Source organism: Tenacibaculum profundicola, from assembly GCF_057220795.1.
The window spans coordinates 1790520-1848190 of the sequence record NZ_CM170137.1 but is presented as its reverse complement, the minus strand read 5'-3'; the positions used below and the strand labels follow the sequence as shown (position 1 = coordinate 1848190).

Sequence of the window (57671 nt, the reverse complement as noted above, 5' to 3'; positions counted from 1 at the left end):
CCAAAATTTAAAAAAGCAAACCGTTTTTTGTCGGTAATCATTGATAAATAGAGGTTTAATCCTCTGATAATGTCATTGTGTTTTTATGAATTTATTCTTTAATTTAAAACCTAAAAGGGTATTATGAAAAATACTATGAGTTTTAGTAGCACTTACTTTTTCAGTGAAATGATCTAACCGAATTCAAACAAATTGAAAATAAAAAAGAAACAAAAATTAACGCATTCGTCGGCTCAGATGACGATGGGGCAATCGACACAGGAAGGAATCACAGAACCATTTGTTTTTTACCTTTGTAAACGCATTTTAGAAGGAGAGGCATCGGAGAGGATGGTCTTGAAGCAAGTAGTTTACTTGAAGCAAAAGCAACCTTTGGAACTAATTATAAAATAACAGCAGAAAAAAGGAGCAAAACAATGCTTCCTTCAAACTATTAAATGTTGCCCCCAGCAAACTATTTAACAACTAATAGGACGATGCTTTTTTTAAAAGCTTACAAAAAAAAGAAATAAAAACGATGCAAATTGGAAGCAAAAGAAAGATTCACAGGGAGTTACAATCAATGTTCTCGTAGAGATTTCTACAAAACAAAATGAGACAATAATTAAAATGAATTTCGGAGCTCATCCGAAAACATAAATTATTTACATCAGGCTACAGAAAATTCCAAAAGAACACTTGGACTTTAGAAATCGAGGACGATATACAATTCAGAGCTGTGAAGTTCGCAATTATTGATTTAAGAAATATAAGTATGACGCAACATCAAAAGTTAGAAGAATTTATAAATAACCTTTAGTTTTCTTAGAATAAAATAATTTGGAATTTTTGACATATATGTCATATTTTAAAAGTATTCAATTCCATAGCTTTGCAAAGCTTAAGAATTTACCCATATAAGTTCTTTTTCATAAGTGATTTTCCCGTTCAATCTTTGAACGGGTTTTTTGATCTCTATTTAATACAAAATGTAATATTGCAAACGAAAGGAAGTTGAATACACGATAATAAGGCCAATCGAGTAGGATTTTGGATTACATAAGATTAGCATTTCAAGCATTATTTTAGTAAGTTTTTTTAATGACTACTTGAAATCGTAAAGAGTTTAGGACTGTTACAAATGGAGGAAAGACTGTAGTTGAATTAATAGCTAATTAAAAATAAAAGAGGCTGTCTTAATCGACAGCCTCTTTTCTGTTTTTAAGTTTTTACATTAAAACTGATAGCGAACACTTAGCCCAAAATCAGAATTTAATCCGTTATAAGCATCACTAAAACCAAATTCAGGTCTGTAATCTAAAGAAACCATTAAAGGGATATCAAAGTTATATTCAATACCAATAACTCCAGCTCCAAATAAAGAAGTACTAGAACTACTATTAATTGTCATCCCATTAATAGTTTGTGATTTTGTTTTCCAACTACCAAAACCACCACCAACACCAGCATACCAATTAAAACGATCTTCTAATTGCCATACCCATTCATATAAACCAGTTGCTTTAAAAGCACTATAGTTTGTGTTTCCTCTAATACCTAAATCAACCTCTAAACGATTTGTATTATTTAATTTACGTTGGTATGATAGCTCACCACCAAATCCGTTGTTATCTCCAAAACGAATACCAATGGCATTTTCAGAGATTTGTTGTGCATTAGCAGTTAAGGCAGAAATTGCTAAAAGACCAATAAATAAAAATAATTTTCTCATAATAAAAATCTTAATTGTTTTTTTGTTACTTGACAAATTATATGCCAAATAAGCTTCTTTGTTTATTTATAGCAATCTTTTTCTTTTAAATAGCTGTTAAATTTGAAAAGATACTGTATTTCATAAGTTCATAATTCCGTTTAATAACCTCCATTTACCACTCATCATAATTGTGCTTTATGTCTATGTGCTTCAAACTAGTTTTGAGGTGTGGACTACCTAGTAATTTTGGTATAATTTTCTAAGCCACATTTTTAAAGTTAATCATTTCAATTTCTAGTTCTCTTTCAGCAGGAGTTTTGTACCCTATTGCTGAATGTATTCTTTTATAGTTGTACCATTGTATATACTCTTGAATAACTTTAAAAGTTTGTAAAGATGTTTTAAATAGATATCTATTAGTACATTCATATTTAAGTGTTTTAAAAAAGCTCTCTGCAACAGTATTATCCCAACAATTTTCACTTACTCAAATAGAAGAAAGATTACTTAAAAATGTTTTTTTAGAGTGAATAGGCAACAGGTCATAAACATAAACCATGTAAAGAAAGTTGTATAATGGTTTAATGATAAACTAAAAATAGAAATGCATTCTAGAGAAGAAATTGAAAAATCTAGAAGGCAATCTTATGTTTTTAAAGAACAGCTAAGTTTTTAAGTTTTTTTAGAAGAAATATTAAAAGTTTGAGCAACTATTTTCAGGTTAAATAAAACTATAAATAACTAAATAAAAACACCTCATGACTTTTACTAGTCTAGAGGTGTTTCTTGTTATATTTAGTGTTGTTTTATAATTCCCAAACATATTTTTTTTCTACATAAGCATCTTTACCATCTTCTTTTGGATAATTTAGGTCACCAGAAACAGCAGCTGTTCCTTTTAAATTAAAAGAAGATTTAGAGTCAACCATTTGATCAGCTACCCAACTAACAGTATCATCATATCCTATAGAGTTTAAGAAGCATCTTGATTTATTTGGATTTTTAGTAGTTGTATCTAAATTATAGGTTGTTTGTGCATAATGACCTCCAGTATAAGGAATATGATTCAGGGTAGTTCCCATTAAATAAGATTCAACTAAATCAGCAATTTCAAATTTTGAGCCATTTACAAATTTAGACGCTGATATTTTTTTATAAGCAACATAGGTTGATGCAGCCATTCCTGTTCTGTCATGACCACTAGAACAGTGAAAGTAGATGATTCTTTTTGTAGCTGCATTTTTATCAGTTTGACTTGAACTATCTGTTAGGTTAGATTTAAACCAGGTGTTTATATTAGTAGCTAATTCTTTTACCATGGTAACATAATGTCCGTCTTTGGATCCAGCAGGATTAATGTTCCATTGGCAAATTCTACCAGTAATATTGGGAGTTACTGTAGTAATTTTAGCAGGATTATCAGCTAAAGCTGGATACCAATTAGTTTGGGTAGTTATTGCACTATGTTCACCACCAAATGATTGATATTCCGGGTTTAAAATATTGTCAGAATCATCTGCTAGTAAAGCTATTACACAAACTTCATAGGATTCTGAAGGCATTTCTTCTGTTGTAGATTTTTTATAAGCGTTTTTTAAAGCATCCATAAAAGAAGGAAAATCAATTAATTGTAAAGGATTTTTAACTTTATCATAAGCGCCTAAAGGAGCATTACCTCTAAATAAAAGTGTGTCTTCAGACTTATCTAAAAGGAAAACTAAATTAGGATCTAAAACTGGTGCTTGAGAAGGATTTATAGGTGGATTTTTTTCAGTTGAAACTTGAACTTCAACTGCATTCGTATAACCAGCAGTGTTAATATTTTTGAACATGGATTGGTTGTCTCCTTGGCTTGATGTTCCTGTAATAGACCAATAAGAATCTCCTCCTGGGTTCGTTAAGTTAAAGCAAAGATTACATTGAGAGGTTGTGTTTTTAAAAGTATTCTTATTGAATGTTGTTATAATATAAGAATTGGCATATGCCGATGAATTTGATTGAATAGTAAGTGTTTTAGTTACAGGTGAATTACTGTTAGATGCGTCAACTGTTACCGTTTTAACTGTGTTGTTATTAATAATAAATTGAAAATCAGTATCATTTTGCATAGCTAAAATTAGCTTAACTCCTGCATCTGCTTTTAAAGTATAATCATTTGTGTAAGTGAAATTTGACATGGTGAATTGGTTTTTAGTGTTAAAGAGACTGTATAAGAAATATTGAAACTGGTATATTTTAATACAGATGTTATTCCCAATAACTATTTATAGTAATGTAATTGTCTTCTATTTGTATACAAAGATGATGGAATGATAGGTGTCTTTTTTGAAAATAGGAATGAGGACGAGTTTTTTTGGTATAAAATAATCTATAATGAGAATGAAAGGGAAAAATAAAAGATTGTTTTTTTAATATAATAGAAATGAGTTTAAACAAAAGGAAACTGCTTTTTTAGCAGTTTCCTTTTGTTTTATATAGGTTAAAAATATTACTCTACAATAATTCGAATTCCTTTAGAATGACTACTAAATTCGGGTGCGTACATACTTTGAACTGTGGTAATGCCATTACTAAAGTCACCAGCATTGTTTACCCTAACATCATATTCAAACACATAAACTCCTTTAGGTAAGCGATCAAAAAAGAAGTTTGTGGTGGCATCTTTAGTGTTTTCGTAATAGTTAAGACCATCTTGCCACTTATACTGAGACAGCACATTTACGGGGTCAACTCCACTAGCTCTCATGTCTTTCATATGAATGAATTCCATATTTCTATCGGAACGCAGTTCAATGCGTATGGTTATTAAATCACCTACGTTTACAATAGTTTTATCCGTTATCGCAATCAGTTTTTTTCCAGTAGCAGTATTTGTTTTTTTGAAGAGCTGTTTTTTTAGTTGCAAAGGAGTTTTGGTTGAGGTTATCTTATCTAAGTCTTCAAAGTATTGCCAGTATAAACCACCCCAAGCCATTGTTTTTCCTGTTGATTTCATGGTTACTGTGCCCATATTTGGCGTTACTTCATCTCCTTTCCAAGAGGTTTTGAAATATCCTGTACCTGCCTCAATTGCAACTTCAGGGATTTTTGAAGGGTCGATGGTTTTGTTACCAACAGTAAGCTCTACTACATCGGTAATTGAAATCCAGTCACTACCTTGCAGTAACAAAGCGTAAACAGCCTCTGTGGTGGCTTTGGTTGTTTTCCATTGATTTACTTGTTTGTTTTTTAACAACCAGATTTTTAAATTGTCGATGATTTCGAGATCATTCTCAATTTCTGCAAAAGCTTCAATAAGCAACGCCTGTGTTTCAATAGGTGCTTGATACCAATGCCAACTTGATTGATTTGATTTCCAGTACATACCGAATTCATCCGAAGTAATACTATTTTCTTTTAAGGAACGTATAATGGTATCGGCAATTTTGCTATTTCCAGCTCTATGATTAATGAGCGCTGCCAATCCTTGGCTATACAGGCTAAAATCTTTCCAAAACGTTTTGGTTTGCTGGTTATAATAAGTGATGGCTTTTTGAGTTTCTGTTTTTAAGGGAATAGCGCCATAAAAGCTTCGCATATACAAATACTGTAGAGTGAAACTGCTTATATGTTTCTTCGCTAGATATGTATCGTATGCTTGTTCACCGTCTTTTTCCTTAATTTGTTGTGCATTTTTAAGTAATCGGTTATAAACATCGGCTATTTCATTATCTAAAAAAGCGACTGCTTTTTCCATTATAGTTTTCACGGTATTGTCAAAATTAGTAACGCCTAATTGTTTTAAATGACCAAAACTACTTGCGATATGTTGGGTAATATATATGTTTGGGTGAACACCTCCCTTGAACCAAGGAAAACTACCATTACTCAACTGCATTTGCTGTAGTTGCTGAATCGTTATTTGTTGTTCGTTGAGTACTTTGTTTAAATCGAACAATAAGGCGATACGCTTTTTCTGTTCCGTTTCAGATTGTGCATCTCGTAACCAAGGTGTTTCTTGGATAATAAGCGATTTTAACGTTTTATTCTTTTCTAGATTACTCAATAAAGTATTTGACGATTTCCACTGATTGAATACTTCTTGAACCCTTGGATTTGAATTGACGATATAACTGGATAATGCATTGGCATAATACTTTGCGAAAATTTGCTCACTACCCTCATAAGGCTGCTCCATCAGGTAGGGTAGTGCTTGAACGGCATACCAAGCCGGATTTGATGTAACTTCTAGGGTTACTTGATGATTTTTTAATGTATGCGAGTTATTCTGTACTAATTTGTCTAAACTAAACGTTCGTGCTTTATTACTTCGTACCCATAGCGGAAGGGTTTCTGTTACCAAAATCCTGTTTGATAATACGGGTAAAATATTTTGTTCACCATCTGAAAAGTCACCTGCTTTTGCTACAATTTTATATTGAACAGCGTCAATAGTTTCTGGTATTTTTAAATTCCAAGACACTGCAGTATTTCCTTTCTTTTGAACACTAAAGCTTTGTGTTTGTGATGCGTTTTCTAGTAAGTCAATTTCTTTGCCAGTAATAGGGTTGGTTAGTATTAGTTGAGCAACTCCATTTAGAAATTGGTCTGATAGGTTAGATATTTTTGCACTTAAGGTGATAAGATCACCATGACGTAAAAAACGAGGGGCATTTGGGGTAATCATTAACTCCTTTTGCGTGACTGTTTCTAAGGTTTTTGTCATCGAATTCAACTCTTTGGTATGTGCTAGTAATTGTAATTTCCACTTGGTTAAAGCTTCTGGAGTTGTAAAGCTAAAAGACACATTACCGTCTTTATCCGTCATTAAATGCGGATAAAAGAAAGCAGTTTCTTGCAAGTTCTTGCGAATTTGAATACCTTTTAAAGAGACCTTTTTATTTGTTGGTTTATCTTGATTTCCTGAAGCGCGGCCCGCTGAAGTATCGGCTATACTCTCGGCTTCATCTGCCTCAACACTCATTGATAAACTAGCAGTCATTCTCCTTGTAGGAGCGTTGGATGCTCGGTTAATGACAACTTCATTCAACATATTGTCAGATTCCCATAAAGTAATTCTAGCATGATTAAAGTCTTGAATCTGTTTTTCAGTAGTCTTATAACCGATAAAACTAACCACAACAATATCTCCTTTCGTTGCTTTTAATGCAAACTTTCCATGAATATCAGTGGTAGTGCCAAAATTCGTCCCTTTTATTAAAACATTAGCAAAAGGAATTGGGTTTCCGTCTTCATCTTCAATAAGACCAATTAAGGTGCCTTCGAACTTCATCTTTTGGAAAGTAAGGTTTTTTAAGTATTGTTTGTGTACCCATTTATCGTTGTTGAAACTAAAGCCAAACCACTTGAATTCCGCATTTGGAGGTGAGTAATCTCCAACACTAGTGTGTCTTTTTAAATTCTTAACTCTAAAACTTGAATTTCCAAAACTTACAGAAGCTTCAGCGTTGTTATACGTATGGTACAAAGGCTTTCGAATAGGATTGAAGGCCCAATGATGTGGCTTAAAGGCGTCTAATGAGGCATCGTACATGCCCGCTAAAAGTTCAGCGGTTACTACATCTTTGTTAGTGCCTTTAATCGTAAAACTCCATGTTTGTTTTGCTCCTGGAAGTAATTTGTCTCTAAATGTATTCGTGATAATTTCTAAATCTGTTGACGGGTAGGGTACGTTTACTAACAAATTTCCTTTTTCAAAAGCATTATTATGAACAAAATACCATTGAACACCAAATCCGCCAAGGTCTTCTTCCGTGACAGGAATTACGATGTTTTTAGCATTTCTGCTCAGTTGTATATAGTGTTTCTCAATTGTTTTATGCTTCTTCTCAATCAGCATAACTAAACTAATGTTTTTTGAATTTGTACTAACCGTTATGGTAGCATTTTCACCAGTTTTATAGTCGTGTTTATTCGTTTTTATAACTAATAATTGGTTATCTGAGGGTAATTTGTCTGTTTCAGAAAAGAGACTAAAGAATTTTTTAGAACTTACTTGTTGTCCAAATTTGTCTTTCGTTTTTAAGGTAATAACATAGTTTCCTGATGGCCATTTTTTATAGTTTTTTAGAGGAATTTCTTTTAATTGATCGGTATTGAAATCAGTCTTAAAAACCAATGTCCCTTTGTCCCAATGAATAAAATTATCATTGTTTGTATAGGGGTCATGTGGAAATTTAGCGATGAATTCTTTTTCGTGAATGGTTTGATAGTCTGGTGCCGCCCACGGACGCTGACGTAGTATGCGACTTGGCGCTTTGAGCTTAAAAACCTGTATGGTGCCTGAGCTCATCACGGGTTCATCGTTTAAGTTTTTAGTGCTGATTTTAATTTGATGATTTTTTTCGTGTTTGTCAATTCTTTCCGGGAAATCGATGTCAGCAATCAACGCATGGTAACCTACCTTCACATCTAAGGAGGCACTGCGAGTTTCACCATTGACGTCAGTTATGTCAGTAGTAACCTCATAAGTAAAAACAGGAAGATCTTTTTTATCAATGCTTTCATCTGGAATAGCATTAAACGTAATACTAAAATCACCAGAAGAATTGGTGGTTGTTTCACCAGAGCTTACTTCTTGAGGATGTGATATGAAGTGGGGTTTATACCAATACCACCACCTTGGATACTGTACTTTTCGATGTACGCGGTATACTACTTTTGCATTGGTAATATTGATACCCGAATAGGCCTTTGCTAACCCATGAACCGTTACAGAATCATTAATTTTTACAACAGTTGTAATCGGCTTCAGAATTGCTTCGAATTTTGGGCGTTTATATTCTTCAACGGAAATATGTGTATAACTTTTGCGGTTATCAATTGATGCTTCAATTACAAAACGACCAGTTAATAATTGGTTGGGAATAATAAATTTAGAAGAAAAAGAACCGAATTCATTAGTTTTTAACTCTATTTCTTTAAGGGTTTGAAAGTTGACGTCTTTGAATTTAATGAAAATACTTTCGTTTATTTTTAAAGTTGCCTTGTTTTTAAAAGTTTCCATGGCAATACCTTTAAAATGTATGGTTTGTCCTGGGCGGTAAATACTACGGTCGGTAAAAATGAACGTTTCTACATGAGCTTTTGGGGTAGAAGTTGATCTACGGTGCTTCTGATTGATATAAAAGGTTCCAAAAGTCGCTTTTTCATTTTTATAAGTGATATCCGCCGAAACTCTAGCATAGTATTGTTTTTCTGGAACAAAAGTAAACTCACCGTTTTTATCACTTGTGAAATGCAGATCTAATTTTTTGTCATAGTGATTTCTGACTGCATTGGTAAAGTGGATTTTAGCATTGACTAGTGGTTTTCCAGTATTTCTATCAACTACCTGATAATTGCTAGTTTGCTCATGGTTTGAAATAAAGGCAATATTTGTGGCTTGGATATTTCCGAAAGCGAAGGTCACTTCCGTAGCTAATTCTTTTTCAGTAGATGCAACGATTATATAGGTTCCACCAGAGAATTTCGGAAGGCTAATTTCGGTACTGTGTTGTTGTAAATCACCTACATTTTTTAAGGTTGATGACCAAGAACTTGTTTTCTGTAAGTTTTTTATAAATTTTAGTTGTTTTTCGTCATTATTAATCTCATTGAGTTTCTTGATTTGATTTTGGGTGGTTTTGTATATTGAGAAATATATTCTGTCAAGATTTTTGTAGGTAATTAGTGCTCTAGAAAAATGGTCGATCGGTACATTTTTTTCTATAAGAATCGCTAATGATTTTGAAGAGAGTCGTTGTTTCAAGAGCTCGCACTTTTTTGCACCTAAGCTTTTTGGAAATCTAGTAATTATTTGATCACAAATCGCTAGTGCTTTTTTATTCTTATATCTATGTGTTTTATTTTTATTGGGTTGATAAGTATTTGCAAGTTCGTGGTAAAGTTTAGCTATTTCATAAGCATATAGCCCTGAAGATTCATGGTTTGCATAGGTGGTTTTTGCTTTTTCCAGCGCTTCTAAAAACAAGTCTTGTTTGTTTGTAAATGTACCATGTTGTTTTACAAAAGCTAAACGCTGTATATCAACCGTGATTAAGGCATCTATGTTTTTACTTTTTGCATGAAATTGAATTAAGCTTTGATATATTTTTAAAGCATTGAATTGTAATGAAAGTGTATCTTTTGTTTTTAAATCTAGTTTAGAGAAGTTGATTACATCCTTCAATAAATCTGGATTGTTTATTTTAAACTGATAGGAAGGTTGTGTAATCGTAGTTTCGGTAGTTTTGTAAAATGCTAAAGAATTCTGAGCTAGAAAATCAAATAAAGTAGGTTGCTGTTTCTTAGTGTCTTTTGTTAGCTGTAAGATCTCAGAAAAAGAATGAATATCAATTTTTTGTAACTGTTTTTTGTCGGTTAGTGAAGTTTGAAAGTACTGATGTATTTCCGCAAAAAGAGTTGGTAAATCCCAAGTCCTGAAATCATTGTTATCTATTTTGACCTTAGTTTGTGTTCTATTATAGAATTTCCATCTATTTTGATTAAAATACTGCCAATATAAATTTGCTAAAATATTTTCTAGTACATTTTTTGAAGGAAAGCTACTTACAGCAATGAGCTCTTTAAATTCATTGATGATTTTTAATTGCGCATTTTCTTCTAAAACTAATGAGAATTTACTTTTGTAAAAAAGTGCTTTTATGAGTTGTGATGAGTTGTTCTTTTTAGTGGCTTCTTTGTAAATCTCATCAACTATTTTTAGGGCAGATTTAGGAAGGTTGTTTATCTCAAACGCATGAACTTTACCCCATAGGTTTTCATAGTTCTCCTGCCCTTTAGCAGTTGAAGAAAATAAAAAGATCATTAATAAGATGGGAGTTACTTTTTTCATTTTTTAAGTTTTTTTCTAATCGTTTATAATATTGCTCTATCCATCGTTTCATTGTTCATCGTCAATACAATAGCAAAGTAATTATTAATTTTTAATCAGACACCTTAACTTAGTGAAATATACACAGTGGTTAGTAACTGCTTCTTTCTAATTAGTTTATGAAGATTAGAAATTAATGCTAAATATAATAAACAACAAACGAGCCATAAAGCTCGTTTGTTACTAATTAGTAAATTCTTTTTACAACAAATTCGCATCGCCGGTTCAATTCGTGTTGCTCTTCTGAGCATGCATCTTCGGTTTTACACTTTATAAGGGGGTTTTTCTCTCCATAACCGATGGCAACTACTCTGTCTGTGTCAATTCCTTGGTCAATGAGATAAAAACGCACTGAGTTAGCTCTTTTTTGAGATAGCTCCAGATTGTATCTATGATTTCCTCTCATGTCAGAATGAGTACCAATTTCGATGGCCATGTCTGGGTATTTTTTCATTAATTTAATAACTCTTTGAATTGCTTTTTTTGCATCGCGCCTCAAGTACCATAGTTTGTAATCAAAATTTATTTCATCGGTCTTAATAATCAAAAAGTTTTTATGTCTTACAATGTTTTTCTCTTTTGTAATGGCTGATTTTATTTTGTTCTTTTTATCAACTTCTAATTGAAGGACTCTCTTTTTTCTTAACTCATACTCTTTTTGTTGTTGAAGGGCTAGTGCTTTTTGTTGTTCTTTTTCTAACTGTATACGAGATTTAAGCGCCATAGAGGCATCATTGTTTTTCTTTCTTTGGTTCTTTAGCGAAAGCATTCTATTTGCTTTGGAATACGCTTCTTTTGAAGCTTGAATAATGTATTTTGTATTGCATTGCACATTAAAACTAAATTTTCCAGTAGCATCTGTTTGAATTTTAGTCAATACGTTTTTTGCTTCATCTTCCAACGTGATTAATGTGTTTGCAAGTGTTTCTTTTGTATCGATATCCGTAATAACTCCAGTGATATACTGTTTACAATCTTCAATGATTAAAGGTTTTTCCTCTGATATTTTGTAGATATCATCATTTCCTTTTCCATTCAGTCTGTTAGAAGAAAAGAACCCTTCTTTGCTATCAGAGTTTATATTGAAAGCAAAGTCATCATATCCAGAATTAACGGGAAGCCCAACGTTATCTGGTTTAGAATATCCTTTGCTAGAAATAGAGCTTACAAAAACATCTAACGAGCCAAAACTTGGATGGCCATCAGATGAGAAGTATAATTTATCGTCTTTACTTGCAAAAGGGAATTGTTCTTTTTTATCGGTATTAATAGTTGCTCCTAAGTTTTCAGGAATACCAAAGCTTCCGTCTGAAAGAATTGATACTGAGTAAAGGTCAAATGACCCAAATCCGTTAGGCATGTCTGAAGCAAAATATAAAGTTTTTTCATCATGACTGATCGCTGGATGTTCGGTGGAATAATCGTCACTGTTAAATGGTAAAGGCACGATGTTCTTCCATTCTCCATTGATTAGCTCGGCCTTATAAATTTGTACATGGGTTATCTTTTTAGCATCTTTTTTTCTTTTTCCATTTACATAATTATTTCTGGTAAAATAAGCAGTTTCTCCATTTTTTGTAAAAACGATACTAGATTCATGTACTTTGGTATTAATGTTGGATGAAAAAGGCACTGCAACGCTGTCACCTAAATGTAGCTGTTTTAATGATACTTTATATAAATCCAAATAATGTGTGCCAGTCCAGCCGTATAATTTTTTTGATTTTTTTTGATTTTTTTTAGGGGTAGCATAAATAAAGAGGTCACCTTTTAAGACCCCACCAAACTCAGATTCGGTAGTATTTATAGGTAAGTTTTGAATATTGAAACGCTTTCCTACTGCTTCAATATTTTCTAAATAACGTATAGATTTTTCTAAACTATCTAATTTGCTTGGTATGTTCTTTTGGTAGTAAGAGCGGAGTACATTGTATGCTTGGTTATATTTGTTTCTCGCTTTTAGAGTGTTGGCATATCTAAAGTAAGTAGTTTCCTTTAAAAGGCTTTTATAGTTCTTTACTAAGTGCTTATAATAAGTAGAAGCTTTTTCCATATTATGTACATAATAGTGAGAATCTGCAATATTTAGTAGAGCTCTATAGGTGTAACCTTCTTTCAAAGATTTTTCATATAAAGGAATAGCTTCAGTATAAAATGCTCTGTCGAAATATTTGTTAGCACGTTTAAAATAGCTGCCAGTTTGTGCATTGGCACAAAAGGTAGAGTATAAGGTAAGGATTATTATATATGTGTTTCTCATAATATTTTTTTTAGAAAAATCTAGGAGATTTGTCGAAACCTTTTCTGAGTCCCAGTGTATCAAAATCAAAAAGAACAAAAACCTCGTGAGTTCCTGAGTTAAAATTGCTTAGGTTGGTTGTTGTATAGTCAAAAGCATAGCCGATTTTCAAACTGTCCGTTGCTTTTAAATTCATCATGGCACTAAATGAATCGTTAATTCTATACGATAACCCTCCTTCGAACCTATTGTTAAAAAGAAGATTTACTGAGGTGTCAAGAGTTACTGGAGAACCTTTAACAGCTTTCATTAAAAATGATGGCTTTAACTTTATAACCTCATTTAGTTTGTAAACATAACCAGCGTTTAAAAATAAATGGATTTCTTCACCACCAATACTTCTTAACCCGTTGTTTTCTTTTAAATGTTTGGAGTTAATAAGGTTGGGAGCAGAGATACCTAGATAGTATTCATCTGTAAAGTAAAATGCACCAATGCCAAAGTTAGGATGACTATTATTTTGGTTATCAAAAGCGGTATCATTTGTAATAATACCGGTTATAATATCGTCATCTGGAAATCTGAAATTATCAAAATTTGTATTCAAAGTGGTGAGGCCTGCTTTTAAGCCCAATGAAAGTTTGTGGTTTTCATTTAACTGTAAAATATAAGCAAAATCGATATAAAAATTATTTTCCTGCAGAATACCATCACCAATATTATCATTAATTAAAGATAATCCAATCTCAAATTTTTCAGAGATCGGGGCATGAGCGAAGAAGGTATATGTTTTTGGAGCTCCAATTGCATTAGACCACTGCGTTCTGTGCATCGCGCCAAAATTAATGATACCTAGTTCGTTCGTGACATAGGCCGGATTAAAGATGCTTTGATTGAACATATATTGTGTGTACTGAGGATCTTGCTGCGATACAACAGTGAGTGCGAAGTTTATAGATATAATTAAAAAAAGTAACTTTTTCATGAATTCTTATTTACTTAAGTAAATTCTTCCTTGTTTAGGTTGTTTATTGTCTTTGTTGTAGTTTAATATGTAGAAGTAAACACCATTCGTAACTTCATTTCCAGATGAAGCATTTCGACCATTCCATTTAGGAGTATTTATATTTCCTTCAAATAATGATTGACCATATCTATTGAAAATTTCAATGGTGTAATCTGGGTAGAAATATTGTATATAAGGAATGTGGTAGTTGTCGTTAACACCATCACCATTTGGAGAGAATCCATCAGGGATAAAGAAGTCGTAATCTTCGGGAGAACAATTTTTTAAAGAGAAGGTTATAGGTAGTCTTTCACCTACACAATCCGATGCTTCGTGAACATTAGCCACGTAATAAGAAATATTCTCTTCGATTAATTCTGATGAGTCGAGTTCATTTCCTCCCTCCAAGGAGTCATACCATACTAAGTCATGCTCAGAAATAGCCATTATTGATGAGTTAAAATCAAATAACGTTAATTCATCTAGAGAGCAGAGGAGTGTTGTTCCTGTAAGTTCGGGAATAGGAGGCGCAACAATTGTAACATGAAAGGCAAGTCTCATTAAACTTTCACATCCGTCAATATTTTCAGCAGCATAATATGTTATGTTATTTTCTAAAGGAGTAGTTATGTCTAATAAATTTCCAGCATTTTCACTATCATACCAAAGTACATTTCCAGTGGTAGCCGTAACATCTAGATTTTCAATAGTAGGATTGTTAATTTGGCACAAAACGGGCGTTGTGTTTGAGCTTGTAACTATTTGTGGGTCAATAATTCTTGCAATTACCGAAGCTCTTTCAGAACTCTCACAATTACTATCCACGTTCGTTGAACTTACAAAATAATTTTCTCCATCGATAAGGGGTGTATCAGGATCTAAAGGGGTAATTGATGTGTCGTTTTCATACCATGTCAGGTTTTCACCACTAGTAACAATTACATCAGATAGTCTTGGAGAATTGGGATGTAAATCAGGTAAACAAAAGGTTTGCTCTGATTCTAGAATGGGTTTTTCAGGAACCCCTCCAATAGAAAATGTTTCCGAAACTTCAAACTCGAATTCAGTTCGACAAGGGGTAGTGTCATTTTGAGTACTTTGCAACACAATTTCGTAAACACCTTCTTCTAAACCATTAAGAGCGATAGGAGAATTAATGTTTCCTCCATTAAAAGAGATTGTATTTTCAATTAGTGATTGAAGGGTTAAAGTATTTATAACAGTATACGAAATACTATATTGGCCATTTGACAACAGAGGAGCATTAATTTGTAATTCAATATTAGAGGCATTGCAACGGTCATCAACAGCTATGTCTAAAAGAATTTCTTCAGGATCCCATTTAATGAAAAAGTCACTATCTATACAGCTTAAACCATTTTCGGAAGCTGAGGTGATTTTTATATTATAGTCATGATGATCTGTTGGGAAAGAAGAAAAATCAATAGGTAAAGTTGCTTCACCATTTGTAAAATTAATTGTTTGGTTTTCAGTACTTAATTCTTGGGAGTTGGTAAGGTCTTCAATTACATAGTCAATTGTATATGAGCTGTTAGAAGGATTCCCATCTTGATCTAACATATCAGTAATAACGAGTTCAATAATGTCATTTTCATGACAAGTATCGGAAACATTAATTTGCGGGTTAAAAATGGAGAACTCTTCTTCCAATATTTCAAAAGAATCACACAGGACATCTCGAACATCGGAAATTTCGGAAGCTCTTATAAGATAGTTTCCAGATTCTAAGGTATTACTTGGTAAATTAATTTCAATATTATTTGTTGTATCATCTAGGTTTGCAATATTAATGTCTACAATGAGATCTGAATGAACAATTTGATTAGTAGTAACATCGATAATTTCGTATTCAAGATTATAGGTCATAAAAACCCCATTGGGTCTTTCATGAAGTATTTCTATGATTAAAGAATCGTCTAAGCATTGGTTATCAATGGAAAAACTAGCTGTAATATTTGGTATTTGGATAGTTACAGTCGTGGTTTCTCTTGGGCAAACTCCATGGGTAGGAAAAACAGTATAGTCAAATCTATATTCTCCATATCCAAAAGTGTTAAAGATGTCCTCAATATTAATAGTAGAGTCATTAAGAGAAGTAATTTGCCCTGTTTGGTTAACATCAGACCATATACCGTTTGGATCTTCACCTCCTACATGGTCAAATAAATCAATGGCGGTAAAGGCCGATAGATCATCGGTGTCACAGATAGCTATGTTTTCAGCAGATCCCGGTTCAGGAGATCTGTGTACTTCAAGAACAACATTAGCAAATCGAGCCGGGCATGAGTCAACTGCTTCAACAGTATATGTAAAGGTATACGTTCCTACTCCGGCAGCCTGAGCATTAAAAAAGCTACCAGAAATAAACCCAGAGGGTGTTCCAGTAGCAGGGCTCCAAATACCGTTAAAATCAGCTGTTAAGTTTGTTAAATTGTTATCCAAAAAATTAAATAGGTCTACCGCCGTGTTGTTACTACAGGCATTGGCACCCCCATCAGTATTATTTTCTCCAGGGTATCCGCCTAGAAAAACAGTGATTTCTGCACTTTCATTACAACTTTGGTTTGTGTAAGTGAATCGGTGTTCGCCAAACTGGTTTATGGCCCATAAGTTCAAAATACCAGAAACATTATCTAAGGCATTTTTGTTAATAGGATTATTCGCGGACCAAATTCCTCCTGAATCAGGACTACCTCCGAGATGATTGAATAAATTAAACGTTTGGTAATTCGGGTCTGTTTCTTTCTCGCAAACAGTAACGGAATTATCTAGACCGGCGCATTGCGAAAAACCTTCCTTTGTAAAGAGCAACATGGATGAAATAAAAAAAATAAATACAAATCTATTTTTTAAAAAAAAGGGATAGATCATAATTCTATAGAAAATGGGTTTAAAAGTTTTTGCAAAAAAAAACAAAAAAATAGTGCATAGCAATAGCTCTCTGAACTGTTTAATTATTTTTTTGAATAGGGTAGCAAGTAGTGTAATAAATGTACAAAATAAAATATAAATGATAACATGAATATTAAATTAAAATAGATTTGTTTGTGTTTTATGCTAAAAGACTTCTTTATATTTACAGAAATTTTTGTGTTAAATGAAGATACATTTTATAGCTATTGGCGGAAGTGCAATGCATAACTTAGCAATTGCTTTGCATCAAAAGGGATATCAAGTTACTGGGAGTGATGATACTATTCATGATCCTTCAAAATCTCGTTTAGCGAAATATTCATTATTACCTGAAGAATTTGGTTGGTTTCCTGATAAAATTAGTACAAATTTGGAAGCTGTTATTTTAGGAATGCATGCAAAAAAAGACAACCCTGAACTGGCAAGAGCTCGAGAATTAGGTGTGAGAATTTATTCTTACCCAGAGTTTCTTTATGAGCAATCGAAACATAAAACTAGGGTTGTAATCGGTGGTTCACATGGAAAAACCACCATAACTTCTATGGTCTTACATGTATTGAGCTATCATGATAGAGAGGTGGATTATATGGTGGGTGCTCAGTTGGATGGGTTTGAAACCATGGTGCATCTAACAGAGAATAATGAATTTATAGTTTTGGAAGGAGATGAGTATTTAAGCTCTCCGATAGATCTGAGACCTAAGTTCCATTTGTATAAACCCAATATTGCTTTAATAAGCGGTATTGCTTGGGATCATATCAATGTGTTTCCAACTTTTGAAAACTATGTTGAACAATTTGCTGTTTTCACGAATTCTCTTACTAATGGAGGAATCATGGTATATAATGAAGAAGATACTGTAGTGAAAGAAGTGGTAGAAGCCTCAGAACATTCTATAAAAAAATACCCATATTGTACACCGAATTACACGATTGATAAAGGGGTTACTTATCTCGATACTCCAGACGGAAAAATGCCTTTAGAGATTTTTGGTAAACATAACTTACAAAATTTAGCAGGGGCAAAATGGATTTGCCAACATATGGGAATAGATGAAGACGACTTTTATGAAGCGATAGCAAGTTTTAAAGGAGCGAGTAAACGACTAGAGAAAATAGCAGAAAGTTTAGATACGGTTATTTTTAAAGATTTTGCACATAGTCCAAGCAAGGTGGCAGCAACAACAATGGCCGTTAAAAATCAATATGTAGATAAAACATTGTTGGCGTGCTTAGAGTTACATACCTATAGCAGTTTAAATGCGAAGTTTTTATCTGAATATAAAGGAGCTTTGGCAAAAGCAGATAAAGCAGTAGTGTTTTACTCTCCACATGCGGTTGAGATAAAACGCTTAGAAAAAGTTACCAAAGAACAAATAGCAAATGCTTTTGAACGAGAAGACATTGTTATTTATACGAATTCAAATGACTTTAAAGAGTTTCTTTTTAGTGAGAATCTAAAAGGCACTTCCTTACTCTTAATGAGTTCTGGTAACTATGGAGGGTTGGATTTTGAAATGGTGAAAGAATTGGTTTAAAATTTAAGTTTATTCTTTATCCATTCTTTATCTGTTATTAACTTTAATAACCAAACTCTATGATCTTTGCTTGAGATTGATTTATGGAGTATTTTAAGTCGACTTTTTATATAAATGAGTGATTTTTGTTTTCGGTAATGTTTTTTTCTGAATTTTTTATCAGTTAATAACTTTTTAAAAAAAGCAATATCGATTTCGGCTCGTTTATCTTGGTTGTAAAGAAGTGAGTCAATTTCCCCTAAAGTAATAAAGCATAATGCTAGAAATGAGTTTAATGGTGCTTTTAATTTATTAAAATAATTAAAACATTCATTTGCTTTTGTTTTTTTTGATAATAAGAAAACATCGTAAGCATTTCGCAATGAAATATCTTTGTAATAGCATCCATTATCATTTATTTGTTTAGCAATAATTGATAGGCATAGTTGGTTTTGATAACTCATTACAGTTACATTATTTATTAGTTGGGTACTTTTTGAGATGTTCATGTAATTAAATTCACAGGCATATTCTTCAGTAGTTAATTCTTTGTGAATTTCAATTGCGGCTATTTTTCCTTTTTTTTGAATTCTTGGAAAATGTTTAAATGAGGGGAAATAATATTTTAGATCGTTAACATGGAAATATTTATTATTAGAGAGGCAATCGATTGTATTTTGATATTGAGTTTTTGAAACCAAAAAATCAATATCACCCACCATTCTTTCGGCGATATCATCATACAAACCCTCTAAAAGATTGCCCGTTCCTTTTAAAAACACAGGGGTTATGTTGTTTGCCAAAAGAAGGGTGTTGATTTCTTTTGCTTGTTCTATGATTTGACGGTTTCGTTCTCGATTAAGATGAGTGATTTGTTCCATGTATTCAACCAAATCTAGAGGAAGATACTGTAAAAATTCAGCTCTTTTTAAATTGCAGTATAAAGCAGGAAAAACATAATGAGCAGTGCTTAGCTTAACAACATCGTCCCAATTTACATTTCCAGAAGTAATTTCTCGCTCAACTAATTCCCTGTTTGTTTCTTCATGAGTTATGGTTAAACATTTTCCTACAAAAAACAAGGTATCTTTATAATTCATCTAAAAACAATTTTTGAACTGTTTGTATCATTTTATCATTGTCGGAATAGGTAAGCCTATAGCAAGTTAAATGGGAAAACCAATTCAGAAAAGATGTCACATTTTCGGTTTTTGGAGACAGCCAAGAATCAGGAACCAGTTGCTCAAAAGCATCTAGTAGAGAAATCTGGTTTACTACCAGATCACTTTTAGGCTCAAACTTTATAAATACAAGCAGAGAGCATGGTTTATGATCTGTATAATCGCTATTTCTTGGAGGGAGATATCTAACAATCTTACCTAGTTTTTTAAAATGATATTCTGCCGAATTAGCCAATTCCGGATATAAAGGAGAAAGTACGGAGAGGCTGTTTTTCTTAATGGAAATGGCAGAAGGAAAGCTATAAACCTCATTGTTTTCTGCTAAAATAGGCACAAAATCATCGGCTAAGCATGTAAAACCATTGGCTTGTAATAGAGCGAGGGAGGTGCTTTTTCCATTGCCGGAATCACCCAGAAACAGTATGCTTTTTTTAGTATTACTAATAGCTGAGGCATGGAAAATCCCCATCCATTTATCTTCTTCAAAGCTGTGTATATGTTCTATGATTTTCATGGAAAACTTGCCCTGAAAAACATGACTTTCTTTACGATGCCATTGGCCAATTAAGGTGTTATTTGTATAAAAATAAATGGTGTCGTTCACTGTAAAAACTTCATAATAAAAATCAGGTTTAATCCCTAGATCTACTTCTAAATGGGCAAATTTCGGATGGATTAAGGAAAATTCATATTCCGAAAAGAATGCTATAAAAAAAACGATATTGTTTATGCGGTAATATTTCTTTATTTCGAAATCAGCTGGCTTTTTAGACGTAGTGTGATCAGTATCGTTCGCTGTATTTTCTACTAATAATTTTTCACAATCTTTGATGAAAGTTTCTGCTTGTTTAAGAGGAACATCAACTTCATTTAGTAAAAAGGAAGTTATTTCTTGTTTAGGTACATCACTTGTAAGTAAATTAAGAATTTGTGAGACAATATCTTCTACAATTATATATTGATTGCTTTGAGATAACCAAACTATATTTTTATCATCAATTTTTTTAGTTATAATCATGTTCAGACAAAAATAACAAAACTTAAATTTAAAAACTATATTTGTAAGAGTAAATATTTGGTCTGAAATAAAGGAGGTGATGTTTAATAATTGAGAGGAAAGTTTGTAGGATGTATAGAGAAAGAATAGAGTTGGAAGAGGGCGATTTTTATGTAAATGAAGTAGGTTACAAAGTTTTTACAGAACAATACCATTTAAGAAGAGGATATTGTTGTAAAAGTGGATGTAAACATTGTCCATACGGATATGATAAAAAAACTGATAATTTTACATAATAGAGAATCGTTAAATTATTGTTTAAGGAAATTAATAGTGTAGATATAATGAGAAAAATTTTAGTAGTATTTTTAGCCTTGCATCTTTTGGGATGCGCAGAATTGCAAAAAGTAGTGAATCAGTTGCCTAGCCAAAGTTTCTTGTCAAATGAGCAGATAGGTGATGGGTTGCGACAAGCATTAAATAATGGAATTCAACATCAAGTTTCCAAACTAACAGCTACAGATGGTTTTTATAGAAATGAATTAGTAAAAATTTTATTGCCGAAAGAACTGCAAGTTGTTGATAAAGGATTAAGAAAGATAGGTTTGAGTTCATTGGCAGATGAAGGATTAAAAGCAATTAATAGAACAGCGGAAGATGCAGTAAAAACAGCAACACCAATTTTCGTGAATGCGGTGAAAGAAATTACGTTTACAGATGCTAAGAATATCGTTCTAGGCGAGCAGAATGCGGCAACAAAATATTTACAAGGAAAAACCAGTGCAGCGTTGTACAATCAGTTTAACCCAGTTATAAAACGGTCATTTACAAAAGTTGGGGCTGATAAGGTCTGGACAAATTTAATTTCTAAATATAACAGGATCCCATTTGTGAAAAGAGTGAATCCAAATTTAACAGATTATGTTACCACAGAGACTTTAAAAGGGGTTTTTACAATGATTTCGGTTGAAGAAAAAGGGATTAGACAGAAAGTAGGCTTACGTAATACGGATTTACTACGTAGGGTCTTTGCATTGCAAGACAAAAGGTAGTTTGTAAAGACTTTGGTGATGGTATTCAAGTTTTATTGAATCGTAAAGTTTTATTTTATTCGAAAGAAAAATAGTAAAATAATTATTTGTAAATCAAAATATTGTGTATATTTATGAAGCCATTTTTTAATCGAAAAAATAATGTTACGAGTAAATCAGTTACGTAAATATAAGAAACATCTTGAAGAAAGATATGGTAGATTGGTTGAAAGAGCAAATGATTATAAATATGTTGATGAATGTAAAAGTGATAGATCAGCATTTAAAGCAATGAAGGTGTTAGAGAAATTAAATAGAATAAAATATTTAGATAAAGAAATTTCAAATTCTATTGTGTAATTGCCTAAAATAATCAAAAGCTTTTAAGAGCCTACTACCGTACCAAGAAAACATTTCACCATCCACAAATTCAATTTTTGCATGATGGTTAAATTTCTGTATCTCTGAGATATGTGCCTTTTTAAAAGGATAAGGTTCAGAAGACAATAAGACTAGATCAAGGCCTTCTTTTGATTTTAGACCTTTTAGGTCAATTATAGGATATCGACTTAAGTTGTTATAACTATTTTCAAACTTATTTAATGCGAGTAGATGATTTATAAAGTTATTATTTCCAGCAACCATCCAAGGATCTCTCCATATAAAATAAACAACTTTTTTAGCCTGTTTTTCTTTTATAAAGTTCTCAAAATTTTGAAGTTCTCGGTTTAACTTGTCAATAATTCTTAAAGCATTTGTTTTGCATGAGAATAGTTCTCCATATTGTTCAATAAGTTGGATGCTATCGTTTAGTGTATAAATATCAGAAACATGAGTAATCGCTATTCTTTCGCAATCCTCAACAATTTTTTTGGTGTTCTCCTCTTTATTACATAAAATTATGTCCGGTTTCAAAGCTTTAATTGTGTCAATTTTGATGCTTTTTGTACCTCCAATAATTGTTTTTTTCGTTCTTATATGTTTAGGATGCACACAGAATTTGGTTACACCAACTAAGCTACTTTCTAGTCCTAAATCAACCAATAATTCAGTTTGACTTGGAACTAGTGACACAATTCTCTTAGGTGTAGCTTGTAATGTAATTTCTCTGTTAATTTGATCAATCAATTGTTTTTAACCGCAAGATAAACAAACTTAATGAGTATTTTTAGGTCTTATTTTGTGTAAAATAAGACCTAAAAGTTTATGAGTAATAAAACTCTTGAATGATTATAGGTGAATTACCGTACTCCCATGATTTCTTGAAACTCTTTTTTATAACCTTTACTTACTCTAAAGATTTTGTTATCGTTTATTTTCACATCAGTTTCTCCGTAGTTGGATGTTATGATTTCATTTATGAAGTTTGAGTTAATTATCGTAGATCTGTGTATTCTGATAAATTGAGTTGAATTTAACCTGTTAAAAATACTTGTCAAAGATTCTCTTAGCAGATGCTTTTTGTGATCATCGGTAAAAATCTCAATATAATAACCAGAAGCTGAGATGTATTTAATCGTATTTAAAGCCAAGAATATAATCTTGTTTCCTGATTTTATACCAATTTTATTCTTAGTTAACGATCTGCGTACAGGTTTTTTTTCCATAAACGAGGTTAGTACATTGTCTAGTTTATGATTAAGATCTGAAAGCTTTTCTTTTCTTAAATGTTCGACAACCTTGTCTATAGTAGTAAAAAACCGCTCGTCATTAATAGGTTTTAATAGATAATCAAAAGCACCATAGTCAAAAGCTTTTAAAGCAAACTCTTGATGATCCGTAATAAATACGAACATAGTCTTATTTGGTATTACTATTTTCTCTATTATCTCAAAGCCGGTCATGTCTTTAAAGTTCACGTCAAGAAACACTATATCTGGATTATGCGTATTGATCTTAAGAATAGCATTTTTTCCACTTGAATAGTCTCCTGAAACATGAATTAGACCATGTTGCATAAGTAATTTTTTTACTTTAACCCTGACACGATTGTCATTGTCAATTATAATTGCTGAAATTTTCATTTTTACCCCCTTGTTTTCTAATAAGTTATAACAAAGGAGTCACAAGAAACCCTACACTTATAATGTTAAAAAAAACAGGATTTTAATTTATTAACATTTATGCCTTGTTTATTTATTAGAGGCCTCTTGTTAATGTGTTGTTTAGTAGGGAGTTGTGTTTTTTTTTAGTTGTTGAAGCTTAAAAAATCGGCAGAACAGTTTAAACTGATTTTATTTTTAACATTTTTTAAGCTAAAAAAGCATTCACATCTAAAAAAGGTTTATTTGAATCAATATAAAGGCTATCTGATTCAAATAAATGTTAACTAAACGTTACTAGTTTTAGATTTACTTATTCAATTAATAATTCAATAAATATAAAATGAAAACAAGGTTAAATGGAGTTTTAACACTATTCCTAGTGTTATTGGTGCAAGTTTCCTTTGCACAAGACAAAACAATTTCAGGTACAGTTTCTGATGATTCAGGTCCTTTACCCGGAGTTACAGTTTTGAAAAAAGGTACAACTCAAGGTACGGAGACAGACTTTGATGGTAATTACTCAATTAAAGCAAAAACGGGAGATGTTCTTGTTTTTAGTTTTGTAGGTATGAAAACTGTTGAAAAAACAGTGGGGTCATCAAGTAAGGTAAGTGTTATAATGATTGGAGATAACCTCCTAGAAGAGGTTGTTGTTACTGCACAGGGTATAAGAAAAGAAAAGAAAGCTCTAGGTTATGCTGTGTCTACAGTAAAATCAGAAGAAATTGAGGGGAAGGCTACCACTGATTTAGCTCAGGCTTTGAATGGTAAAGTTGCTGGTGTAGAGATTCTTAGTGGTGGCTCTACAGTAGGCGCTGGAGCAAACATAATTATTAGAGGATACTCGTCCATTACAGGGTCTAATCAGGCACTTATAGTTGTTGACGGTGTTCCTGTTAGTAGTGCGGCCAATAGGCAGAATGACTTCAATGAGGGCAGTGGAGCGAGTTCAGGAAGTAGACTTTCTGATATTGATCAAAACAATATTAAAAGTGTAGAGATTTTAAAAGGTTTAAGTGCAACTGTTTTATATGGGGAAGAAGGTAGAAATGGAGTAGTTTTAATTACAACTAAGACAGGTAGTGCAGAAGGTAGTGTTAATAAGAAAACAAGTGTAACTTTCAATTCTTCTGTATATTTCTCGGAAATAACAGGTTTGCCAAAATGGCAAAACACTTTTGGAAATGGATGGCAAGGTTCTGCTTCAAAGGCATTTAGTAACTGGGGGGCAAGATTTGATGAAGTAACTGAAGTGCCTCATATTTATGAAAACAACAGTTATCAATCAAGCCAAGGAGGAGGAAACTATAATACATTTTTCCCTGAGTTTGTTGGTCAAACTTACGAATACAAACCATATGACAATGTTGAGGGTTTTTTTAGAACGGGAACGAATATTGTTAATTCCTTAAATTTAAATGGTGGCGGAGAAAACACTAGATTTAGCATGAGTTATACTAATAGTAGCCTTGAAGGAATTACGCCAGGAAACTCAATGATAAGAAATAATTTAAGTATAGGAGGGAATGCAAACTTAGATAATGGTCTAATTATAAATGGTTCAGTTAATTTTGTTTCTTCTGATTTAAAAACTCCTCCGACGGCAGCTTCTTATGGAAGTAATGCTTCAGCGGGGTCGTCTTCAGTATTTGCAAATGTATTGTACACTCCTCGAAGTGTTAACTTAAATGGGTTACCTTGGGAGGATTCATTGCATAGGTCTGTTTATTATAGGTCTAATAGCTCCATACAAAACCCATATTGGACTATAAATAATGAAAGGTACAATGAAGATGTTGATAGAGTTCAAGGGAACGTTTCATTAGTTTTACCTTTAACTGAAAGTATCAATGTTATGTATAGAGCAGGATGGGACTCTTATACGTTAGAAAATACTTTTTCGGTAAACAAAGGAGGTTTGAATTATGATGGTTTAGGTAGGTATGAGAAAACTTATATTAGAGAGAGAATATGGAATCACGACATAATTTTAAGTGGTTCTCAAAATATTACTGAAAACATAGAGTTAGATTTTACTTTAGGAATCAACTCCAAAAGGACTACCTATGGACAATTGAGAGCATTGTATTCAAATCAATTGATTTACGGTAAATTCTTTTCTGATAATTTTGTTAATAAAAATGCTGGCAGCTTTTATAATGAACAATTGAATAAAATGGGAGTATATGGCTCTGCTAATTTTAGTTATAGGGATTTCTTCTATTTGAATTTAGTTGGTAGAAATGATTGGGCGTCAACTCATGAAAATGGTAATAATACATTATTTTATCCAGGAGCGAGTATTTCATTTTTGCCTTTACAGGCGTTTGATGTGAATACGGATAGCGTTAACTTCTTAAAATTAAGAGCAGGATATGGGTCTTCTGCTAGATTTGCAGACCCCTACAGAACAAGAGATGTATTAAGTGTTTCAACAAACTCATGGTTAAATAATAGTAACGGGAATTCCATAGTAAATACAAACAATGTAAGTAACAGAATTGGTAATCCAGATTTAAAACCTGAACTTCAAACAGAAATTGAATTAGGTTTGGAAGGTAAATTTTTTAACAATAGGCTTTCGGTTGACTTTTCAGTTTATAAAAGAGAGGCAAAAGATCAAATCATTGATAGAAGCCTTGACCCAAGTACAGGAGCGACGATAACACTTGCAAACGCTGGAGTTCTTGAGACCAAAGGGTTGGAGTTGTTATTGTCAGCTACTCCTATCAAAACGGATAGCTTCTCTTGGAATACGTCTATTAATTTCAATAGCTTTGAAAGTATCGTCACAGATTTACCTGATGATGTAGATCAAATATTCTTAAATGGTTTTACAAATCAAGGGAACTTTGCAAAAGAAGGTGAACCATTCAATGTTTTAATGGGGACTTATGTAGAAAAGGATTCCGAAGGGAATAATATCATTTTAGATAATGGCTACTGGAGAGTGTCTAATGAAATTGGTGTTATAGGTAACCCAAACCCTGATTATAGTTTATCTTCTTCAAATAACTTTGTTTACAAAAACTTTAATCTAGGTTTCCAGATAGATTTTGTAAAAGGAGGTGATATATTATCATATGGAGCTTCAGCTTTATTAGCGAGAGGTTTAACCGAAGATACAAACGTTGATAGAGGGTTACCATTGGTTTTACCTGGCGTTAGGGAAGATGGATCACAAAATACCACACAAATTACGTTAACTGACTATTATTTTGATAACTTCCTTTACGGAGCTGATGAGGCTTTAGTTTATGACGCAACTCATGTAAGATTGAGAGAGGTTTCTTTTGGATACTCACTAAGCGATGAGCAATTAAAAAACACACCTTTTAGTAACATCAGTGTAAGATTTATTGCTAATAATCTTTGGAGAAAGGCTTTCAATTTTCCTGATGCACATCAAAGTTTTGATCCTTCAGTTTCATCTCTTGGTGTAAGTAATTCTAAAGGTTTAGATTATATGGTTGGACCTGCTACTAAAAGATTTGGTTTTTCCTTAAAGGCAACATTTTAAAGATTAAAAAGATAAAAAAATGAAAAAAATAAAAATAAGGATATTATACGTATTGTCTATATTATCGGTGTTTTCGGCATGTGAAACAACTGAATTAGACTTAAGAGATGATCCTAACGGTGCCAGTCCTGGTGATGCAGATATTCAATTACTTCTTAATGGAGCTATTGACAACTTTAGAGATTTTAACGAAGAAATTACCGATTATGGTATGGAAGTAACTAGAATGAAACATGGTTATGGTCCTGTTTATGATAATGCATATTCTCCACAAAGTTTTAATAGCTTATGGCGAGCTGGGTATTCAGGAGTTATAGCAGATACTCGTGCGGTAATATTGAATGGAAGTAGCTCTTCTCTTTTCGAGCATGTAGCTGTTGCTAAAATTATTGAATCATACACTATTACTTCCTTAGTTGATATGTTTGGCGATATACCTTATACTGAGGCAGTTCAATTTTCGCAAAATTTAAATCCAAATGTTGATGACGGAGGGGAGATTTATGAGAAGGCTTTAAATTTACTGAATGAAGCGATTGAGGATTTTGGTAAAACTAGTCTAAAAAGTATATCAGAAGCTGATGATATTTTTTATCAAGGAGATAAAGATAAGTGGATTAAGTTAGCTAAGACTCTCAAGTTAAGAATTTACAACAATGTTCGTCTGACTTCTATGTTTGATAATGCTGCAGTAAATGCATTAATTAACGAAGGAGATCTTATTTTAGGGGAAGGAGAAGATTTTGAGATTGAGTACGGTACTAGCGATAATGATCCTGATATACGTCATTTTAAATTTAGAAATGCTTATCTTGGAGATGGTGGAGAATACATGGCTACATACTTTATGGATATACTGAACTCTGATAAAAGCGTTCAGGATCCTAGAATTAGGTACTATTTTTGTAGACAATCACTTGAATATCCTGACCCTTCAACGGCTGAAGGTTTGTTTACCATGCCTTGTTTAGGAGAGAGTAAACCTGATCATTACGCTTTTAATGATCCATTCTGTAATATCGGTGATGGTTATTGGGGTAGAGATCATTTTGATAACGCTGGTGGACCTCCAGATGGAAATAAGATTACAGTATGGGGTTTATATCCTGCAGGAGGGAAGTATGATAATGATGAGGGTGAGGCCGTCGGAGCTGATGATGGAGCTAAAGGAAAAGGAATTATGCCTATATGGTCAGTGGCAAATACAAATTTTGTAATTGCTGAGTTGGCTTTAGAGGAAGGTACTAGCGGTAATTCAAAAACATCCTTAGAAAAAGGTATGCGTTATTCTATCAATAAAGTAAAAAACTTTAGATTAGACGCTATTCCAGATCCTGCAAATATTCCTGATGAAGATGACATAAACAGTTATGTCAATGAAGTTTTAATGAATTATGACAATGCTACTTCTAATGAAGCGAAGTTAAATATTATTATTAAGGAGGCTTATATTAGCTTATGGGGAAATGGTATTGAAGTTTATAATAATTACCGAAGAACCGGAAAACCGGATAATATGCAACCAACAAGATCAGCTACGCCTGGGGTGTACATAAGGTCTTTTCCTTATCCAGCGAATTTAGTAAACTTAAATTCAAATGTTTCTGCTAAAGCTGGAAATGATGTAAGAGTATTTTGGGATACTAATCCAAATAGTTTAAATTAAAATTAATTATCATGAGTTTTAAAATTAAAAATAAAATACACTCATTTATTGTTGTAATAACAATAATCATGATGTCTTCCTGTGAAGAAGAAAATGTGTTACAAACAGCAGCTGGCGACGATAAAGAAGTTGGAGCATTTGCTCGGGTAATAAGTTCGTCTGAAGACAAATCAACTAATGTATTTGACCCGAACTCTTCGGTTTGGGAGGCCACAATAGAATTTGTAGATGAAGAGGCGGGAGCATTGGTTGAATCATACGCGATTTATGCTAGGTTTAAAGATAATACTATAGATACTGATACTGATCCTGATTATAGTATTAACGATGAGGTCTTAATTAATTTATGGGAAAACTCAGAATTTACTTCGGGGAACAAATATCCTAGACTTTCTTTTTCAATACAAGCAGAGAATGTGATAGCTGCGTTAGGTTTGGATTTAAATAATGCTGATGGTGGTGACACCTTTTTTTATAGAGGAGAAATTAGACTTTCGGACGGAAGGGTGTTTAGCTCGAATAACTCTGGGTTAGCGATAAATTCTGAATTATTTTATAATGATGCTTTTAGTTTTTCAAGTAGTTTTGTTTGTGTTCCTCCGACACCAATTACTGGTGATTGGAAAATTGAAATGTATGATGAGTATGGTGATGGATGGAATGGAGGTTACATCTCCGTAATCATAGATGGAGAAGAAAACAAATACTCGGCACTTGAAGAAAATGGAGTCGCGGCTACAGAAGAAATTGTTACGGTACCTGTAGGTGCTCAAACATTGGAATGGAAGTACACCTCAGGTGATTGGGAAGTTGAAAATACATTTAAAATTTACGCACCTAGTGGGAATTTAGTATTTACGGGTGGACCATCACCGGCAGCTGGTTTACTCCCTTTAAATTTATGTAGTGAGTAAATAATATTTAAAACATTAACTATAACCGATTATAGTAAAAGCCATCTAAATTTAATTTTAGATGGCTTTTTTTTTATTGATTAAAACAAACTTATTGATAATGGTGTTTAAATTTAGAAAACACATAATCACAAAAAAAATATGTTTTAAATTCAATCATTTAAGGATTTTTCAGGGATGACTATATACACTGGAATCGTACAAACAAAAAGTAACTAGCTTCAAGAGTTTACAAAAGCTTGAACTTTTGTTTTTAGTTTGCTCAGGTCGCTACAAAACATTGGGTCCAACAGCTAGTACCCTTTCTATTGACTATAGTAGTCTTCATAGATGGTTAAGATATATAGAGAAAAAGGTATAGATAGATCATTCTTTAAGCCCTGACAAGCGTAATAGATCCTCAAAAATAATTACCTCGGCTAATTCGATTTTTTAGCACTATTTTTTGCGACTATTTTCTGAATAAGCTTAGTTAGCCCATTTATATCGAATTTAATTGTATTTGATTCAAAATCAAGGCGATTCAAATCAAACTGATAGTGTAAGGGCGGTTAAAGTACTAGATTTACCCTGTTATATCACCTTTGTTTAGGTTGGTGTAATATGTTTGAATTTTAAGCCAAGGAGTCATTAACCTTGGCTTTTTGTATTTAATATATTTTCCATCTCTATTTGCAGCTCCTTCGCTTTATTTTTAGCAGCCTGAGCGAAATTAGTTTCATTACTTGCGTAAATAATACCACGAGAAGAATTAATTAACAAACCAATATCTTTATTCATTCCGTACTTGCAAACATTGTGTAAGTTTCCTCCTTGGGCGCCAACCCCCGGAACTAAAAGAAAGTTATTAGGTATAATTTTTCTTATTTGGGCTAAAAATTCTGCCTTAGTAGCTCCTACAACATACATCAAATTCTTAGCATTTTCCCATTGTTTAGAAGTTTCTAAAACATGTTTATAAAGTTCTTTTGAATCTACTTGTCTAGTCTGAAAATCAAAAGCTCCTTGATTGGATGTTAAAGCCAACAAAATAGTATGTTTGTTTTTAAAAGCTAGAAAAGGTTCTACAGAGTCTTTTCCCATATAAGGCGCAACAGTAACACTATCAAATGCCAAGTCTTCAAAAAAAGCTTTAGCATACATCGTAGACGTATTGCCTATATCACCTCGTTTAGCATCAGCAATAGTAAAGATTTCTGGGTGTTTTTCGTTGAGGTATTTGATTGTTTTTCCAAGAGCTTCCCATCCTTTTAAACCATAAGCTTCATAAAATGCAGTATTGGGTTTGTAGGCAACACACAAGTGATGAGTAGCGTCAATAATAGCTTTGTTAAAAGCAAAAATAGGGTCATTCTCTTTTAATAAGTGTTGTGGTATTTTATCAAGATCTACATCTAAACCAATACATAAAAAAGATTTTTTCTTTTTAATTTCAGATACAAGTTGTTGTGTTGTCATAAGATATTATAAAAGTTAGGCAAAAGTAAACAATTTTACTAGTTTCCTGTATCTTTGTTTTTAATGTTCCAGTATATTCTAAATAAATTATTTTATGCATTCTTGACACTGTTCGGTGTAGTCACGGTGATTTTTTTGTTGTTTAATATCTTGCCCGGTGATCCTGCAAGAATGATGCTCGATCAACGAGAGGATACAGAGCAATTGCAAAATATTCGAAAAAAATACGGGTTTGATAAACCAATGAGTACACAATATTTTTATTATTTAAATGATGTGTCTCCTATTTCTATTCATAGTAATGATAAAAAAGAGTATACCTTTTTGACAGAAGGGAAATACAGCTATCAAAAACTATTAACAGTTGGAGAGATATCAATAGTTGTAAAATACCCATACCTACGTGAGTCATTTCAAAAAAACGGAAAACAAGTTTCGGAAGTAATTAGAGAAACACTACCCAATACGGCGATTCTAGCATTTTGTGCCATTGCTTTTGCCATTGTTATAGGAATACTTCTTGGGATACTGTCTGCCTTGTATAAAGATACTGTTTTTGATAGGTTTATTGCAGTTGTTAGTACTTTAGGTATGAGTGTACCATCTTTTTTTTCGGCAATACTGGTAGCTTGGTTGTTTGGTTTTGTATGGCATAAATATACGAGTTTAGAAATGACAGGTAGTATGTTTATTGTTGATGATTTTGGAGAGGGAGTATATGTACAATGGAAAAATTTAATTCTTCCGTCATTTGTATTAGGGATTAGACCATTGGCTGTAATAATACAGTTAACTAGAAATTCATTGTTGGAAACCTTTAATCAAGAATATATCAGAACAGCGAAAGCAAAAGGATTAACAATGTATCAGGTAATAAGAACTCATGCGCTTAAAAACTCATTAAACCCTGTTATTACGGCGATTTCAGGATGGTTTGCTTCTATGTTGGCGGGCGCTGTTTTTGTAGAGTATATTTTTAATTGGAATGGTCTTGGTAAAGAAATTGTAAATTCATTGAATACATTAGACTTACCAGTTATAATGGGAAGTGTTTTAGTAATAGCTAGTATATTTATAATTATTAATATCTTAGTGGATATATTGTATAGTTTTTTAGATCCCAGAGTTAGATTAAAGTAATATGAGAGTTTTAGCACTATTGTTTTTTGTAATTGCATGCGTCAGCTGTACTGTTTTTCAACCAAAAGTATTTGACCAAGGAGCTTTAAATGAAAAGCTCGTTACAGAGAGTAGAGATTCTTTAACCTTAACAGAGGTGCTGCATGCGGTAAATAAAAGAAAAACAATCATTCAGGTATATGCGAGTTACTGTCCTTTCAGTCAAGAAAGTTTAGATGATGTTGTTGCCATGCAACAAAAAGATATGGGTGTTAATTACGTGTTTTTATCGGTAGATCATTCCTATCATGATTGGAAAAGGGGAGTAAAGAGTCTAAAAGTAAAAGGAAGGCACTACTACATTCCTAAAAAAGGAAAGGGTGAATTAGGGAAGTTTTTGAAATTGAAAACAATACCTAGGTTTTTATTAATAGATAAAAATGGTAAGATAAAAGTATATAATACAGCAGATTTATCTGACATAAACAATAAATTAATTAGATGAAAAAACTTGTCGTTATTGTTATGTTGATATTTATCAATTGTGCTACAAAAGAAGAAAAAGCGTTTTCAGAAAAAGCATTAAATGATGTTTTTATTAACTTAGAAGGTGATAAACTAGCCTTCCGAGACATTTTAAAAGAACATACAGGTAAGAAAGTTGTGATTAATGTTTGGGCTTCTTGGTGTCGTGATTGTATTAATAATTTGTCAAATTATAAAGAATTGCAAGATCGATATACGGATGTAGTTTACGTTAATTTATCTTTAGATCGATCTATTCATGATTGGAAAAATAGTGTCGATTTGTATAACATATTTGGTGAGCATTATTATATGAAATCTGGATGGAACGGAAGTTTTGGAGATTTCCTTCAATTAGATTGGATTCCGAGATATTTAGTGGTAGATGAAAAGCAAGAAATTATTGTTTATAATGTCAGGAAATCAACAGATAAACTAATTAAAGAAAGCTTGGAAAAATAACGTATTTTTGCCTCCATAAACACCTAACTAGAAAGTAGTATTACGCTAATTATTAACAAAATAGAATACAGTGAGAAAAAATATCGTTGCAGGTAATTGGAAGATGAATAAGAACCTTGATGAAGCTAAGGCACTTATAAAAGGAATAAAAAAGGGGGTAAAAAAAAGTAAATTGAACAACAGGAGGTTAATTATTGCTCCAAGTTTTGTTACGCTTAATACCGCAATTAAAAGAACTGAAAAAACAATTATAGAGGTTGCCGCTCAGAATATGCACGAAGAAAGCAATGGAGCTTTTACAGGAGAAGTTTCTGCAGATATGCTAAAGGGAATTGATGTAAATATTGTTATTTTAGGGCATTCCGAGAGGAGAACATATTTTAAAGAAACTAATGAATTGCTAGCAAAGAAAGTTAATACGGCGTTGGCTAATGGTTTAGAAATAATTTTTTGTTTTGGCGAACAATTAGAAGATAGAAAAGCAGGAAAGCATTTTGAACTTATAGAAACTCAATTAAAAGAAGCGTTGTTTCATTTGCCAGAAGAGAAATTCTCAAATATAATATTAGCTTATGAACCAGTTTGGGCTATTGGTACGGGAGAAACAGCTACGCCTGAGCAAGCGCAAGAAATGCATGCTTTTATTAGGGGGATTTTAGCGAAAAAATATGGTGATAGCACGGCTAACTTGGTATCAGTGCTGTATGGAGGAAGTGTGAAACCGGCTAATGCAAAAGAGATTTTCTCTAAACCCGATGTTGATGGAGGTTTAATTGGTGGAGCGTCGTTAAAATCAGATGACTTTCTGGCAATTTTTGAAGCAGTAGAAATGAAGGGGAATTTGGTCTAAAACAATAGAGACTATATTCAAAATTATGATTGATAGTCTATCAAAAATAATAGAAGAAGTACTTTAATGGATACTATTTATATAGAATATAATTTTACTGTGGCGCCTAAAGAGCCTGCTACAGAAATTTTAATTGCTGAATTGGGCACAGAAGGTTTTGAAAGTTTCGTTGAAAACGAAAAAGGGGTCACTGCCTATATTCAGAAACAAGATTGGAGAGAGGATATTTTAAATGATATTTTTATACTCAACTCTTCTGAATTTAGTATTGACTATACACAAAAAGAAGTTGAACAAACAAATTGGAATGTAGAATGGGAAAAGAACTTCAATCCTATTCAAGTTCGAGATACGGTAAGTGTTAGAGCTCCTTTTCATAAAAATCCTAATTTAGAGTACGATATAATCATTGAACCAAAAATGAGTTTTGGTACAGGGCACCATGAAACCACACATATGATGATTGAGCATTTGATGGAGTTGGAAATACAAAATAGAAAGGTACTAGATATGGGCTGCGGTACAGGTATTTTAGCCATTTTTGCCGAAATGAAAGGAGGAAAACCTATCGACGCAATTGATATTGATGCCTGGTGTTATGAAAACTCAATGGAGAATGTTCAGAGAAACAACTGTAAACATATAAAAGTTTATCAAGGGGATTCGTCGTTACTAACAGATCGCAGATATGATTTAATCATCGCAAACATAAATAGAAATATATTACTTAGCGATATGGAAGTATATACAGATTGTCTTAATGAAAAAGGTGTTTTGTTGTTAAGTGGATTTTATAAAGAGGATATTTCCGTTGTTGATGAGGTAGTTACAAAATTTGGGTTATCTTTAAGTAAAACTATAGAAAGAAATAAATGGGTAGCTTTGCGATATCAAAAATAAGAGTAGATGAGTACAATAGAAAAGATTCAAGAGGAGTTAAGCGTTTTAACAGAAGAAACGAAAAAACACGAAATTATCTTGTACAATGATGATGTAAATACGTTTGATTTTGTGATAGATAGTTTAATAGATGTCTGTGAACACACGCCAGAACAGGCAGAACAATGTACTGTATTAGTTCATTACAAAGGTAAGTGTGCAGTAAAAACTGGTGAATATGTAGAACTGGAACCCAAATGTTCAAAATTATTGAACTTGGGTCTTTCTGCTGAGATTGTTTAATATGGAAAATGTTTTTAAATATTATGAGTTCTCTGATTTTTTCAAAGACAAATCAGGAACCTTTTCAGAAAGAGAAATATGTTTTTCAGAATTAAATGAACAACATTTTTTAATTTTTGAAAAAAATAATTCAGAGGAAGAAAAATACAACCTCTATGTTTCGAAGTATTCTTCGAAAAAGGATATTGGTACCAAGCCTCCGGAAATACTGGAAATGTTGGCTGAAAATTATGACAAAACTATTCCAGAGCATAGAGTTATATTAAGGAAATATTTGTACTAACAGGTGTTTTTTAAAAAAATATAAATATTTTTTTAAATTTAATGTGACCTATAATAAAAAGATGTGTCATACTAAGTGTAGAGAAAAAAGATCATATATGTTTTTGAAGTTAAAATCTCATTAATAGTGTATAATATAAAGAAGTAAATAAGTTTGTTTTCCTTAAAACGTAAATTATTATAGACGCTTATATCTCTCCGAGTAAGATTTGAATATAGCATCTGAAAAGACTATAGCAAAGTGAAAAGAGAGTTTTAAACAAAGGAAGTACAACTTTAAAGATAGTAGTAGTTAGTTTTTATACTAAGTTTGGTTAGACGAAAAGGCCTTGAATTAACTTTCAAGGTCTTTTCTATTAATGACAAATAAGAATAATTGTTTTCTTGAGGATCCATTTAATTTAAATATAGTTTACAAGTAGTTATAAAGTTTTAGTGTTTTTCAACGAAAACAATCCCGGTCATTAAGTAAAATTACTCAATCATTTCCATGTGCTCGGACTCATCTATAATACGATTTACAGATACATATTTCGTATATAGGTATTGAATTATTTTAAGTTAGTTTAAGGCATAAAACTTTAGCATAGCCAAGCTATGGTTAAGTTTTATAACGTAAAAATAGCTACAAAAGAAATAATAGATATGCGAAATATTTATTTGTAAATCGTATAAATCAGTATTTGTCATAAATTAGTATGATCGTTGAATTAACATTAGGGTGTTTTTAACGTGTTTGTTTCGTGGTTTTTATGGGGGTGAGGTTTTCACTGGTTTAAAGAGAGAGTGTTTGATGTTTTCTGGTTGTTAGTGTTTTTTTCAACTAAAAAATAATATTATTTTAGGAGGAATTTATGAAAGCAACTAAAAGCATGACTAGAAATATTTATAAGTGCTTTGTTACAAGTTTGTTATGAATAGCTCAAATTTGAAGAAAAATCGTAAATTCGCATTCCAAGAAAAGATACAATGCTAGATAAATTACAGATAGTGAAACAGCGTTTTGATGAAGTATCGGATTTAATTATTCAACCGGATATTATTTCTGATCAGAAACGCTATGTGCAGTTAAATAAAGAATATAAAGACTTAGGGAAGGTTGTTAAGAAAGCAAACGAGTACGAAAGTTTGATAAATACAATTGAAGAAGCCAAAGAGATCATTGCAGATGGAAGCGATGCTGAAATGGTTGAAATGGCGAAAGCCGAAATAGATGAGGCGAAAGGACGTATTCCTGTTTTAGAAGATGAAATAAAATTTCTTTTAATTCCAAAAGATCCAGAAGATACTAAAAATGCTGTTGTAGAATTACGTGCTGGAACAGGGGGAGATGAGGCTAGTATTTTTGCAGGAGATTTGTATAGGATGTATTCAAAGTATTGTGAAAGTAAAGGATGGAAAGTCTCTATTGTAGATTATAGTGAGGGTACCAATGGTGGATTTAAAGAAATTCAATTTGAAGTGTCAGGAGAAGACGTGTACGGAACACTAAAATTTGAAGCAGGGGTGCATCGTGTGCAACGTGTTCCACAAACAGAAACCCAAGGACGTGTGCATACGTCTGCGGCTACTTGTATGGTGTTTCCTGAAGCAGAGGAGTTTGATGTAGAGGTTAATCCTAAAGATGTCCGTATAGATTTCTTCTGTTCTTCAGGACCAGGAGGTCAGTCAGTAAATACAACATATTCTGCCGTTCGTTTAACACACATACCTACAGGGCTGGTAGCACAATGTCAGGACCAGAAGTCGCAACATAAAAATAAAGAGAAAGCATTTAGAGTTTTACGCTCGCGTTTATATGATTTGGAATTAGCTAAAAAACAGGCAGAAGACGCAGTAAAGCGTGGGTCTATGGTTACTTCAGGAGATCGTTCTGCAAAGATTAGAACGTATAATTACCCTCAAGGTAGAGTGACAGATCATAGAATAGGGTTGACTTTATATGATTTGCAAAATATTGTTAATGGAGATGTTCAGAAAATTATCGATGAATTGATGCTAGCTGAAAATACCTCTAAGCTAAAAGAATTAGGAGAAACTATATAAAAACAGAGCGTTAAACATATTTTTACATGCTTATTTACTCACTAATATATTTGTATACTGTTTAAATAAGTTATAAATTTGTCGTCATTTGTGTTCTATCCATAAATAAGGAAATTTCTCCGAAATTAAAATATCTTTAAGAGATAGTTTAGTTAATCTTCGAAGTAGCTTTTTAAGTTTTTCTTTTTTTAATAGAATTGTTTAATCCTTTGTTGGGCTAGGTGGTTTAACTATAAAGATTTACATATATGTATCTTGTTAGTTTTAGGGCTCGAATTGAAAAAAGAAGTATAATTAAAATTTAATATATGTTAAAAATCATAGTAAAAGAGGGTGAGAATATCGACAGAGCCTTAAAACGCTATAAGCGAAAATACAGAGACGTTAAGATGTTACAGCAGTTGAGAGAAAGAAAGCAATATGTAAAGCCTTCTGTGTCAAGACGTGCGGAAGTTAAAAAAGCAGCCTACAAGGAACAACTTTTCAAAGAAGATTAAATAGTAGTATAATAAATATACTTACTTTTAAAAATACAAAAAGCTCAATTCTTAAAATTGAGCTTTTTGTATTTTTATGATTTCAGGTTTATGAAAATAAACTATCTATTTTTTCTCGTTCTTCACTGGCTAAGGCTGAATCTACTAAGATTCGACCGCTATGCTCATCTATGGTGATTTTTTTACGATTAGCAATTTCTAGCTGTATTTGTGGAGGGATTGTAAAAAACGATCCTCCAGCTGCACCGCGTTCTATAGATACAACGGCTAATCCATTCTTTACTTTATTACGGATTCTTTTATAAGCATCTAGTAAATGACCCTCTATAGATTTTGAAAATTCTTTAGATTTTTCTTTTAATAAACCTTCTTCTTTCTCTGTTTCTTTCAGAATAGCGTCCAATTCATCCTTTTTATGTGTCAAGTGGTTTTCTTGCTGCGCTAGCTTTTCTTTAGTACCAGTAATAACTTCATTCTTCTGAGTTATTTTTGCCTTATACTCTTTGATTCTTTTTTCAGATAACTGAATCTCTAGTTCTTGGTATTCAATTTCTTTACTTAATGAATCAAACTCACGATTATTACGAACATTCTTTTGTTGTTCTTCATATTTTGCTATCAAACCCTTAGACTCTGTAATAGATAATTTTTTATTACTAATCTCAGTTTCTAAATTCGCTAAATCACTGGCTAAGTTAGAAAGTCTGGTGTTTAATCCGGCAACTTCATCTTCTAAATCTTCAACTTCTAAAGGTAGTTCACCACGAACATTTTTAATTTCATCGATTCTAGAATCTATCAGCTGTAAATCATATAAGGCTCTTAATTTCTCTTCTACCGTTACTTCTTTTTTTGCCATCTTTTATAAATAGTATATTGGATTTGTACTTTCTTCACTTAAAATAATTGCAAAAGTACTAAATTTTTTGCTAAGATAGTCAACCAATAGATTTTTTGTAAACTGCTCACTTTCATAATGCCCTACATCGGCGAGTAATATCTTTTGTTCGGCCTTATAAAATTCATGGTATTTAAAATCTGCACTAACATAAGCATCAGCATTTGCATTAATGGCATTTTTGATAGCGAAACTGCCAGAACCCCCCAAAACAGCAACCCTTTTTATGGGTTTGCCTAGTAAGATCGAATGACGAACACAGCCTGTTTTGAAAGTAGTTTTTACTAATTGTAAAAACGTGTTTTCGTCCATTTCTACACTCAATTCACCTACCATTCCCATACCAATATTTTGGTTTAAATTATCTAGAGTGGTTATTTCGTAAGCAACTTCTTCATAGGGATGATTTGTAAATAGAGCACTTAATATTTTTCCTTCTAAAAAGCTGTCAAAAGTAACAGAAAGACAAACTTCATTTTCAAACATCAGATCTCCTTTTTTGCCAATTGTAGGATTAGAATTCTCATTACCTCTATAGCTCCCTTTTCCTGCTATATTGAAAGAGCAGTTGTCATAATTACCTATATTTCCTGCGCCGCTCTTAAATAACGCTGATCTTAAACTATTTGCTTGTTCAGGAGGAATATAGGTGGTCAATTTTTTAATAATACCTTTTTTAGGAATTAAGGTCTTAATATTCCGTAACCCTAGTACTTCACACATTTTAGCAGAAACACCGCTATTTACATTATCTAAGGCCGTGTGAGTAGCATAAATGGCAATATTATTTTGAATAGCTTTTAAAACCACTCGTTCGACATAGTTATGACCATTAAGTTTTTTCAGACCACTAAATATAATTGGATGAAAACTCACGATTAAATTACAATCATTGGCTATCGCTTCATCGATCGTTTTCTCTAAAGTGTCTAGAGTAACCAAAACCCCAGTAACTGTTGTAGTGTATTTGCCTATAAGAAGACCTACATTATCAAAATCTTCAGCATAAGAAAGAGGAGCGAGTTGCTCTATATAGTCTGTTATATCTTTTATTTGCATGGTAAAATTTAACAAAGTTTAAGTTCAGTATCAAATTTAAGTTTTTTAATTTCGTTACAATGAAATTTATACGGTTTTTCTTATTTCCTGTAGCCATTGTCTACGACATAATCACTACCATTCGGAATAGGCTTTTTGACACGAAGGTTTTTAAAGAGACTACTTTTGAGCTTCCTGTTATTGCCGTGGGTAATTTAAATGTTGGAGGTACAGGAAAAACACCGCAAATCGAATACCTAATACGATTGCTGAAAAAAGATTTTGATGTAGCTGTTTTAAGTAGAGGGTATAAACGTAAAACAAAAGGTTTTCAGATTGTAAATAGACATTCTTCAGCGAGGGATGTTGGAGATGAACCATTACAGTTTTACAAAAAATATGGTAAAAATAGCACTGTGGCCGTTGATAGGGATAGAGTTAATGGTATTCAGCAATTACTAAAATTAGATCATAAACCAGCGGTTGTCTTACTAGATGATGCTTTTCAGCATAGAAAAGTTAAAGCAAGCTTGTATATATTACTAACGAAATACAATGATTTATTTATTGATGATCTCATCTTGCCAACGGGGAACTTGAGAGAAAGTAAGAGAGGAGCAAATAGAGCGGATATTATTGTGATTACGAAATGCCCAAAGGATATATCCGACAGGGATAAAAAAAGAATTGAAAGTAGAATTAATTTAAAAGATGATCAACAACTTTTTTTCTCTAGTATTGTCTATAATGAAAACATACATGGAGCAAAGAATATGAAGTTGAGTGAGTTGAAAAACAAGAAAGTTACATTGGTTACGGGAATTGCTAGTCCGGAAACTTTATTAGAATTTTTAAAGGAAAGAAAAATTGATTTCCAACATATAGCATTTCCTGATCATCATGATTTTACGGATAATGATATTCAGATGATAAACACTGAGTATGAGGCAATCGATTGTGATAGGAAGATACTAATTACAACAGAAAAAGATTACGTGAGGTTAGATAATAGGATTGAACATTTATGTTATATTTCAATTGAGAGTTCTTTTTTATCAAATCAAAGTGAGTTTGATTCTTTGATTTATAATCATATCAATAGCAAAATGTTATAGTTTTGGTATTATTTTTGATATTTTTGTATTGTTAAATAAACAAATCAATATGAAAGTGTTCACAGCTGTATTCTTTTTCTTTGTGCATGTGCATTTTGGAATGTCTCAGGAAGGGCGTTTAGCGGTTGCTGAAAAGTATATTAAAGTTAATTGGGAGCCGTCATACAAAGAAGCGATTGCAAAGGCTAAAAGAGAAAACAAACCCATATTAATTTATTTCTCTGGCTCTGATTGGTGTGGTCCTTGTATAAAGTTAGATAAAGAATTATTTCATACAGAGAAGTTTACCGAATATGCTAATAGACATTTGGTATTATATCTAGCAAATTTTCCACGTAATAAAAATTTGATTAGTGAAGAAGTAAGCATAGATAATAAAAAGTTGGCTAAGAGGTATAATAACACTTTTCCAATGGTTCTGTTACTAGATAAAAACCAAAAAGTACTAGGAGAGAAAAGAGGAAGTTATATGACAGAAATCTATTTACCTTTCTTTAAATCCATAGTAAATAAATATTACCAATAAAAAACCGAAGCTGTAATTAGACCTCGGTTTTTTTAGTTATACCAGTTATTGTTTTATTACGGTAATTTTAATTTGTAAAGGTATTATTACAATTAAACAATAGTATCTCCAAACACATCTTTCGCTTGAGAAGCAATCTTTTTGATGTCTTGTTCATCTTTCTTAGGGCATATCAATAGAACATCGTCTTTTTCTACAATAATATAATCTTTTAACCCTTGAATAATAACCTTCTTACCATGTTGAGTTCGCACCATGTTTCCATTAGCGTCTCTAAAAATAGTTTCAGCACCTACAATCGCATTTTGATGCTCGTCTTTAGAGAGTTTATTATATAAAGAACCCCAAGTTCCAAGATCGTTCCAGTCAAAACTAACAGGCAGTACGAAAACATTTTTGGCGTGCTCCATAATTCCAAAATCGATGGAGATATTTTCACATAATTCATAGTTATTTCTAATGAAATTACCTTCATAATCGGTATTATATGCAGTATCGTCATCTAAAATTGAAACCATAGTAGGTAGATACTCCTTAAAAGCAGTTAAGATACTTTTGGCAGACCAAACGAATATGCCTGCATTCCAAAGATAATCACCACTGTTTAAAAACTCTTTGGCCTTATCTATATTCGGTTTTTCTGTAAATTTTTTAACTTTTTTTACGGGGGAAGAATTTTCTTCATATTGAATATACCCATAACCTGTATTGGGATGATCGGGTTGAATACCTAAAGTCATCAAAATATCGTCATTTTCGCAAGCATCAAATGATGTCTTAATTGTGTTCAAAAATTCAGATTCGTTTTCTATCCAGTGATCAGAAGGAGCGATTAACATTACTGCATCCGGATTTTTTTTGTAGATCTTTAAGGCAGCATACAATATACATGGAGCTGTATTTCTCATTGCAGGCTCAAGCAGTACTTGTTGGGTATTAACTTTTGGCAATTGTTCTAGTACTAAATTTTCATAGCGTTTGTTTGTAGCGATTAAAATATTCTCTGACGGAATTAATTCATTGATTCGGTTAAAAGTTTTTTGAATTAACGACGTTCCTGTTCCCAACATGTCATGAAACTGTTTCGGGAAGTCTTGCGTACTTACAGGCCAAAATCTAGAGCCAACACCTCCAGCCATGATCACTGCATAATAATTATCACTCATATTCATATTTTATTTGCTATTCGATTTTTACAACTTCTGCGTTTTGATTAAAAAGGTATATACGTTTATTAGTTAAGTTTACGCATTCATAACGCGTTCTTCGTTTATTACCCTTTTTATATAAGATATCTTTAAATTTAAAAACACTCCCGTTTGGGATTTCAAAGATAAAACTCTTTCCTGATTCTGCCATCCCTCCTCGTAAAGCTAATGACAATTTTACATCGGTATCGGTACTTGCTTTAGGGTTTTTTAAATAATTTGCTAAATGAGGCAATATCTGTAATGGGTAAATTTCTGGTTTTAAGAAGGGTAGCATTAGGTGCTGGAAGATAGTTTTCCATTCTTTACCATGTGGTTGTACCCTTCCGAATTTTTGATAGGTAACATGATGAGCTATTTCATGTACTAAAGTTAGCAAAAATTGATGAGGGTTTAAATTATCATTGACAGTAATCTGCATTTTACCATTTGGCATTCGGCGAAAATCTCCGTGTTTGGTTTGCCTCTCAGAAACAATTTTAAGGTTAATCCGATATTCTTTAATTAAGTATTCAGCAAGAGGAATGGCTTTTTCAGGTATGTATTTCTGCAAATGCAAGGCAATTAAATTTAGGGTGTTGAGTTAGAAACTTGCAATACCTTTCCGTTATAGTATTTGTTACCAGTTAATGAAAAATCAAAAATATACATTGCCATCTCTTTGGCTGAAAGAGGTGCTTCATATCCTGGAAAAGCTTCCGCTAACATTTCAGTTTGTACAGCACCTAGTGCTAGAACATTAAAGGCAATTTCCTGTTGTTTATATTCTTCTGCTAGTAATTCTGATAATGTGATTACAGCTCCTTTTGCAGAGCTATAGGCAGCTAAACCCGGAAATTTAGTGCTTCCTTGAATACCACCCATACTACTAACGGTAATCACATGGCTACCCTTTTTCATAAACGGCAGTATTTGCTTAGTTAATGCAGCAACAGCAAAAACGTTAACTTTATACACTTCTTCAAAGTCAGTAGTTGTTAATTCAGAAAAAGGTTTGTTAATGAGCTTTCCTGCATTATTTATAAGGATATCTACATGTTTCCAGTTATTATGAATGAAATGAATAGCTTTAGCGATGTCATTTTCTAACGAGAGGTCTACAGATAAGCTTGTGATGTTTTTATGATTTTCATTTTTCAGGGGTGAAGTATTTCTAGATAGTGCCAAAACTTGATGTCCTTCTGCGGCAAATTGTTTTGCTAATGCAAAACCGATACCTCTACTTGTACCCGTAATAACAATGTTTTTATTCATTTTAAGTGTATATGGTTTATTAATTAAGTTAAGAGAACTACACGATGTCTATGTCTAAGAAATCTAAAAAGCTTTGACCTGTTGCGTTGTCATAATCGTCGTATGAAGTTTGTTGTATTGCATTGGTATCTAAACCTTCTTCAATTTCTAAAAAACGAAAAACAAAATCGAAGGTTCTAACAATTACCCAAGGAGAGGCCAATCCGAAAGTGCATAGAATTAATAAAAAATTAGTGATTACTAAATTAAAAATATCACCGACAGTCATGTTTAGCTTAAAGTGTATCTTTTTGCCGTTCTGAGTTAATTCTGTGTTTTCAACATAAAACTCCCATACCCTTTTTATATGCCAGAAAGTATAAATGCCTAGGGTAAGGAAAAACAGAAGAAAGAATTTTAAATTAATCCAAAATAACGTTTCTCCTTTTCCCTTAAAATCGAAAGATAAACTGCCAAATCGTAGATGGCTAATAATGTATTTTCTAATCTCAATTTGAAACCAAGCCCCATAGATACCCAAGGTTAATATGGTTAATATCATACCTGTTACGAATTTCCAAAACAATTCAAATCGGTTGCCTAAATATTTGAAATAAATTCCTTTCCAAGAACTTCTCGATGCTCGGTAACGAGCTGCTCCATGTAAAGCGAAAGGAATTACAAGAATGAGAAAGAAATAGAAAACAGTAATACTTGTAAATAGGGCAGTTTGACTATTCTTAGATATACCGTATAAAAATAAAGAATATAATAGTAAAAAAGGTATATAGACTTTAATAAAGCCTTTAAAAACCTCTTTTCCGGTCCCTTGAAAGGCAAAGTGTGTATTGTCAAGTTCGGTAGACTTGTAATGGTATGTAAGTAGCTCCACTTTAGCCCATGGATAATAAAGTCCGAAGGAGAGAATCGTTAATAAAATGTTTTTAAAATAAATAAGGGCAAACTCAGACCCTTTGCCAAAATATTTGAAATTTGTCTTTTTTGGTTTTATACCTGAAATTACGGCCATTGTGTATTTTATAATTTTATAATTGTTATTCTATATCATGCAAAATCTATCAACTGAGGAATCTTAAAAAAAGACTCCTAAAAAAATAGTTCTTTAGGAGTCAAATTTAAATTAAATTTTCAGCATTTTAATTATGTCTAAATCTTTTTTTAGATTTAAATTCCTGTATAGAGTCCTGTTTTTTTCTTTGTTAAGAAGTTTTAATATTTTCGATTTTGATTTAGGAACCTTAGTAATAGTTCCATTCAGTATAAAATATCGTTTCGATTTAACCTGAACTATCTGCTCCATTAGTCCTAAAGATCTACTAGAGGGAATACTTTTTTTCTTTAACTTGTATAATCTGATGAATGTTATTTTACCATTTGAATACAATTCTTGATAATATTTACTATCGATAGAATTGGAAAAACTTAGGTCAAACGGCACAAATTGTTTATCATCTATAATAATTTTTTTGATTGCATCTTGCTTTAGAATGGTTACTTCATTTTCGAAAGCGAGTTCCATCCTTTGGTCAAAAATGTTGTAATTACATTCTTTGAATTGGTAAAGTTTATCGTCTTTGCCTTCAATTAAACATTTAGACCATTTTTTTGTTAAATAATAGCTGCCGTTGGTTTTAGACGTATGTTCGTTGTTGTACTTAGAATTGAATTTTAGTAAAGCAAAATTTTCCAAATTATTGTTGAAAACACCATTTTTTATGGATACCCCTCGGTTTTGAGTATATGCGTAGTTAACTATTGAAAGTAGAAATAATATGATTATTTTTTTCATTGTTATTTAATTTAGGGGATTAACGCTGTCAAATACAGTTTCAAAAGCCACTGTGCTGCCTGTGTAGCTTTCAATTATTTCGAGGTTGTTTCCTTTGCTAGGTCCGTCGAAATAATAGCCATTCCAGTCGTATTTATTTTGAGCATCATCAGTTATATAATCGCTGGTCATTCCAGGTCTTAGTGTGTAATTTGTTGAAAATATACGTATCATTTTTTTCGATTTCATGCCCATTATTTGGTAATTGCCAATGGTGTGCGAAAAATGATCGGATTCTATGCTTTTCAGTTTATAGATATCTGTACTTCGTTTTATTTTGTCATTATTAAAAGAAATAGACGTTTGTTCCCAGTCCAGTGTGTTCTGATCTTCATACGTTCTTATATTGTTGAATTCTCCTAAGTCATTATCTTCTATTATAGCAATTGAAATATCATTGAAACAATTTTTAATGGTTTCCCATTCGGTATCAATTAAAGGAATAGACTCAATTATATGCTGATTAAAAGTACCGTAGTACCCAATGGTAGATGCTAACATTTGTGATGTTAGACTTTGTTTTGTTGAATTGTAGAAAATGAGGTTGTCTTTGTAGCGATAACCTGAAGCTCTTATTTTTTCATTAATGTTTTGTTTAAACGCAAGGGTAGTATTTGTAATTGGGCAATGCGTTATAGAGTAACTTTTTGAATTTACTTTGAAGTTCATCGTTTCAAAGTATCCTAAATATCCGAACAAAAAAATGAAATTTCTAGCATCTATATTGACTAGCGCAACTCTATGTAAATCAGAAATAGTACCTTGATATTCCTGTGGTGATAAAAAACGAACAGAATCAACCTCGGGGTAAGGAACAAACTCACCAATAATAAATTGTTCGTCTACCAACCAAGTTGTTTTTTCTAAAGATGAAGATAAGGTATCTTCATTAACTAAATGATGATCATTAAATCTAGAACAGGATACAATGACCATTAGTGATATTATAAATACAGACCTCACGTGTAAATATATAAAAAAAGCTGGTAGTTTATTTACTACCAGCTTCATTTAACAGTTTATTTAACAGTTTGTTATGTGTTATGCAGTACTAGTTTGCATCCCAGAATAACTTCGTTGTTTTAGTGTCTCCTCCAATTGCCGATGCTGCAGAACTATATTGCGCACCGTTTAATTGAGCTTCAGATACTGGGTATAAAAACCTAGTTGGGATATCTGCTGCCGTCAAATCAGTAGGAACATTTAACGTTGGTTGGTCAAAAGCTCTCCAAGTAGTCCAGCCTTCAAAACCATTATTATACATTGCTATCCACTTTTGAGTAGCTATTTTTTGTTTCCAATCACCTGTTGCAGTAGCATACGCTACATTTGCTTGAGCAAGGTAAGTACTGGCGTCAGCAGCATCCTTTTCCCATTCAAGAATAGAAGCTGTAACACCTGCATTATAATAAGCTTCAACTGTTCCAGAAACTGCATAAGATCTTGCAGCTGCTTCAGCTAATAAGAAGTTCATTTCTGCAGCCGTCATAATGTTTCCAGGTAAATCAGGTTGCTTCATTAAGTCAGAAATGGCAGAAGCTCCACCAGGAGAGTTAGCGCTACCATAAGTACCACCAGCATATACACCACCTAACATTTCGAAGTAAGAACTTAACCTAGGGTCATTTAATGGATTCATTACATCAACTAATGTGTTTGCAGCAACAAAGTCATTTCTTCCACTTTGAACTAAAGAAACCCATAATGGATTTGTATTCGGTGCTGAACTTAAGTACTTAATACCAAAGTTATCTGCATTAGCAAGAATTGGTCCGGCAGTAGCTGCTTCTTCCGCTTTTTGTTGTGATAAAGCAGGATTCACATCTGCTAAACGCATAGCCAATCTTAATTTTAATGAAATAGCTGCTTTTTTCCATTTATTTACGTCTCCTTGATAAATAGGATCCTGCGTTGCAGGAAAACCATTACCTGTTCCTAATTTAGAAATAGCATCATCTAACCTAGTTAATAAGTCCGTATAAATTGTAGCCGCATCATCATACGTTGGTGTTGCGTTCAATGGATCTAATGCCTCAGTATAAGGTACATCTCCAAAAGTATCAACCAATATAGAGTAAGCATAAACTTCTAAAAAGTTTACCATAGCAAGCTTATTTGGTAAATCAGCTTGTAACAATGGATCTATAGATGCTTCAGAGTTCAAAAGCTCTTTTGCTCCTTTTAAATCTTGTAATACATCTCTGTATAAAGTGTTCCAAATGCTACCTCCAATGTTTCTCGTAACTTGATTGTATCTACTTTCATCAGGATACGTTGTTTGAGCGAAATATTGAGCGTATAATCTAAAAACATTATTATTAACACTTGTTGAATTCATTAAATCAAACAAGTTTCTCGCGCCATTGGTAAATAAACCAGCAGACGGAACCGATGATGGGTTTTTTGTATCAATGTTTAAACTCTCATCTACTTCACAAGAAGTAAAGACTAAGAATAAACAGATTGTTGATATTATATATTTTTTCATTTCAGTTATTTTTAAAATTCAAAGTTTAAGTTTAAACCTATAGTTCTTAAAGTTGGGAAAGAACCAGAGAGATATCCTTGAGCATTTCCAGCCCCTAAACCAGATTCAGGATCTGCAAAAGGTACATTCTTATGAATGATCCATAAGTTTCTACCAATTAGTGAAAGGTTAGCGTTACTAATAGCCCCGTTAAATAGATTGTCAACAGGTAATTTGTACGTTAAAGCAAGCTCACGTAATTTTACATAAGAAGCATCATACATAGTTAAAGCAGCTGGGTTTCTTGAAGAATTCCCCCAATAGTAAGCACCACCATAATAGTCAGCACGAGCTCTTGTTGTATTAGGAGTACCGTCTTCCTGAACACCTTCGTTTAAAACACCACCACCATCAGCAACAGGGTCTCTCACAGGATTTCCTAATTCGTTAAGACCTGCTGTATAATATGGTAAACCAGTACCTTGACCATAGTGTAAATCTAAAGAATACACATCTCCACCTTGTTGCACATCAATTAAGAAGTTTAACTTAAAATCTTTGTAACTAAGTGTGTTTGTAATACCACCGGTCCAATCTGGATTTGAATTACCAATAACTTGATCCGCTACTGCTTTGTAATACCCATTTGAATCAATGATTCTTTGTCCGTTTTCATGATATTCGAAACCTGTTCCTCTAAGTGTTCCGTATGGCTGACCAACTGTAGCATTAACCGAAATACCTCCTTGGTAACTGTTTAAAACTAAGTTTGTTTGATCACCATAAAGTTCAACAACTAAGTTGTTGTTCTTTGCCCAGTTTACACCGATATCCCACTTAAAGTTATCAGTTGATACTGGAGTAGCATTTAATCCAATTTCAAAACCTTTGTTTTCAATAGTACCAGCATTTACCCATCTATTGGTGAAACCTGTTGATGCACTAGTTGATACAGGCATTAATTGGTTTTCAGTTCTTTTTTTATACCAAGTTAAATCTAAAGCAATTTTATTGTCGAATAATCTTGCCTCTAAACCAACTTCAATTTCTTTAGTTCTTTCAGGAACTAACTCTGCGTTTTGTTTTGTTCCCGGGAAAGAGAATAAAGCAGAAGTACCAAAGTTATCAATAGCAGTAAATGTATCAAATACATTGTTAGCAGGTAAGTCGTTACCAACTTCTGCATAACCAGCACGTAATTTTCCAAAGTTTATCCACTCAGTATCCTTAAGGAATTCAGAGAAAATAAAACTAGAACTTACTGCGAAATAATTGTATGCGTTATTTTCTGAAGGTAACGCCGAAGAAATATCATATCTATCAGTGAAATCTAAAAATAACATGTCTTGATATCCAAGTGTTCCTTGAATATAAAAACCATTAACTTGCTTTTGGTTTAATAATTCAACTGGTTTTGGGTTAGGGTTTGTTGAATTAGCTAATGAATAAAATTCAGGTACGTTAAGTCCACCTGCAGTTGACTGGCGTAAATAATCGTAAACCTCTCTTCTTATATTCATACCTGCAACACCAGATAAACTTAAATCATCTGTTAAATCTTTATTGAAGTTTAACATTACATCATAGTTGTATTCACTAAATCTGATGTCTTTTCTGTCATATCCTGATGATTCGTCATCTCCTAATACTCCAAATTCAGTAGCAACCGAACCGTTGGCTCTTCTTTCTTCTCTTAATTCAGTATAGGTATCTACTGATCCTTTAACTGTTGCTGTTAACCAATCGTTGATCGTATAAGTTCCAAAAACGTTTCCTACAAAACGATTTCTTCTATCCGATTGATAGTTTTTGTAACGAGTCCAATATGGGTTATCCCAATAGTGAGGTTGTAAAACTCCTTTCCCACCAGGTAAACCACCTTCATGGTTCCATGAATAGTTTTTACCAGTTTGGTTGTAGATGTCTTTTTGATCATTCATATCAACGTTCACTTGCCACCATTGTCTAAATTGTGCCATAAGGTTATCACCATATCCAGTCGAGTTTCTACCTTTCGTTCTCTGAACAATAAATGTACCGTTTGAACCAACATTCAATTTATCAGACACCTTTAATGTCCCATTCATATTGAATGTATTTTTGTTGATTTTCGAGTTAGGTAACATTCCTGTTGCATCGAAATTCGTATAACCTAATCTGTAGGTCATCTTGTCATTACCTCCTGTAAAAGAGATAGAGTTGTTGTATTGAAAAGCTGTTTCAAAGAAATCAACCGGAGTTGATTGGCCAGCCACGTAAGGTGTTGCTTGTTGGTAATTCCTGTGCTCAGGAACAAAAGCGTCCCATTGATACACTAAACTCCCGTCTAAAGGAGCTCCATATGAAGCATCATCGTACGTAGGAACAACTAAATCTGCTATGTTATCTCCATTCACGTCGATATCTTCGAAATAACCAGTACTTCCGTAATAAGGGCCATAACCAGCACCATATTCGTCTTGGTATTCGATGAAAGTGCTTTTATCAATTGCTCCGATAGTTGTACTAGAACTAACTGAGATTTTTGACGATCCAGCTTTTCCTTTTTTGGTAGTAATAATTACTACACCATTTGCTCCACGCGATCCGTAAATAGCTGAAGCCGCTGCACCTTTTAATATGTTGATAGATTCAACATCATCTGGGTTTAAATCAGAAGCGGCATTACCATAGTCATAACCTTTACGACCGCCAGCTTGATTACCTGTGTTGTTTATTCTATTCGATAAAGGAATACCATCCACTACGAATAAAGGTTGGTTGTTTCCAGTTAAAGAACTAACACCTCTAATCAGAAAGTTTGCTGAACCACCAAAGTTGTTATTTGCTTTGATTTGTACACCACTAACTTTACCACTTAAAGAGTTTACAACGTTGTCCAACTTAACAGTTGATACTTCTTTGCCTCCTACTTCTTGTGATGAATACCCTAAACTTTTCTTTGCTCTTCTAATACCTAAAGAAGTTACAACAACCTCTTCTAAAAGATTGTCGTTCTCTAAAGAAACGTTAATTGTACTCGCTGAACCAACTGTTCTTTCAGTAGATTTCATACCCACAAAACTAAAAACAAGAATATCTCCCGTATTCGCTTTTATTGAGTATTTACCATCAAAGTCAGTTTCTGTACCTTGCGTAGTGCCTTTTTTTAATACTGTTACTCCAGGTAGTGGTCCAGATTCATCTGAAACAGTCCCTGAAATAGTTTTTACTTGTGCAAAAGAGATCTGCACAACCAACGCTAGGAATAGCGTTAAAATTCCATTAAACTTTGTTTTCATTGCGTAATTGTTTGAATTAATTGCCCAAAAGTCTTAAATAAAAATTAATAAACCAACTAAAAGTTTAACTAATTCTTAAGATTGTTGATCTAGAGCCGAGTTTTGTTGAACCTTATGTTTTTTTTTATTAAAAAAGCGTTGTTATTTTTATATTGATTAAGGAATTATTTAAATCGAAGTTGTTTTTTTGTGGTTTTCCTAATGAAAACGATAAGTTGATTAAGGTGTTTTCTACACGTTGTTTATATCCCAATCCTATACCTGTGATAAAGCCTTTGTCTATTGTGTTTTGATAGTATGCCTGGTCAATTAACGAATACAGCACTGTTTTCTTTGTCAGTGAATAATGATGTTCTATACTAAATAAATAGTAACTAGAAGCAAAAATGCTCTGCTCGTTGAAGCCTCTTATGGAGTTAGTTCCGCCTATTCGAAATAATTCATTTTCCAAGAATGTTTCAGAGGTTAAGATGTTGACACTGTTTTTTAAGAGTAAGGCATTTCTCTTATTGAGGCTTATCAGGTAATTCATAGTTGTGGTAAACTTGAATTGAGAGATACTTGTTTGATTTGATAGTTTTTTTCCAAAAGAAGGATTGATGTTTAGACTTAATTTTTCGTTTGTTAAAAAGTTAGATTCTTCGCTTATACGGTAAGAAAATAACAATCCTATGAAGTAGTTTTTAAAGTCGTTTATGGAAGCGGATATTTCTTTTAAAGTATTGATTGAGTTTGTTGAGTCGTAGGTTAAGGCTATCGATGATTTGTGGGTTATTTTATAGTTGAATTTTGTGCTTAATTGGGTGTTTAAAAATGTTGAGTCTTGTTTGTAGATGTCAAATGACAGGGTAGGTGTTATTGATGAGTTGAATATGTATGGTAGTTTAACAGAAACATTAAAAGTGGTGCGGTCATTGTTTAAAGCTTTCCAAGATAAATTAAAAGTCTCTCCAGTATCAAGTATGTTTCTTAGGTGCAAATCAAGATGACCATTAAGGTTTATTCCTGAGTTGTTATCGTTTGAATTTAGGCTCAAAATCCCATCGAAATAACTAGTTTTTTCTTTTTTTAAAGATAAAAACAACAATGTAGAGTCTTTACTGAATAGTACTTCGGGCTTTTTAGTTGAACTAACAAAATCTAAGTTGTTAATGAGAGATGTTATTGTTGCAAGGTTTGTTTTGCTAATTGTTGTGTTGTTGCTAATGTTAAGTTCGTTTTTAAGATAGGAAGTAGGGAAATTTTTATAGCCTTTGATGATGGTTTTGCTTATGTAGCGAATTTCTGGTTTGGTGATGTCAACTTCGGCGTATAGCGTGTCCTTTTTTAATCGAATGTTTCTTAATTGTATTTCTGTAAAAGACTTTCCTTCCTGATCTAGCTTTTGAGTTTTGTTAATTAAATAGTTTTTAAGTTTTTCTAGAGGCATTATTATTTTTTGATTGTTATCGTAGAGGATTACCTCATTGATTTTTTTGTTTAGTGAGAAGAAATAAGTAAAATTGTTTTCTTTTTTTACAAGTTTGTAGGTGTGGTTAAAATACCCTCTTGTTTTTAAGTGTTTTGAGATTTTTTCCAATTCAGAAAGCAGCTCTTTTTCTGAAGAATGATTCGTTTTAAATGTAATTATTTGTAAAAATTCACTTTCACTAGGGTCTTTTGAATTTATATTTAAAATATATTCTTGAGCAGATATAGAGGTTAAAAAAAACAAAAGTACTATAGTTAAGGCGTTTGTTTTAGTGAGTTTAGTCAAGGTAGAAAATTTTAAGCTAAGGTACATTATTATTATATTCCATGCGATGAGTGTACTATCTTGTTTAAAAATAACTTACTGATATTTGAATAATTAGAAAAATGTTGTACATTTGCGCACTCTTTAAAATAAGAGGAATTATTTAGTACAAACGAAAAATAGTAATTAATTAGTATGCCAACTATTCAACAATTAGTTCGTAAAGGAAGAGCCAAAATAACTAAGAAGAGTAAATCGGCTGCTTTGACGGCATGTCCCCAAAGACGTGGAGTTTGTACGCGTGTTTACACTACCACACCGAAAAAACCTAACTCAGCAATGCGTAAAGTTGCTCGTGTTAGATTAACAAATGGTAATGAAATCAATGCGTATATTCCAGGTGAAGGACATAATCTTCAGGAGCACTCGATAGTATTAGTTAGAGGTGGAAGGGTAAAAGATTTACCAGGTGTTAAATATCACATTGTTCGTGGTGCTTTAGATACTGCAGGAGTTGAGGGAAGAACTCAACGTAGATCTAAATACGGAGCAAAACGCCCAAAAAACAAAAAGTAAAAATAATTAGTAACTTTTTTAATGTAAAGACATGAGGAAAAGAAGAGCTAAAAAAAGAGTTTTGTTACCGGATCCAAGGTTTAATGATCAATTAGTAACACGTTTTGTGAATAACTTAATGTGGGACGGTAAGAAATCTGTAGCATTCAAAGTTTTTTATGATGCAATAGACATCGTAAATGAAAAGAAAACCGACGAAGAGAAGTCGGCTTTAGAAATTTGGAAAGATGGTTTGTCAAATGTGATGCCACACGTAGAGGTACGTTCTCGTCGTGTTGGTGGTGCTACATTCCAGATTCCAATGCAAATTCGTCCAGATCGTAAAGTTTCAATGGCGATAAAATGGATGATAACTTATGCGCGTAAGCGTAATGAGAAAACAATGGCGCAACGTTTAGCTGCTGAAGTTTTAGCAGCCGCTAAAGAAGAAGGAGCCGCTGTTAAGAAAAGAGTGGATACTCACAAAATGGCTGAAGCAAACAAAGCATTCTCACATTTTAGATTTTAATAACCATGAGTAGAGATTTAAAATACACAAGAAATATTGGTATTGCTGCGCATATTGATGCGGGTAAAACAACAACTACAGAGCGTATTCTTTATTATACTGGAGTTTCTCATAAAATTGGAGAGGTACATGATGGTGCAGCGACAATGGACTGGATGGAGCAGGAGCAAGAAAGAGGTATTACAATAACTTCTGCTGCTACTACTTGTACATGGAAATTTCCAACAGAAAACGGGAAGCCAGCCGCTGATGCGAAAGGATACCATTTTAATATAATTGATACTCCTGGTCACGTTGATTTTACGGTAGAAGTAAACCGTTCATTACGTGTCTTAGATGGGTTAGTTTTCTTATTTTCTGCTGTTGATGGTGTAGAGCCACAATCTGAAACTAACTGGAGATTAGCTGATAATTATAAGGTGCCTCGTATGGGCTTTGTTAATAAGATGGACCGTCAAGGGTCTAACTTCTTAGCAGTATGTCAGCAGGTAAAAGACATGTTAGGTTCAAATGCTGTGCCTATAGTTTTAAATATTGGTGATGAAGCTGATTTTAAAGGAATCGTTGATCTAGTGAAAAACCGTGCTATCGTTTGGCATGATGAAACTCAAGGAGCAACTTTCGATGTAATCGAAATTCCTGAAGATTTGAAAGAAGAAGCAAGAGAGTTGCGTGGTAAACTTATAGAAGAGGTTGCTGCTTATGACGAAAACTTGCTTGAAAAATATATGGAAGATGAAGATTCTATTACAGAAGATGAAGTACATGCTGCTTTAAGAGCTGCTGTGATGGATATGTCTATCATTCCTATGGTTTGTGGTTCAGCATTCAAAAACAAAGGAGTTCAATTCTTGTTAGATGCTGTATGTCGTTATTTGCCTTCTCCGGTAGATAAAGAAGCTATTATAGGTACTGATCCTAATACTGGTGACGAGGTTACTCGTAAACCAGATGCAAAGGAACCATTTGCTGCGTTAGCATTTAAGATTGCTACAGATCCGTTTGTAGGACGCTTAGCATTCTTCCGTGCATATTCAGGTCGTTTGGATGCTGGTTCATATGTGTTGAATAACCGTTCAGGTAAAAAAGAACGTATTTCACGTATTTATCAAATGCACTCAAACAAACAGAATGCAATTGATTTTATAGAGGCTGGAGATATTGGAGCTGCGGTAGGTTTTAAATCTATTAAGACAGGAGATACATTATCTGATGAGAAGCATCCAATAATTTTAGAATCTATGGACTTTCCTGATCCAGTAATCGGTATTGCTGTAGAGCCTAAAACAAAAGCAGATGTAGATAAATTAGGAGTGTCTTTAGCTAAGTTGGCAGAAGAGGACCCAACCTTTACTGTAAGAACTGATGAGGCTTCTGGACAGACTATTATTTCTGGAATGGGTGAGCTACACCTTGATATCATTGTTGATCGTTTAAAACGTGAATTCAAAGTAGAAGTTAATGTAGGTCAACCGCAAGTTGAGTACAAAGAAGCGATTACTGCTGCTGCTAATCATAGAGAAGTGTATAAAAAGCAGTCTGGTGGACGTGGTAAGTTTGCAGATATAGTGTTTACTATGGAGCCTGCGGATGAAGGAACTCAAGGTTTACAATTTGAATCTACTATTAAAGGAGGTAACGTTCCTAAGGAATTTGTACCTTCAGTAGAGAAAGGATTTAAAGAAGCAATGAAGAATGGTCCTTTAGCTGGTTACGAAATGGATTCAATGAAGGTTACTTTAAAAGATGGATCTTTCCACCCTGTGGATTCTGATCAATTATCTTTTGAATTGGCTGCGAAAATGGGTTATAAGGCTGCTGCAAAAGCTGCAAGAGCTGTAATCATGGAGCCATTGATGAAGTTAGAAGTGTTAACTCCAGAAGAAAACATGGGAGACATTGTAGGTGATTTAAATAGAAGACGCGGTCAAGTGTCTGATATGAGTGATCGTGCTGGGTCTAAAGTGGTAAAAGCAGTAGTGCCTTTATCGGAAATGTTTGGATACGTAACAGCGTTAAGAACTATGTCTTCTGGTAGAGCGACTTCAACTATGGAATTCTCTCACTATGCAGAAACACCGTCGAATATTTCAGAGGAAGTAATAGCTAAAGCTAAAGGTTAATTAAGATGAGTCAAAAAATTAGAATAAAATTAAAATCTTACGATTATAACTTAGTAGATAAGTCTGCTGAGAAAATTGTAAAGACAGTAAAAAGTACTGGAGCTGTGGTAAATGGTCCAATTCCATTACCTACTCATAAAAAGATTTTTACTGTATTACGTTCACCACACGTAAATAAAAAATCAAGAGAACAATTTCAATTATCTGCTTACAAGCGTTTATTAGATATCTATAGTTCTTCTTCGAAAACTATTGATGCTTTAATGAAACTTGAGTTACCAAGTGGAGTAGAAGTTGAAATTAAAGTATAAGTAAATCAATAACTTTCGGTTTAATTTTTTTAAGCCGAAAGTTTTTTTTACTTTTGCACACCGAATTTAAGTTCAGTGTGTTAATATTGATGCTGAAAATAAATTCAGTAGACATGTCCTGAGGGTTTCGCGAAGGAAAAACGGTTAAACACTAAGTCAGAGCTAAAAGTGTTTTACGCTCTGTTTTTTTTGAGCAAACATAAAGGAAGTGTAAATGAAACTTTTGTTTCAAATAATTAATTAGTAATAGACGCGCTGGATACACGAATTAAAATCTAATCGTCTTAAAACAAACAAATATGTCTGGGTTAATAGGAAGAAAAGTAGGAATGACCAGCTTATTCGATGCGAACGGTAAAAATATTCCGTGCACCGTTATAGAAGCAGGTCCTTGCGTTGTTACCCAAGTCAGAACCGAAGAGGTTGATGGCTATAACGCTTTACAACTTGGTTTCGATGACAAAAAAGCAAAAAGCTCTAATAAAGCTTTAGATGGTCACTTTAAAAAAGCTGGTACATCTGCTAAAAGAAAAGTTATTGAATTTCAAGGATTCGAAGGAGAGTACAATTTAGGTGACTCAATTACAGTTGAACACTTTGCTGAAGGTGAATTCGTTGATGTATCAGGGGTTTCAAAAGGTAAAGGGTTTCAAGGTGTTGTGAAACGCCATGGATTTGCTGGAGTAGGGCAAGCGACTCACGGTCAACATAACCGTTTAAGAGCGCCAGGTTCTATTGGTGCAGCTTCATATCCTGCAAGAGTAT

General features: G+C 32.9%; 45 protein-coding genes and 1 pseudogene (1 of these 46 only partly in view). 23 read left to right on the top strand and 23 right to left on the bottom strand.

All coding sequences use genetic code 11. From position 1 onward, the window contains the following. Positions 1-1213: 1213 nt before the first annotated feature. From AC2TDS_RS07850 to AC2TDS_RS07820, 7 genes and pseudogenes are all read right to left on the bottom strand, one after another. Complete coding sequence (locus AC2TDS_RS07850) at positions 1214-1711, bottom strand: outer membrane protein (protein WP_484738545.1); 498 nt, start codon at positions 1709-1711, stop codon at positions 1214-1216. Positions 1712-1952: 241 nt separating this feature from the next. Further along, a pseudogene (locus AC2TDS_RS07845) lies at positions 1953-2159 on the bottom strand (integrase core domain-containing protein); the annotation flags it as partial. 340 nt (positions 2160-2499) lie between these two features. Then, entirely contained in the window at positions 2500-3870 is a 1371-nt protein-coding gene (locus AC2TDS_RS07840) for a hypothetical protein (RefSeq protein ID WP_484738544.1), read from the bottom strand. A gap of 311 nt (positions 3871-4181) precedes the next feature. After that, positions 4182-10529, bottom strand: a complete 6348-nt coding sequence (locus AC2TDS_RS07835) for an alpha-2-macroglobulin family protein (protein ID WP_484738543.1) — start codon at positions 10527-10529, stop codon at positions 4182-4184. A gap of 226 nt (positions 10530-10755) precedes the next feature. After that, positions 10756-12828, bottom strand: a complete 2073-nt coding sequence (locus AC2TDS_RS07830) for an OmpA family protein (RefSeq protein WP_484738542.1) — start codon at positions 12826-12828, stop codon at positions 10756-10758. Positions 12829-12838: 10 nt separating this feature from the next. Further along, positions 12839-13792, bottom strand: a complete 954-nt coding sequence (locus tag AC2TDS_RS07825; protein ID WP_484738541.1) for a PorP/SprF family type IX secretion system membrane protein — start codon at positions 13790-13792, stop codon at positions 12839-12841. 6 nt (positions 13793-13798) lie between these two features. Beyond that, on the bottom strand, positions 13799-16648 hold the full coding sequence (locus tag AC2TDS_RS07820) for a T9SS type B sorting domain-containing protein (protein ID WP_484738540.1): 2850 nt from the start codon (positions 16646-16648) through the stop codon (positions 13799-13801). Positions 16649-16931: 283 nt separating this feature from the next. Between AC2TDS_RS07820 and AC2TDS_RS07815 the strand changes: the two genes are divergently transcribed. After that, entirely contained in the window at positions 16932-18284 is a 1353-nt protein-coding gene (locus AC2TDS_RS07815; protein WP_484738539.1) for a UDP-N-acetylmuramate--L-alanine ligase, read from the top strand. Here AC2TDS_RS07815 and AC2TDS_RS07810 read toward each other — a convergent pair. After that, the gene (locus AC2TDS_RS07810) at positions 18281-19363 is read right to left on the bottom strand and encodes a nucleotidyltransferase family protein (protein ID WP_484738538.1); all 1083 of its coding nucleotides are present in this window, start codon (positions 19361-19363) and stop codon (positions 18281-18283) included. The two genes, AC2TDS_RS07815 and AC2TDS_RS07810, sit on opposite strands and share 4 nt — an antisense overlap. Then, a complete protein-coding gene (locus AC2TDS_RS07805) occupies positions 19353-20462 on the bottom strand; it encodes a phosphoenolpyruvate carboxykinase (ATP) (protein ID WP_484738537.1) in 1110 nt (369 codons plus the stop codon). Before AC2TDS_RS07805 ends, AC2TDS_RS07810 begins: the two co-directional genes overlap by 11 nt. 110 nt (positions 20463-20572) lie before the next feature. Here AC2TDS_RS07805 and AC2TDS_RS07800 point away from each other — a divergent pair, with 110 nt between their 5' ends. From AC2TDS_RS07800 to AC2TDS_RS07790, 3 genes are all read left to right on the top strand, one after another. Beyond that, a complete protein-coding gene (locus tag AC2TDS_RS07800; protein WP_484738536.1) occupies positions 20573-20737 on the top strand; it encodes a C1orf53 family protein in 165 nt (54 codons plus the stop codon). 48 nt (positions 20738-20785) lie between these two features. Then, on the top strand, positions 20786-21493 hold the full coding sequence (locus tag AC2TDS_RS07795) for a DUF4197 domain-containing protein (RefSeq protein ID WP_484738535.1): 708 nt from the start codon (positions 20786-20788) through the stop codon (positions 21491-21493). A 141-nt stretch (positions 21494-21634) separates the two neighbouring features. Beyond that, complete coding sequence (locus AC2TDS_RS07790) at positions 21635-21832, top strand: Lacal_2735 family protein (protein ID WP_484738534.1); 198 nt, start codon at positions 21635-21637, stop codon at positions 21830-21832. Here the strand turns inward: AC2TDS_RS07790 and AC2TDS_RS07785 are convergent. After that, on the bottom strand, positions 21815-22600 hold the full coding sequence (locus AC2TDS_RS07785) for an ABC transporter substrate-binding protein (RefSeq protein ID WP_484738533.1): 786 nt from the start codon (positions 22598-22600) through the stop codon (positions 21815-21817). The two genes, AC2TDS_RS07790 and AC2TDS_RS07785, sit on opposite strands and share 18 nt — an antisense overlap. Positions 22601-22713: 113 nt before the next feature. Further along, a complete protein-coding gene (locus AC2TDS_RS07780; RefSeq protein ID WP_484738532.1) occupies positions 22714-23496 on the bottom strand; it encodes a LytR/AlgR family response regulator transcription factor in 783 nt (260 codons plus the stop codon). A gap of 361 nt (positions 23497-23857) precedes the next feature. On the opposite strand from AC2TDS_RS07780, the gene AC2TDS_RS07775 reads away from it, so the two are divergent. From AC2TDS_RS07775 to AC2TDS_RS07765, 3 genes are read left to right on the top strand one after another with little or no spacing between them, the layout of a single operon-like run. Continuing rightward, a complete protein-coding gene (locus AC2TDS_RS07775) occupies positions 23858-27037 on the top strand; it encodes a SusC/RagA family TonB-linked outer membrane protein (RefSeq protein WP_484738531.1) in 3180 nt (1059 codons plus the stop codon). 19 nt (positions 27038-27056) lie between these two features. Further along, positions 27057-28703: a SusD/RagB family nutrient-binding outer membrane lipoprotein gene (locus AC2TDS_RS07770; RefSeq protein ID WP_484738530.1), complete on the top strand. Its 1647-nt coding sequence runs from the start codon at positions 27057-27059 to the stop codon at positions 28701-28703. 11 nt (positions 28704-28714) lie between these two features. After that, positions 28715-29617, top strand: coding sequence for a hypothetical protein (locus AC2TDS_RS07765; RefSeq protein WP_484738529.1), 903 nt, complete (start codon positions 28715-28717; stop codon positions 29615-29617). Between the two features lie 630 nt (positions 29618-30247). Here the strand turns inward: AC2TDS_RS07765 and pyrF are convergent. Next, positions 30248-31075: an orotidine-5'-phosphate decarboxylase gene (gene pyrF, locus AC2TDS_RS07760; protein ID WP_484738528.1), complete on the bottom strand. Its 828-nt coding sequence runs from the start codon at positions 31073-31075 to the stop codon at positions 30248-30250. A 63-nt stretch (positions 31076-31138) separates the two neighbouring features. Here pyrF and AC2TDS_RS07755 point away from each other — a divergent pair, with 63 nt between their 5' ends. From AC2TDS_RS07755 to rpsU, 9 genes are all read left to right on the top strand, one after another. Continuing rightward, positions 31139-32215, top strand: a complete 1077-nt coding sequence (locus AC2TDS_RS07755) for an ABC transporter permease (RefSeq protein ID WP_484738527.1) — start codon at positions 31139-31141, stop codon at positions 32213-32215. 1 nt (position 32216) lies between these two features. Further along, positions 32217-32699, top strand: coding sequence for a TlpA family protein disulfide reductase (locus AC2TDS_RS07750; protein ID WP_484738526.1), 483 nt, complete (start codon positions 32217-32219; stop codon positions 32697-32699). Then, the gene (locus tag AC2TDS_RS07745) at positions 32696-33181 is read left to right on the top strand and encodes a TlpA family protein disulfide reductase (RefSeq protein ID WP_484738525.1); all 486 of its coding nucleotides are present in this window, start codon (positions 32696-32698) and stop codon (positions 33179-33181) included. The genes AC2TDS_RS07750 and AC2TDS_RS07745 overlap by 4 nt, the downstream gene beginning before the upstream one ends. A 70-nt stretch (positions 33182-33251) precedes the next feature. After that, positions 33252-34031 carry a triose-phosphate isomerase gene (gene tpiA, locus AC2TDS_RS07740; protein WP_484738524.1) on the top strand — a complete coding sequence of 260 codons (780 nt, stop codon included), beginning with the start codon at positions 33252-33254 and terminating at the stop codon, positions 34029-34031. 66 nt (positions 34032-34097) lie between these two features. Beyond that, complete coding sequence (prmA, locus tag AC2TDS_RS07735; RefSeq protein WP_484738523.1) at positions 34098-34931, top strand: 50S ribosomal protein L11 methyltransferase; 834 nt, start codon at positions 34098-34100, stop codon at positions 34929-34931. Positions 34932-34937: 6 nt separating this feature from the next. Beyond that, positions 34938-35213 carry an ATP-dependent Clp protease adaptor ClpS gene (locus AC2TDS_RS07730; RefSeq protein ID WP_484738522.1) on the top strand — a complete coding sequence of 92 codons (276 nt, stop codon included), beginning with the start codon at positions 34938-34940 and terminating at the stop codon, positions 35211-35213. Between the two features lies 1 nt (position 35214). Then, on the top strand, positions 35215-35496 hold the full coding sequence (locus tag AC2TDS_RS07725; protein ID WP_484738521.1) for a hypothetical protein: 282 nt from the start codon (positions 35215-35217) through the stop codon (positions 35494-35496). Between the two features lie 968 nt (positions 35497-36464). Next, a complete protein-coding gene (gene prfA, locus AC2TDS_RS07720; protein ID WP_484738520.1) occupies positions 36465-37541 on the top strand; it encodes a peptide chain release factor 1 in 1077 nt (358 codons plus the stop codon). 308 nt (positions 37542-37849) lie between these two features. After that, positions 37850-38038, top strand: coding sequence for a 30S ribosomal protein S21 (gene rpsU / locus AC2TDS_RS07715; RefSeq protein ID WP_484738519.1), 189 nt, complete (start codon positions 37850-37852; stop codon positions 38036-38038). A gap of 88 nt (positions 38039-38126) precedes the next feature. On the opposite strand, the gene AC2TDS_RS07710 is transcribed toward rpsU, so the two are convergent. Next, on the bottom strand, positions 38127-38897 hold the full coding sequence (locus tag AC2TDS_RS07710; protein ID WP_484738518.1) for a zinc ribbon domain-containing protein: 771 nt from the start codon (positions 38895-38897) through the stop codon (positions 38127-38129). 3 nt (positions 38898-38900) lie between these two features. Beyond that, entirely contained in the window at positions 38901-39995 is a 1095-nt protein-coding gene (locus AC2TDS_RS07705; protein ID WP_484738517.1) for a Nif3-like dinuclear metal center hexameric protein, read from the bottom strand. Between the two features lie 59 nt (positions 39996-40054). On the opposite strand from AC2TDS_RS07705, the gene lpxK reads away from it, so the two are divergent. Further along, positions 40055-41089 (top strand): tetraacyldisaccharide 4'-kinase, encoded by a 1035-nt coding sequence (gene lpxK / locus AC2TDS_RS07700; RefSeq protein WP_484738516.1) that lies wholly within the window; start codon positions 40055-40057, stop codon positions 41087-41089. 49 nt (positions 41090-41138) lie between these two features. Further along, entirely contained in the window at positions 41139-41615 is a 477-nt protein-coding gene (locus tag AC2TDS_RS07695) for a thioredoxin family protein (protein ID WP_484738515.1), read from the top strand. Between the two features lie 92 nt (positions 41616-41707). Here the strand turns inward: AC2TDS_RS07695 and AC2TDS_RS07690 are convergent, their stop codons facing one another. From AC2TDS_RS07690 to AC2TDS_RS07650, 9 genes are all read right to left on the bottom strand, one after another. Then, positions 41708-42781 carry a mannose-1-phosphate guanylyltransferase gene (locus AC2TDS_RS07690; RefSeq protein WP_484738514.1) on the bottom strand — a complete coding sequence of 358 codons (1074 nt, stop codon included), beginning with the start codon at positions 42779-42781 and terminating at the stop codon, positions 41708-41710. Between the two features lie 16 nt (positions 42782-42797). Further along, positions 42798-43376: a SprT-like domain-containing protein gene (locus tag AC2TDS_RS07685; protein ID WP_484738513.1), complete on the bottom strand. Its 579-nt coding sequence runs from the start codon at positions 43374-43376 to the stop codon at positions 42798-42800. 17 nt (positions 43377-43393) lie between these two features. After that, a complete protein-coding gene (locus tag AC2TDS_RS07680) occupies positions 43394-44077 on the bottom strand; it encodes an SDR family NAD(P)-dependent oxidoreductase (protein ID WP_484738512.1) in 684 nt (227 codons plus the stop codon). Positions 44078-44114: 37 nt separating this feature from the next. Next, entirely contained in the window at positions 44115-45086 is a 972-nt protein-coding gene (locus AC2TDS_RS07675) for a YjgN family protein (RefSeq protein WP_484738511.1), read from the bottom strand. Between the two features lie 111 nt (positions 45087-45197). Further along, positions 45198-45866 carry a hypothetical protein gene (locus tag AC2TDS_RS07670; RefSeq protein ID WP_484738510.1) on the bottom strand — a complete coding sequence of 223 codons (669 nt, stop codon included), beginning with the start codon at positions 45864-45866 and terminating at the stop codon, positions 45198-45200. A gap of 6 nt (positions 45867-45872) precedes the next feature. Then, positions 45873-46841, bottom strand: coding sequence for a DUF3179 domain-containing (seleno)protein (locus AC2TDS_RS07665; protein WP_484738509.1), 969 nt, complete (start codon positions 46839-46841; stop codon positions 45873-45875). Between the two features lie 115 nt (positions 46842-46956). Next, a complete protein-coding gene (locus tag AC2TDS_RS07660; protein ID WP_484738508.1) occupies positions 46957-48393 on the bottom strand; it encodes a SusD/RagB family nutrient-binding outer membrane lipoprotein in 1437 nt (478 codons plus the stop codon). An 11-nt stretch (positions 48394-48404) separates the two neighbouring features. Continuing rightward, positions 48405-51653: a SusC/RagA family TonB-linked outer membrane protein gene (locus AC2TDS_RS07655; RefSeq protein WP_484738507.1), complete on the bottom strand. Its 3249-nt coding sequence runs from the start codon at positions 51651-51653 to the stop codon at positions 48405-48407. 127 nt (positions 51654-51780) lie between these two features. After that, complete coding sequence (locus tag AC2TDS_RS07650) at positions 51781-53409, bottom strand: BamA/TamA family outer membrane protein (protein WP_484738506.1); 1629 nt, start codon at positions 53407-53409, stop codon at positions 51781-51783. A gap of 174 nt (positions 53410-53583) precedes the next feature. On the opposite strand from AC2TDS_RS07650, the gene rpsL reads away from it, so the two are divergent. The 5 genes from rpsL to rplC form a co-directional block, all read left to right on the top strand. Further along, complete coding sequence (gene rpsL, locus AC2TDS_RS07645) at positions 53584-53964, top strand: 30S ribosomal protein S12 (protein WP_484738505.1); 381 nt, start codon at positions 53584-53586, stop codon at positions 53962-53964. 31 nt (positions 53965-53995) lie between these two features. After that, positions 53996-54472 carry a 30S ribosomal protein S7 gene (rpsG, locus tag AC2TDS_RS07640; RefSeq protein ID WP_484738504.1) on the top strand — a complete coding sequence of 159 codons (477 nt, stop codon included), beginning with the start codon at positions 53996-53998 and terminating at the stop codon, positions 54470-54472. A 5-nt stretch (positions 54473-54477) separates the two neighbouring features. Further along, positions 54478-56595, top strand: a complete 2118-nt coding sequence (fusA, locus tag AC2TDS_RS07635) for an elongation factor G (protein ID WP_484738503.1) — start codon at positions 54478-54480, stop codon at positions 56593-56595. Between the two features lie 5 nt (positions 56596-56600). Further along, the gene (gene rpsJ / locus AC2TDS_RS07630; RefSeq protein ID WP_075342599.1) at positions 56601-56906 is read left to right on the top strand and encodes a 30S ribosomal protein S10; all 306 of its coding nucleotides are present in this window, start codon (positions 56601-56603) and stop codon (positions 56904-56906) included. 299 nt (positions 56907-57205) lie between these two features. Continuing rightward, positions 57206-57671, top strand: partial view of a 50S ribosomal protein L3 gene (gene rplC, locus AC2TDS_RS07625; RefSeq protein ID WP_484738502.1) — the 5' portion only. Its footprint extends 146 nt past the window's final position; 466 of the gene's 612 nt are visible here — the first part of the coding sequence; the start codon lies at positions 57206-57208; its stop codon lies off the right edge, out of view.

Coding starts and splice junctions, on each gene's coding strand:
- AC2TDS_RS07850 (WP_484738545.1), bottom strand. CDS start 1,711: ATGAGAAAATTATTTTTATTTATTGGTCTTTTAGCAATTTCTGCCTTA.
- AC2TDS_RS07840 (WP_484738544.1), bottom strand. CDS start 3,870: ATGTCAAATTTCACTTACACAAATGATTATACTTTAAAAGCAGATGCA.
- AC2TDS_RS07835 (WP_484738543.1), bottom strand. CDS start 10,529: ATGAAAAAAGTAACTCCCATCTTATTAATGATCTTTTTATTTTCTTCA.
- AC2TDS_RS07830 (WP_484738542.1), bottom strand. CDS start 12,828: ATGAGAAACACATATATAATAATCCTTACCTTATACTCTACCTTTTGT.
- AC2TDS_RS07825 (WP_484738541.1), bottom strand. CDS start 13,792: ATGAAAAAGTTACTTTTTTTAATTATATCTATAAACTTCGCACTCACT.
- AC2TDS_RS07820 (WP_484738540.1), bottom strand. CDS start 16,648: ATGTTGCTCTTTACAAAGGAAGGTTTTTCGCAATGCGCCGGTCTAGAT.
- AC2TDS_RS07815 (WP_484738539.1), top strand. CDS start 16,932: ATGAAGATACATTTTATAGCTATTGGCGGAAGTGCAATGCATAACTTA.
- AC2TDS_RS07810 (WP_484738538.1), bottom strand. CDS start 19,363: ATGAATTATAAAGATACCTTGTTTTTTGTAGGAAAATGTTTAACCATA.
- AC2TDS_RS07805 (WP_484738537.1), bottom strand. CDS start 20,462: ATGATTATAACTAAAAAAATTGATGATAAAAATATAGTTTGGTTATCT.
- AC2TDS_RS07800 (WP_484738536.1), top strand. CDS start 20,573: ATGTATAGAGAAAGAATAGAGTTGGAAGAGGGCGATTTTTATGTAAAT.
- AC2TDS_RS07795 (WP_484738535.1), top strand. CDS start 20,786: ATGAGAAAAATTTTAGTAGTATTTTTAGCCTTGCATCTTTTGGGATGC.
- AC2TDS_RS07790 (WP_484738534.1), top strand. CDS start 21,635: ATGTTACGAGTAAATCAGTTACGTAAATATAAGAAACATCTTGAAGAA.
- AC2TDS_RS07780 (WP_484738532.1), bottom strand. CDS start 23,496: ATGAAAATTTCAGCAATTATAATTGACAATGACAATCGTGTCAGGGTT.
- AC2TDS_RS07775 (WP_484738531.1), top strand. CDS start 23,858: ATGAAAACAAGGTTAAATGGAGTTTTAACACTATTCCTAGTGTTATTG.
- AC2TDS_RS07770 (WP_484738530.1), top strand. CDS start 27,057: ATGAAAAAAATAAAAATAAGGATATTATACGTATTGTCTATATTATCG.
- AC2TDS_RS07765 (WP_484738529.1), top strand. CDS start 28,715: ATGAGTTTTAAAATTAAAAATAAAATACACTCATTTATTGTTGTAATA.
- pyrF (WP_484738528.1), bottom strand. CDS start 31,075: ATGACAACACAACAACTTGTATCTGAAATTAAAAAGAAAAAATCTTTT.
- AC2TDS_RS07755 (WP_484738527.1), top strand. CDS start 31,139: ATGTTCCAGTATATTCTAAATAAATTATTTTATGCATTCTTGACACTG.
- AC2TDS_RS07750 (WP_484738526.1), top strand. CDS start 32,217: ATGAGAGTTTTAGCACTATTGTTTTTTGTAATTGCATGCGTCAGCTGT.
- AC2TDS_RS07745 (WP_484738525.1), top strand. CDS start 32,696: ATGAAAAAACTTGTCGTTATTGTTATGTTGATATTTATCAATTGTGCT.
- prmA (WP_484738523.1), top strand. CDS start 34,098: ATGGATACTATTTATATAGAATATAATTTTACTGTGGCGCCTAAAGAG.
- AC2TDS_RS07730 (WP_484738522.1), top strand. CDS start 34,938: ATGAGTACAATAGAAAAGATTCAAGAGGAGTTAAGCGTTTTAACAGAA.
- AC2TDS_RS07725 (WP_484738521.1), top strand. CDS start 35,215: ATGGAAAATGTTTTTAAATATTATGAGTTCTCTGATTTTTTCAAAGAC.
- prfA (WP_484738520.1), top strand. CDS start 36,465: ATGCTAGATAAATTACAGATAGTGAAACAGCGTTTTGATGAAGTATCG.
- rpsU (WP_484738519.1), top strand. CDS start 37,850: ATGTTAAAAATCATAGTAAAAGAGGGTGAGAATATCGACAGAGCCTTA.
- AC2TDS_RS07710 (WP_484738518.1), bottom strand. CDS start 38,897: ATGGCAAAAAAAGAAGTAACGGTAGAAGAGAAATTAAGAGCCTTATAT.
- AC2TDS_RS07705 (WP_484738517.1), bottom strand. CDS start 39,995: ATGCAAATAAAAGATATAACAGACTATATAGAGCAACTCGCTCCTCTT.
- lpxK (WP_484738516.1), top strand. CDS start 40,055: ATGAAATTTATACGGTTTTTCTTATTTCCTGTAGCCATTGTCTACGAC.
- AC2TDS_RS07695 (WP_484738515.1), top strand. CDS start 41,139: ATGAAAGTGTTCACAGCTGTATTCTTTTTCTTTGTGCATGTGCATTTT.
- AC2TDS_RS07690 (WP_484738514.1), bottom strand. CDS start 42,781: ATGAGTGATAATTATTATGCAGTGATCATGGCTGGAGGTGTTGGCTCT.
- AC2TDS_RS07680 (WP_484738512.1), bottom strand. CDS start 44,077: ATGAATAAAAACATTGTTATTACGGGTACAAGTAGAGGTATCGGTTTT.
- AC2TDS_RS07675 (WP_484738511.1), bottom strand. CDS start 45,086: ATGGCCGTAATTTCAGGTATAAAACCAAAAAAGACAAATTTCAAATAT.
- AC2TDS_RS07670 (WP_484738510.1), bottom strand. CDS start 45,866: ATGAAAAAAATAATCATATTATTTCTACTTTCAATAGTTAACTACGCA.
- AC2TDS_RS07665 (WP_484738509.1), bottom strand. CDS start 46,841: ATGGTCATTGTATCCTGTTCTAGATTTAATGATCATCATTTAGTTAAT.
- AC2TDS_RS07660 (WP_484738508.1), bottom strand. CDS start 48,393: ATGAAAAAATATATAATATCAACAATCTGTTTATTCTTAGTCTTTACT.
- AC2TDS_RS07655 (WP_484738507.1), bottom strand. CDS start 51,653: ATGAAAACAAAGTTTAATGGAATTTTAACGCTATTCCTAGCGTTGGTT.
- rpsL (WP_484738505.1), top strand. CDS start 53,584: ATGCCAACTATTCAACAATTAGTTCGTAAAGGAAGAGCCAAAATAACT.
- rpsG (WP_484738504.1), top strand. CDS start 53,996: ATGAGGAAAAGAAGAGCTAAAAAAAGAGTTTTGTTACCGGATCCAAGG.
- fusA (WP_484738503.1), top strand. CDS start 54,478: ATGAGTAGAGATTTAAAATACACAAGAAATATTGGTATTGCTGCGCAT.
- rpsJ (WP_075342599.1), top strand. CDS start 56,601: ATGAGTCAAAAAATTAGAATAAAATTAAAATCTTACGATTATAACTTA.